Origin of the sequence: uncultured Sphingomonas sp., assembly GCF_913774285.1 — a bacterium.
GTDB lineage: Bacteria > Pseudomonadota > Alphaproteobacteria > Sphingomonadales > Sphingomonadaceae > Sphingomonas.
Map to the genome: position 1 here is coordinate 1 of NZ_CAJYHX010000004.1, position 57,671 is coordinate 57,671.

45 protein-coding genes and 1 tRNA gene (1 of these 46 running past the window's edge) are annotated in these 57,671 nt (G+C 67.0%); 20 read left to right on the forward strand and 26 right to left on the reverse strand.

The annotated features are described in order from the left end of the window. The 6 genes from QZ670_RS01220 to QZ670_RS01245 all read left to right on the forward strand — a co-directional run. Positions 1 to 2,655: 2-oxoglutarate dehydrogenase E1 component (locus QZ670_RS01220; protein WP_294250877.1), on the forward strand; the 2,655-nt coding region annotated here is incomplete at its 5' end. 2 nt (positions 2,656 to 2,657) lie between these two features. Further along, the gene (gene odhB, locus QZ670_RS01225) at positions 2,658 to 3,881 is read left to right on the forward strand and encodes a 2-oxoglutarate dehydrogenase complex dihydrolipoyllysine-residue succinyltransferase (protein ID WP_294250880.1); all 1,224 of its coding nucleotides are present in this window, start codon (positions 2,658 to 2,660) and stop codon (positions 3,879 to 3,881) included. A 120-nt stretch (positions 3,882 to 4,001) separates the two neighbouring features. Continuing rightward, on the forward strand, positions 4,002 to 4,277 hold the full coding sequence (locus QZ670_RS01230; protein WP_294250883.1) for a GIY-YIG nuclease family protein: 276 nt from the start codon (positions 4,002 to 4,004) through the stop codon (positions 4,275 to 4,277). A 173-nt stretch (positions 4,278 to 4,450) separates the two neighbouring features. Then, positions 4,451 to 5,845 carry a dihydrolipoyl dehydrogenase gene (gene lpdA, locus QZ670_RS01235; protein WP_294250887.1) on the forward strand — a complete coding sequence of 465 codons (1,395 nt, stop codon included), beginning with the start codon at positions 4,451 to 4,453 and terminating at the stop codon, positions 5,843 to 5,845. A 90-nt stretch (positions 5,846 to 5,935) separates the two neighbouring features. Further along, positions 5,936 to 7,120 (forward strand): NAD(P)/FAD-dependent oxidoreductase, encoded by a 1,185-nt coding sequence (locus QZ670_RS01240; RefSeq protein ID WP_294250890.1) that lies wholly within the window; start codon positions 5,936 to 5,938, stop codon positions 7,118 to 7,120. A 261-nt stretch (positions 7,121 to 7,381) separates the two neighbouring features. Beyond that, positions 7,382 to 9,313, forward strand: a complete 1,932-nt coding sequence (locus QZ670_RS01245; protein WP_294250893.1) for a TonB-dependent receptor — start codon at positions 7,382 to 7,384, stop codon at positions 9,311 to 9,313. An 18-nt stretch (positions 9,314 to 9,331) separates the two neighbouring features. Here the strand turns inward: QZ670_RS01245 and metH are convergent, their stop codons facing one another. The 5 genes from metH to QZ670_RS01270 all read right to left on the reverse strand — a co-directional run bounded on the left by metH (position 9,332) and on the right by QZ670_RS01270 (position 15,527). After that, positions 9,332 to 11,944, reverse strand: coding sequence for a methionine synthase (metH, locus tag QZ670_RS01250; RefSeq protein ID WP_294251053.1), 2,613 nt, complete (start codon positions 11,942 to 11,944; stop codon positions 9,332 to 9,334). Between the two features lie 11 nt (positions 11,945 to 11,955). Further along, the gene (locus tag QZ670_RS01255; protein ID WP_294250896.1) at positions 11,956 to 12,474 is read right to left on the reverse strand and encodes a GNAT family N-acetyltransferase; all 519 of its coding nucleotides are present in this window, start codon (positions 12,472 to 12,474) and stop codon (positions 11,956 to 11,958) included. Then, the gene (locus QZ670_RS01260) at positions 12,474 to 13,520 is read right to left on the reverse strand and encodes a homocysteine S-methyltransferase family protein (RefSeq protein WP_294250899.1); all 1,047 of its coding nucleotides are present in this window, start codon (positions 13,518 to 13,520) and stop codon (positions 12,474 to 12,476) included. The genes QZ670_RS01255 and QZ670_RS01260 overlap by 1 nt, the downstream gene beginning before the upstream one ends. A 142-nt stretch (positions 13,521 to 13,662) precedes the next feature. Further along, positions 13,663 to 14,562 carry a methylenetetrahydrofolate reductase gene (gene metF / locus QZ670_RS01265; protein WP_294251056.1) on the reverse strand — a complete coding sequence of 300 codons (900 nt, stop codon included), beginning with the start codon at positions 14,560 to 14,562 and terminating at the stop codon, positions 13,663 to 13,665. Positions 14,563 to 14,576: 14 nt separating this feature from the next. Next, on the reverse strand, positions 14,577 to 15,527 hold the full coding sequence (locus QZ670_RS01270) for a metalloregulator ArsR/SmtB family transcription factor (protein ID WP_294250904.1): 951 nt from the start codon (positions 15,525 to 15,527) through the stop codon (positions 14,577 to 14,579). Between the two features lie 116 nt (positions 15,528 to 15,643). Between QZ670_RS01270 and QZ670_RS01275 the strand changes: the two genes are divergently transcribed. Genes QZ670_RS01275 through QZ670_RS01285 form a run of 3 tightly spaced genes read left to right on the forward strand, consistent with a single transcriptional unit; the run spans position 15,644 to position 17,093 of the window. Beyond that, complete coding sequence (locus tag QZ670_RS01275; RefSeq protein ID WP_294250906.1) at positions 15,644 to 15,877, forward strand: hypothetical protein; 234 nt, start codon at positions 15,644 to 15,646, stop codon at positions 15,875 to 15,877. A gap of 38 nt (positions 15,878 to 15,915) precedes the next feature. Continuing rightward, entirely contained in the window at positions 15,916 to 16,866 is a 951-nt protein-coding gene (locus tag QZ670_RS01280) for an aldo/keto reductase (protein ID WP_294250908.1), read from the forward strand. Beyond that, positions 16,866 to 17,093 (forward strand): hypothetical protein, encoded by a 228-nt coding sequence (locus QZ670_RS01285; protein ID WP_294250911.1) that lies wholly within the window; start codon positions 16,866 to 16,868, stop codon positions 17,091 to 17,093. Before QZ670_RS01280 ends, QZ670_RS01285 begins: the two co-directional genes overlap by 1 nt. A 164-nt stretch (positions 17,094 to 17,257) precedes the next feature. Here QZ670_RS01285 and QZ670_RS01290 read toward each other — a convergent pair whose 3' ends face one another. Then, positions 17,258 to 19,561 carry a TonB-dependent receptor gene (locus QZ670_RS01290; protein WP_294250914.1) on the reverse strand — a complete coding sequence of 768 codons (2,304 nt, stop codon included), beginning with the start codon at positions 19,559 to 19,561 and terminating at the stop codon, positions 17,258 to 17,260. A 265-nt stretch (positions 19,562 to 19,826) separates the two neighbouring features. Here QZ670_RS01290 and clpB point away from each other — a divergent pair, with 265 nt between their 5' ends. Continuing rightward, complete coding sequence (clpB, locus tag QZ670_RS01295) at positions 19,827 to 22,406, forward strand: ATP-dependent chaperone ClpB (RefSeq protein WP_294250915.1); 2,580 nt, start codon at positions 19,827 to 19,829, stop codon at positions 22,404 to 22,406. Between the two features lie 42 nt (positions 22,407 to 22,448). Here clpB and QZ670_RS01300 read toward each other — a convergent pair whose 3' ends face one another. The 7 genes from QZ670_RS01300 to xseA all read right to left on the reverse strand — a co-directional run bounded on the left by QZ670_RS01300 (position 22,449) and on the right by xseA (position 35,102). Beyond that, complete coding sequence (locus tag QZ670_RS01300; protein ID WP_294250917.1) at positions 22,449 to 23,426, reverse strand: 2OG-Fe(II) oxygenase; 978 nt, start codon at positions 23,424 to 23,426, stop codon at positions 22,449 to 22,451. A 67-nt stretch (positions 23,427 to 23,493) separates the two neighbouring features. After that, a complete protein-coding gene (locus QZ670_RS01305) occupies positions 23,494 to 26,673 on the reverse strand; it encodes a TonB-dependent receptor (RefSeq protein WP_294250919.1) in 3,180 nt (1,059 codons plus the stop codon). A gap of 393 nt (positions 26,674 to 27,066) precedes the next feature. Beyond that, positions 27,067 to 29,076, reverse strand: coding sequence for a tetratricopeptide repeat-containing sulfotransferase family protein (locus tag QZ670_RS01310; RefSeq protein ID WP_294250922.1), 2,010 nt, complete (start codon positions 29,074 to 29,076; stop codon positions 27,067 to 27,069). A gap of 95 nt (positions 29,077 to 29,171) precedes the next feature. After that, positions 29,172 to 32,258 (reverse strand): TonB-dependent receptor, encoded by a 3,087-nt coding sequence (locus QZ670_RS01315; protein ID WP_294250925.1) that lies wholly within the window; start codon positions 32,256 to 32,258, stop codon positions 29,172 to 29,174. A gap of 264 nt (positions 32,259 to 32,522) precedes the next feature. Next, positions 32,523 to 33,356: a M23 family metallopeptidase gene (locus tag QZ670_RS01320; RefSeq protein WP_294250928.1), complete on the reverse strand. Its 834-nt coding sequence runs from the start codon at positions 33,354 to 33,356 to the stop codon at positions 32,523 to 32,525. Further along, positions 33,353 to 33,553: a DUF2093 domain-containing protein gene (locus tag QZ670_RS01325; protein WP_066721469.1), complete on the reverse strand. Its 201-nt coding sequence runs from the start codon at positions 33,551 to 33,553 to the stop codon at positions 33,353 to 33,355. Before QZ670_RS01325 ends, QZ670_RS01320 begins: the two co-directional genes overlap by 4 nt. Before the next feature lie 40 nt (positions 33,554 to 33,593). Continuing rightward, complete coding sequence (gene xseA, locus QZ670_RS01330) at positions 33,594 to 35,102, reverse strand: exodeoxyribonuclease VII large subunit (protein WP_294250936.1); 1,509 nt, start codon at positions 35,100 to 35,102, stop codon at positions 33,594 to 33,596. On the opposite strand from xseA, the gene purD reads away from it, so the two are divergent. After that, positions 35,101 to 36,366, forward strand: a complete 1,266-nt coding sequence (purD, locus tag QZ670_RS01335; RefSeq protein ID WP_294250938.1) for a phosphoribosylamine--glycine ligase — start codon at positions 35,101 to 35,103, stop codon at positions 36,364 to 36,366. The two genes, xseA and purD, sit on opposite strands and share 2 nt — an antisense overlap. Positions 36,367 to 36,462: 96 nt before the next feature. On the opposite strand, the gene QZ670_RS01340 is transcribed toward purD, so the two are convergent. The 8 genes from QZ670_RS01340 to rpmI all read right to left on the reverse strand — a co-directional run bounded on the left by QZ670_RS01340 (position 36,463) and on the right by rpmI (position 42,282). Continuing rightward, a tRNA-Arg gene (locus QZ670_RS01340) sits at positions 36,463 to 36,539 on the reverse strand. Positions 36,540 to 36,602: 63 nt separating this feature from the next. Continuing rightward, positions 36,603 to 37,019, reverse strand: coding sequence for a hypothetical protein (locus tag QZ670_RS01345; protein ID WP_294250941.1), 417 nt, complete (start codon positions 37,017 to 37,019; stop codon positions 36,603 to 36,605). Positions 37,020 to 37,023: 4 nt separating this feature from the next. Beyond that, complete coding sequence (pheT, locus tag QZ670_RS01350) at positions 37,024 to 39,447, reverse strand: phenylalanine--tRNA ligase subunit beta (protein ID WP_294250945.1); 2,424 nt, start codon at positions 39,445 to 39,447, stop codon at positions 37,024 to 37,026. Beyond that, positions 39,444 to 40,535, reverse strand: coding sequence for a phenylalanine--tRNA ligase subunit alpha (pheS, locus tag QZ670_RS01355; protein WP_294250947.1), 1,092 nt, complete (start codon positions 40,533 to 40,535; stop codon positions 39,444 to 39,446). The genes pheT and pheS overlap by 4 nt, the downstream gene beginning before the upstream one ends. Then, complete coding sequence (locus tag QZ670_RS01360) at positions 40,532 to 40,855, reverse strand: GIY-YIG nuclease family protein (RefSeq protein ID WP_294250949.1); 324 nt, start codon at positions 40,853 to 40,855, stop codon at positions 40,532 to 40,534. The genes pheS and QZ670_RS01360 overlap by 4 nt, the downstream gene beginning before the upstream one ends. A 135-nt stretch (positions 40,856 to 40,990) precedes the next feature. Then, positions 40,991 to 41,614: a LysE family translocator gene (locus QZ670_RS01365; protein WP_294250951.1), complete on the reverse strand. Its 624-nt coding sequence runs from the start codon at positions 41,612 to 41,614 to the stop codon at positions 40,991 to 40,993. 84 nt (positions 41,615 to 41,698) lie between these two features. After that, positions 41,699 to 42,064, reverse strand: coding sequence for a 50S ribosomal protein L20 (gene rplT, locus QZ670_RS01370; protein WP_010543146.1), 366 nt, complete (start codon positions 42,062 to 42,064; stop codon positions 41,699 to 41,701). Between the two features lie 14 nt (positions 42,065 to 42,078). Next, positions 42,079 to 42,282, reverse strand: coding sequence for a 50S ribosomal protein L35 (rpmI, locus tag QZ670_RS01375; RefSeq protein ID WP_010543145.1), 204 nt, complete (start codon positions 42,280 to 42,282; stop codon positions 42,079 to 42,081). Between the two features lie 152 nt (positions 42,283 to 42,434). Here rpmI and QZ670_RS01380 point away from each other — a divergent pair, with 152 nt between their 5' ends. After that, positions 42,435 to 44,570: an AsmA family protein gene (locus QZ670_RS01380; protein ID WP_294250956.1), complete on the forward strand. Its 2,136-nt coding sequence runs from the start codon at positions 42,435 to 42,437 to the stop codon at positions 44,568 to 44,570. A gap of 44 nt (positions 44,571 to 44,614) precedes the next feature. Continuing rightward, on the forward strand, positions 44,615 to 45,730 hold the full coding sequence (locus QZ670_RS01385) for a GDSL-type esterase/lipase family protein (protein WP_294250958.1): 1,116 nt from the start codon (positions 44,615 to 44,617) through the stop codon (positions 45,728 to 45,730). Between the two features lie 7 nt (positions 45,731 to 45,737). Here QZ670_RS01385 and hisN read toward each other — a convergent pair whose 3' ends face one another. Beyond that, entirely contained in the window at positions 45,738 to 46,520 is a 783-nt protein-coding gene (gene hisN / locus QZ670_RS01390) for a histidinol-phosphatase (RefSeq protein WP_294250960.1), read from the reverse strand. Between the two features lie 64 nt (positions 46,521 to 46,584). Here hisN and QZ670_RS01395 point away from each other — a divergent pair, with 64 nt between their 5' ends. The 5 genes from QZ670_RS01395 to QZ670_RS01415 all read left to right on the forward strand — a co-directional run bounded on the left by QZ670_RS01395 (position 46,585) and on the right by QZ670_RS01415 (position 50,919). Continuing rightward, a complete protein-coding gene (locus QZ670_RS01395) occupies positions 46,585 to 47,652 on the forward strand; it encodes a phospholipase A (RefSeq protein WP_294250963.1) in 1,068 nt (355 codons plus the stop codon). A gap of 54 nt (positions 47,653 to 47,706) precedes the next feature. Further along, complete coding sequence (locus QZ670_RS01400) at positions 47,707 to 48,258, forward strand: redoxin domain-containing protein (protein ID WP_294250966.1); 552 nt, start codon at positions 47,707 to 47,709, stop codon at positions 48,256 to 48,258. A gap of 246 nt (positions 48,259 to 48,504) precedes the next feature. After that, on the forward strand, positions 48,505 to 49,566 hold the full coding sequence (locus tag QZ670_RS01405; protein ID WP_294250969.1) for a GGDEF domain-containing protein: 1,062 nt from the start codon (positions 48,505 to 48,507) through the stop codon (positions 49,564 to 49,566). A 270-nt stretch (positions 49,567 to 49,836) separates the two neighbouring features. Then, positions 49,837 to 49,965 (forward strand): hypothetical protein, encoded by a 129-nt coding sequence (locus tag QZ670_RS01410; RefSeq protein ID WP_294250972.1) that lies wholly within the window; start codon positions 49,837 to 49,839, stop codon positions 49,963 to 49,965. Positions 49,966 to 50,061: 96 nt separating this feature from the next. Then, positions 50,062 to 50,919, forward strand: a complete 858-nt coding sequence (locus tag QZ670_RS01415) for an SDR family oxidoreductase (protein ID WP_294250975.1) — start codon at positions 50,062 to 50,064, stop codon at positions 50,917 to 50,919. An 18-nt stretch (positions 50,920 to 50,937) separates the two neighbouring features. Here QZ670_RS01415 and QZ670_RS01420 read toward each other — a convergent pair whose 3' ends face one another. Both QZ670_RS01420 and QZ670_RS01425 read right to left on the reverse strand, forming a co-directional pair. Then, a complete protein-coding gene (locus QZ670_RS01420) occupies positions 50,938 to 51,552 on the reverse strand; it encodes a YbhB/YbcL family Raf kinase inhibitor-like protein (RefSeq protein ID WP_294250978.1) in 615 nt (204 codons plus the stop codon). Between the two features lie 56 nt (positions 51,553 to 51,608). Then, a complete protein-coding gene (locus tag QZ670_RS01425; RefSeq protein WP_264607241.1) occupies positions 51,609 to 52,280 on the reverse strand; it encodes a glutathione S-transferase family protein in 672 nt (223 codons plus the stop codon). A gap of 99 nt (positions 52,281 to 52,379) precedes the next feature. Here QZ670_RS01425 and QZ670_RS01430 point away from each other — a divergent pair, with 99 nt between their 5' ends. Both QZ670_RS01430 and QZ670_RS01435 read left to right on the forward strand, forming a co-directional pair. Continuing rightward, positions 52,380 to 52,652 (forward strand): type II toxin-antitoxin system VapB family antitoxin, encoded by a 273-nt coding sequence (locus QZ670_RS01430; protein WP_294250988.1) that lies wholly within the window; start codon positions 52,380 to 52,382, stop codon positions 52,650 to 52,652. Beyond that, positions 52,649 to 53,038, forward strand: coding sequence for a type II toxin-antitoxin system VapC family toxin (locus QZ670_RS01435; RefSeq protein WP_294250991.1), 390 nt, complete (start codon positions 52,649 to 52,651; stop codon positions 53,036 to 53,038). The genes QZ670_RS01430 and QZ670_RS01435 overlap by 4 nt, the downstream gene beginning before the upstream one ends. Positions 53,039 to 53,041: 3 nt before the next feature. Here QZ670_RS01435 and gltB read toward each other — a convergent pair whose 3' ends face one another. Then, positions 53,042 to 57,562 carry a glutamate synthase large subunit gene (gene gltB, locus QZ670_RS01440; RefSeq protein WP_294250994.1) on the reverse strand — a complete coding sequence of 1,507 codons (4,521 nt, stop codon included), beginning with the start codon at positions 57,560 to 57,562 and terminating at the stop codon, positions 53,042 to 53,044. Positions 57,563 to 57,608: 46 nt separating this feature from the next. Then, positions 57,609 to 57,671 carry the end of a DUF2059 domain-containing protein gene (locus QZ670_RS01445; RefSeq protein WP_294250997.1) on the reverse strand. The gene runs 666 nt beyond the window's last position, so the window shows 63 of its 729 coding nt (coding positions 667-729); the start codon falls outside the window, past its right edge — the gene reads right to left on this strand; its stop codon occupies positions 57,609 to 57,611.

Below are 57,671 nucleotides of genomic sequence, written 5' to 3' on the forward strand. Positions count from 1 at the left end.
GCAGCGCCGTCGACCGCCGACATCGTCAAGGCGGCGGGTGACGCGATCCGCGCCCAGCTGCTGATCCGCACCTATCGCGTGCGCGGTCACCTCGCGGCGAACCTCGACCCGCTGGGCCTGTCGGGCCTGCGCGAGCTTCCGGAAGACCTGAAGACCGAATATCACGGCTTCACCGACGCCGATATCGATCGCAAGGTCTACCTCGGCGGCACGATGGGCTTCGAATGGGCGACCGTTCGCGAGCTGGTTGACACGCTGCGCAAGAATTACTGCGGCAATATCGGCCTCGAATATATGCACATCGCGGATGTGGAGGAGCGCCGCTTCCTCCAGGACCGGATGGAAGGCAAGGACAAGGCGATCACCTTCACGCCCGACGGCAAGAAGGCGATCCTGTCCAAGGTGATCGAAGCCGAGCAGTGGGAAAAATTCCTCGGCAAGAAATATGTCGGCACCAAGCGGTTCGGCCTCGACGGCGGCGAATCGATGATCCCGGCGATGGAAGCGATCATCAAGTATGGCGGCCAGCAGGGCGTCCGCGAGATCGTGTACGGCATGGCCCATCGCGGCCGCCTGAACATGCTCGCCAACGTCATGGAAAAGCCGTTCCGGGTGATCTTCCACGAGTTCGGCGGCGGTTCGGCCAACCCGGACGACGTTGCCGGCTCGGGTGACGTGAAGTATCACCTCGGCACCTCCACCGATCGCCAGTTCGACGGCATCAGCGTCCACATGTCGCTGGTCGCCAACCCGTCGCACCTCGAGGCGGCCGATCCGGTCGTGCTCGGCAAGGCGCGCGCGCTGCAGACGATCCGCGGCGATCTGGAAAAGCACGAGCAGGTGCTGCCGGTGCTGATCCACGGTGACGCGGCGTTCGCCGGCCAGGGCATCGTGTGGGAGACGCTCGGCTTCTCCGGCATCCGCGGCTACAATACCGGCGGCTGCATCCACTTCGTCATCAACAACCAGGTCGGCTTCACGACGAGCCCGCAGTTCGCGCGCTCCTCGCCCTATCCGTCGGACGTCGCCAAGGGCGTCCAGGCGCCGATCCTGCACGTCAACGGCGACGATCCCGAAGCCGTGACCTTCGCCTGCAAGGTGGCGATCGAGTTCCGCCAGGAATTCCACCGCGACATCGTGATCGACATGTGGTGCTATCGCCGCTTCGGCCACAATGAAGGCGACGAGCCCGGCTTCACCCAGCCGCTGATGTACCAGAAGATCCGTCAGCACCCCGGTGTGAGCAGCATCTATGGCCAGAAGCTGATCGCCGAGGGCGTGGTCGACCAGGCCTTCATCGACGAGAAGACCCACCAGTTCACCACGCTGCTCGAAGGCGAGTTCGAGGCGGGCAAGACCTATCTGCCGAACAAGGCGGACTGGTTCGCCGGTCGCTGGTCGGGCCTGGGCGCGCCGTCGGACGGCGAGGGCTCGCGCCGCAACGTCGAGACCGGCATCGAGAAGAAACTGTTCGACAGCCTCGGCCGCACGCTGACCACGGTCCCCGAGGATATCGAGATCCACAAGACCCTCGGCCGCGTGCTCGATGCCAAGCGCGAGATGTTCAAGTCGGGCACCAATTTCGATTGGGCGACCGGCGAGGCACTGGCCTTCGGCTCGCTGCTCTCGGAAGGCTATGCGGTGCGTCTGTCCGGCCAGGATTCGGGCCGCGGCACCTTCTCGCAGCGCCACGCCGTCTGGGTCGACCAGAAGACCGAGGCGAAGTACGTGCCGCTCACCACGGTGCCGCACGGCAGCTTCGAGGTGCTGGATTCGCCGCTCAGCGAATATGGCGTGCTCGGCTTCGAGTATGGCTATGCGCTGGCGGATCCGAAGGCGCTGGTGCTTTGGGAAGCGCAGTTCGGCGACTTCGTGAACGGCGCGCAGATCATGATCGACCAGTTCATCGCGTCGGGCGAGTCCAAGTGGCTCCGCGCCAACGGCCTGGTGATGCTGCTGCCGCACGGCTATGAAGGCCAGGGCCCCGAGCACAGCTCGGCGCGTCCGGAGCGCTTCCTCCAGCTCTGCGCGCAGGACAACATGCAGGTGGTGAACATCACCACGCCGGCGAACTATTTCCACCTGCTGCGCCGGCAGATGCACCGGAACTTCCGCAAGCCGCTGATCCAGTTCACGCCGAAGTCGCTGCTCCGCCACAAGCTGGCGGTTTCCAGCGCCGAGGAGTTCCTGGGCGACAGCCACTTCAAGCGGATCCTGTCGGACCCCAACGCACCGGCGGATACCGAGGTGAAGCGCCTCGTGCTCTGCACCGGCAAGGTCGCCTTCGACCTGATGGAAGCGCGCGATGCGGCGGGCGACAAGAACACCGCGATCGTCCGGATCGAGCAGCTCTACCCGTTCCCGGGCGAGCCGCTGACCGAGCGGCTGAAGCGCATGACCAACCTCGAAGAGGTGGTGTGGGCCCAGGAAGAGCCGAAGAACAACGGCTACTGGTTCTTCGTCGAGCCGCTGATCGAGCAGTGCCTGATCGACGCCGGCGGCAAGATCCAGCGTCCGCGCTATGCCGGTCGCGCCGCGGCGGCCTCGCCCGCCACCGGCCTGATGAAGCGCCACACCGCAGAGCAGGGCGCGCTCGTTGCCGACGCGCTCGGCCATAATGTCCGCGAAGAAATCCGCCGCACCCGGAAAGGTTGAGAATGGCCACCGAAGTCAAAGTCCCTGTACTGGGCGAATCGATCACCGAAGCCACCGTCGGTGAATGGCTGAAGAATCCGGGCGATCCCGTCCGCGTCGACGAGCCGATCGCCAGCCTCGAGACCGACAAGGTCTCGGTCGAAGTCCCCTCGCCGGTCGCCGGCGTGATGGGCGAGCAGATCGTCAAGGTCGGCGATACCGTCGAAGTGGGTGCGGTAATCGCGATCATCGCGGGTGAAGGTGCCGCGGCCGCTCCGGCTGCGGCGCCCGCCGCCGCTGCCCCGGCTGCAACGCCTGCCCCGGCGCCCGCCGCTGCTCCGGCCCCGTCGGCCGATGCCGCTGCGCTGTCGCCGTCGGTACGTCGTGCGGTGCTGGAGACGGGCGTCGATCCCTCGACCGTGCAGGGCACCGGCAAGGACGGCCGCCTGACCAAGGACGACGTGATCGCCGCGGCCAGCAGCAAGCCTGCCGCTCCGGCCCCCGCCGCCGCGCCGGCGCCTGCCGCCGCTCCGGCTTCGACCGGCGGTCGCAAGGAAGAGCGCGTGCGGATGACCCGCCTGCGCCAGACCGTCGCCAAGCGCCTCAAGGAAGCGCAGAACACCGCCGCCATGCTCACCACGTTCAACGACGTGGACATGACCGCGGTGATCGAGGCGCGCGCCAAGTACAAGGACCTGTTCGAGAAGAAGCACGGCGTCCGTCTCGGCTTCATGGGCTTCTTCGTGAAGGCCGCGTGCATGGCGCTGAAGGACATCCCCGGCGTCAACGGCTCGATCGAGGGCGACGAGATCGTCTATCACGATTATTGCGACATCTCGGTCGCGGTCTCGGCCCCGCAGGGCCTGGTCGTGCCGGTGATCCGCGACGCGCAGGACCTGTCGGTCGCCGGCATCGAGAAGACGATCGGCGACTTCGGCAAGCGCGCGAAGGACGGCTCGCTCAAGATGGACGAGATGAAGGGCGGTACCTTCACCATCTCCAACGGCGGCGTGTTCGGCTCGCTGATGTCGACCCCGATCATCAACCCGCCGCAGTCGGCCGTGCTCGGCCTGCACCGCATCGAGGAGCGCCCGGTCGTCCGTGACGGCCAGGTCGTCGTCCGCCCGATGATGTACCTCGCGCTCAGCTACGATCACCGCCTGATCGACGGCCGCGAGGCGGTGACCTTCCTCGTCGCGATCAAGAACGCGATCGAGGATCCGACCCGCCTGCTGATCGACCTCTGATACATCTTGTGCCCCCGCGAAAGCGGGGGCCCAGGGTTGGAAAGTACATCGCGTGTGGCCCTGGGCTCCTGCTTCCGCAGGAGCACGGAACCAAGGAGAAGCCCGACGAAATCCGGCTGCGTGTACATCATGGCCAACAAGCGCAACGGCACGATCTATGTCGGATCGACCAGCGACTTGCCCGCCAGAGCGTACCAGCATCGAACCGGCATGATCGAGGGCTTTACCAAGGACAAAGGCTGCACGCGCCTCGTCTGGTACGAGGCGCATGAAGATCTGGACGGGGCGCGGCTTAGCGAACGCCAGATGAAGAAATGGAAGCGGGCGTGGAAGATCGAGCTGATCGAACGCGACAACCCGCAGTGGAAGGATTTGTACGGGACGCTCTTCGGGTGATCGGCGCTACGATGCCGGATTGACGAACGTCCCTCGCAACCCTGGGCTCCTGCTTTCGCAGGAGCACTGATATGGCTGGACCTCGCCCGTTCCCCTGCGAAAGCAGGGGCCCAGAGCCCCGGGCGACACGGCCGATAGTTTAAGCGCCCGCACGCGCACGCATGGAGCGGAAAATGGCTGAATATGATTTCGACGTCCTGATCATCGGTTCCGGCCCCGGCGGCTATGTCGCGGCGATCCGCGCGGCGCAGCTGGGCCTCAAGACCGGCTGCGTCGAGAGCCGCGAAACGCTGGGCGGCACCTGCCTCAACGTCGGCTGCATCCCCTCTAAGGCGCTGCTGAACGCCTCCGAGCTGTTCTACGAAGCCGCCTCGGGCGCGCTCGCCAAGCACGGCGTCAAGCTGGGCAATGTCGAGCTCGACCTGCCGGCGATGATGGCCGACAAGGACAAGGCCGTGAAGGGCCTGACCGGCGGCATCGAGTTCCTGTTCAAGAAGAACAAGGTCGAGTGGGTGAAGGGCCTCGGCACCTTCGTCGACGCGCACACCGTGCAGGTGGGCGAGCGCACCGTCACCGCCAAGAACATCGTGATCGCCACCGGCTCGTCGGTCACCCCGCTGCCGGGCGTGACGATCGACCAGAAGGTCGTCGTCGACTCCACCGGCGCGATCGCGCTGGAGAAGGTGCCGGCGAACATGGTCGTGATCGGCGGCGGCGTGATCGGGCTCGAGCTCGGCTCGGTCTGGCAGCGCCTCGGCGCCAAGGTGACCGTGGTCGAGTATCTCGACCAGCTGCTCCCGGGCATGGACGGTGAAGTGCGGAAGGAAGCTTCCAAGATCTTCAAGAAGCAGGGCATGGAGATCAAGCTCTCCACCAAGGTGACCGGCGTCGTCGTCAATGGCGACAAGGCGACCGTCACCATCGAGCCCGCCGCCGGCGGCACGCCTGAGACGCTCGAAGCCGATGTCGTGCTCGTCGCGATCGGCCGCCGTCCGAACACCGAGGGTCTGGGCCTCGACAAGATCGGCCTCGCCACCAACCAGCGCGGCCAGATCGAGACCGACCACAGCTTCCGCACCGCCGTCGACGGCGTGTGGGCGATCGGCGACGTGATCCCGGGCCCGATGCTCGCGCACAAGGCCGAGGACGAAGGCATCGCGGTCGCCGAGAACATCGCAGGCCTGACCGGCATCGTGAACCATGCGGTGATCCCGAGCGTGGTCTACACCCACCCCGAAATCGCCGGCGTCGGCCTCACCGAGGAGCAGGCGCGCGAAAAGGGCGAAGTGAAGGTCGGCAAGTTCCCGATGGCGGGCAACAGCCGCGCCAAGGCGATCGACGACACCACCGGCTGGGTGAAGGTGATCGCCGACGCCAAGACCGATCGCGTGCTCGGCGCCTGGATCATCACCGCGCCGGCCGGCACGATGATCGCCCAGGTCGCGCAGGCGATGGAGTTCGGCGCGACCTCCGAAGACATTGCCTATACCTGCCATGCCCACCCGACGCATTCCGAGGCGATCAAGGAAGCGGCGATGGGCGTGCTCGGCAAGCCGATCCACATCTGATCCGATCCCGTTCGGACCGAAGCAGACGCCGCCGGCATCCCCGGCGGCGTTTTGCTGTTCGGGGGCCCAGAACCACGCTAACGACCAGCCATGATCACCTCCCTCGGCACCCATGACGCAATCATTCTCGGCGCCGGCGCGGCCGGGATGTTCTGCGCCGCCATGGCAGGCCAGCGCGGGCGCCGGGTGCTGCTGCTCGATCATGCCGAGGCACCGGGGAAGAAGATCCTGATCTCGGGCGGCGGGCGGTGCAACTTCACCAATCTCGGCACCGCGCCGGATCGCTACCTGTCCGCAAACCCGCATTTCGCCAAGTCGGCGCTGGGCCGCTACACCGCGCAGGACTTCCTCGCGCTGGTCGAGCGCCATGGCATCGCCTGGCACGAGAAGACGCTCGGCCAGTTGTTCTGCGACGGCTCCGCGCGGCAGATCGTCGAGATGCTGCTCGGCGAATGCGCGATGGGCGAGGTGACGATCGAACTCGGCGCGAGCATCACCGCCGTGGACCACGCCGATGGCCGCTTCCGGGTGGCCACCAGCAAGGGCATTGCTGAGGCCCCTGCCCTGATCATCGCCACAGGCGGCCCGGCCATCCCCAAGCTCGGCGCGACCGGCTTCGCCTATGAGCTCGCCCGCCGCTTCGGCCTCAAGGTGGTCGAGCCCCGACCGGCACTGGTGCCGCTCACGCTCGGCCCGGACCAGGCGCTGTTCCGCGACCTTTCGGGCGTCTCCACTCCGGTTGCCGCGAGCGCCGGCAAGGCGGCGTTCCGCGAGGCGGCGCTGTTCACCCATCGCGGGCTCTCCGGCCCGGCGATCCTGCAGGTCTCCTCCTACTGGAAGCATGGCGAGTCGATCGCGATCGACTTCCTGCCAGAGCAGCCCAGGGGCTGGCTGCGCGAAGCCAAGCGTGCCGAACCCAAGCTCGGGCTGCGCAGCCTGCTCCATCGCCAGCTGCCCGATCGGCTCGCCACCACCCTCGCCGAACGCATCGCGCTGCCCAGCGAACTCGGCAATTGCCGCGATGCCGTGCTGGATGAGGCCGAGGCACAGCTGGCGGTCTGGCGCTTCACCCCCAACGGCACCGAGGGCTTCGCCAAGGCCGAAGTAACCGTGGGGGGGATCAGCACCGCGGACCTTTCCTCGCAGACCATGGCAGCGCGCCGCGTGCCCGGCCTCTACGCGATCGGCGAGGCGGTGGACGTCACCGGTTGGCTGGGCGGGTACAACTTCCAATGGGCTTGGGCGAGCGGCTGGGCGGCGGCGCAGGCGCTATAGCATCGCCCGGCTGTTGCGCGAACGGCACGCCAGACTCCGGAAAGTTGCTTAACGCCCGGTTTTCATTTGCAAAGCTTGCGCAGCTTCGGCCAGACTTGCGGGAAGGGGCAGCTATCTTGTTGTTCCTGGGGGGACATTTCGAGTCGAATGAAAGTCAGGTGCGTTTTGGCAGCCGCCGCATTGGCCTGCCCTGTCACCGCGTTCGCACAGCAACAGCCTGAACCGGCTTCAGGTGCCCCCGGCGCGCCGCCCGCCGCGGGGGTGCTGGTCTATGGCCCAGAGTTCTTCGCCAACACCGCGTTGCCGACCGCGCTCGACATGGTCCAGCGTCTGCCCGGCTTCACGCTGGACGTCGGCAATGGCGATGCCCGCGGTCTCGCCGGCAACACCGGCAACGTGCTGATCGACGGCAAGCCCCCCGCGTCGAAGACCGACGGTCTGGGCGAGATCCTGCGCCGGATCAGCGCGGGCAGCGTGGCGCGGATCGAACTGATCCGCGGCGGTGCGCCCGGCATCGACATGCAGGGCCGCGCGGTGATCGCCAATGTCGTGCTCAAGCGCACCGCCGCGACCGAGACGCTGATCAACTTCCAGAGCTATATCTATGACGACGGCTATGTCGGCCCCGATGTGACGCTGCAATATGCCCGCCGCGACGGCGACCGTCGCGACGAAGTTTCGCTGGAGGTGATCAGCGATCGCACCAGCGGCACCGCGCAGGGCTACCGCATCCGCCGCAACGCTGCGGGCAATCTGCTCGTCCGCCAGGCGCTCGACCTGTGGGACCGGGATCGAACCGCGATCCTGCGCTCGACGATCCAGCGCGCCGCCGGCGGCGGGCTGCTGACGGTCAATGGCCGCTTCGACTATCTCGATTACCCGACCAGCTTCCTTGCCACGACGGTGGAAGGCAGCGGCGACAACACCCTCGCCACCGATATCACGCATCAATGGAAGGGCGAACTCGGCGCCAACTGGACGCGGGCGCTCGGCCGCAAGAGCGAAGTCGAAGTGATCGGGCTGCAGCGACTGGGGCATCTCGGCTATGATTCGGATACGCTGATCGGCGATTTCCCGTCCACCTTCGGCCAGCGATCGCGCACCGGCGAATCGATCCTGCGCACGATCCTGCGGCACAAGACGAACCCCAGGCTCTCGTTCGAAGGCGGCGGCGAGATCGCCTATAACTTCCTCGACAACCGCACGACCTATACCGAGGAGGGCGTGCCCGTGGCGCTGCCCGACGAAAAGGTGTTCGTCAGCGAAGTGCGCGGCGAGCTGTTCGGACTGGCGCGGTGGCAGCCTTCGGCGCCGGTGACGCTGGAGGCCGGGTTGCGTACCGAAATGTCCCGCATCCGCGCCGACGGCGACACCCAGCGAAGCCGGTCCTTCTTCTATCCCAAGCCGCGCGTGCAGCTGACCCTGCGCCCCACCGCGCACGACCAGCTGCGGCTGCGGGCGGAGCAGAGCGTCAGCCAGCTCGACTTCACCAATTTCGTCGCCGCGACCGAGATCAACCTCGGTACGGTGCGCGCTGGCAACGGCGATCTGCGCCCCGAGCAGACACTGACCCTCGAGGCCGTGGTCGAGCACCGCTTTTGGGGCAAGGGTGCGCTGGAGCTCGGCGCCAAGCATGAGGCGACGCGCCACGTGATCGACTATATCCCGCTGGAGGGCGGATATGACGCGATCGGCAATATTGGCACTGGCACCCGCGACACGCTGTCGGGCACGCTGACGCTGCCGTTCGACAAGCTGGGCATCAAGGATGCGCGCTTGCGCGGCGCTGCCGAGCTGGTGCGCAGCCACGTCACCGATCCGCTGACCGGCGAGCGGCGGCGCTACACCAACGAAGTGCCGTTCACCTGTTCGGGAAGCTTCAGCCAGGATCTGTTCGGCGGCCGGTTCACCTATGGCGTGTACGGCAGCTGCGGCCAGCCGGGGGCGAACCTCTACCGGATCCGCGAGTTTCGGACGACCGAGATCCAGCCGACCTTCGAAATCTACGGCATCTGGAAGCCGAGCAAGAAGTTGGCGATCCGGCTCGATGCCGGCAACCTCACCAACCCCGCCCGCATCTACGACCGCGACGTCTACGCCGGCGAACGCAACGTCACGCCGCTGGCGTATCGCGAGCGGCGCGTTCAGCGGCGCGGGCAATATCTCTACGTGCAGATCCGCCGGACGCTGTGAGGCGCCCGGCGGCGTCGATCAGTCCAAGTTGGGCCGCAGGTAGCGGGTCGCCAGCTCCTCGCTGATCCCGCGGCGGGCGGCGTAATCCTTGAGCTGGTCCGGCCCGACGCGGGCGACGCCGAAATATTCGGCCTGGGGATGGCCGAAATAGAAGCCGGACACCGCCGCCGTCGGCAGCATCGCAAAGCTTTCGGTGAGGCTGATGCCGGTGCGCTTGTGCGCATCGAGCAGGTCGAACAGGATCGGCTTGAGGCTGTGCTCGGGGCAGGCCGGATAGCCTGGGGCCGGGCGGATGCCGCGATACTGCTCGCGGACCAGCGCCTCATTGTCGAGCTGCTCGCCTTCGGCATAGCCCCAGAGCGCGGTGCGGACGAACTTGTGGAGGCGTTCGGCAAAGGCCTCGGCGAGGCGGTCGGCCAGCGCCTTCAGGAGGATGTCCGAATAGTCGTCGATCGCCGCCTTGAAGCGGGCGAGGTGCGGCTCGATGCCGTGGATCGAGACCGCGAAGCCGCCGATCCAGTCGCCGTCATGATCGATGAAGTCGGCCAGGCACATGTTCGCGCGGCCCTCGCGCTTGGCGATCTGCTGGCGCAGGAACGGCAGACGGACATGCTCGTCCTCCAGATGCACGATCACGTCATCGCCCTCGCGGCGGCAGGGCCACAGCCCAGCCACGCCGCGCGCGGTGAGCCAGCGCTCGGCGATGATCTTGTCGAGCATCTTCTGGGCGTCGGCGAACAGCGAAGTCGCGCTTTCGCCGACCACTTCGTCCTGCAGGATCGCCGGGTAGTTGCCCGCCAGCTCCCAGGCGCGGAAGAAGGGCGTCCAGTCGATATAGTCGCGCAGGTCCTTGAGGTCCCAGTCGTCGAACGTGTGCACGCCCGGCATGCGCGGCTTGCCGGGCTTGAGGCTCATATCGGCCTCGAAGGCGTTGGCGCGGGCGTCTTCCAGCGGCAGCAGCTCGCTCTGCCCCTTGCCGGCGCGTGCCTGGCGGACATGTTCATATTCGTCCGCCACCTTCGCGACGTACGGATCGCGCTGGGTGTCGGAGACCAGCGCCGTCGCCACGCCGACCGCGCGGCTGGCGTCCAGCACATGCACCACCGGGCCGGTATAGGCCGGGTCGATGCGCAGCGCGGTGTGGACGCGGCTGGTGGTGGCGCCGCCGATCAGCAGCGGCATCGTCATGTTGGCGCGCTGCATTTCCTCGGCGACGGTCACCATCTCGTCGAGGCTCGGCGTGATCAGGCCGGACAGGCCGATCATGTCGGCATCGTTGTCGATCGCCGCCTGCAGGATGTTCGACCAGGGCACCATCACGCCCAGATCGACCACGTCGAAGCCGTTGCACTGAAGCACGACGCCGACGATGTTCTTCCCGATATCGTGCACATCGCCCTTCACCGTGGCAAGCACGATCTTGCCCTTGCCCTTGGCGCCTTCTTCCTTCTCCGCCTCGATATAGGGGAGCAGGTGCGCCACGGCCTTCTTCATCACGCGGGCGGACTTCACCACCTGCGGCAGGAACATCTTGCCCGAGCCGAACAGGTCGCCGACGACGTTCATGCCGTCCATCAGCGGGCCCTCGATTACCTCGATCGGGCGCGCGAAGATCTGGCGGCATTCCTCGGTATCCTCGACGACATGCGCGTCGATGCCCTTGACCAGCGCATGCTCGAGGCGCTTGGCGACCGGCCAGCTGCGCCATTCGGCCGCCTGCTTCTCCGCCACCGCATCGGTGCCGCGATACTTCTCGGCGAGCGCGACCAGCCGCTCGCCGGCATCGGGATCGCGGTTGAGCACCACGTCCTCGCAGGCCACGCGCAGCTCGGGATCGATCGCGTCGTACACGTCGAGCTGGCCGGCATTGACAATCGCCATGTCCATGCCCGCGGGGATCGCATGGTAGAGGAACACGCTGTGCATCGCCCGGCGCACCGGCTCGTTGCCGCGGAAGCTGAACGACAGGTTCGACAGGCCGCCCGAGATATGGACGTGCGGGCAGCGCTTCTTGATCTCGCGGCACGCCTCGATGAAGTCGACGCCGTAATTGTTGTGCTCCTCGATGCCCGTCGCCACCGCGAACACGTTGGGATCGAAGATGATGTCCTCGGGCGGGAAGCCGATCCCGGTGAGCAGCTTGTAGGCGCGCTCGCAGATCTCGACCTTCCGCTGCTGCGTATCCGCCTGGCCGACCTCGTCGAACGCCATGACCACCACGGCGGCGCCGTACGCCATGCACTTGCGGGCATGGTACAGGAAGGCTTCCTCGCCTTCCTTCATGCTGATCGAGTTGACGATCGGCTTGCCCGAGACGCACTTGAGCCCCGCCTCGATCACCTCCCACTTGGAGCTGTCGATCATCACCGGCACGCGCGCGATGTCCGGCTCGGCGGCGATCAGCTTGAGGAAGGTGGTCATCGCCTCGACGGCGTCGAGCAGGCCCTCGTCCATGTTGACGTCGATCACCTGCGCGCCGTTCTCGACCTGCTGGCGCGCGACTTCGACCGCGGCGGGATAGTCGCCGGCCATCACCAGCTTCTTGAAGCGGGCCGAGCCGGTGACGTTGGTGCGCTCGCCGACATTGACGAAGTTGGTGGAGGAGACGGTGTTGGTCATCAAATCCGACAGTCTGAGAGAGGTTAGGCGGCCAGCGGCCGGGCGAGGACGATATCGTCGTAGAGCGAGCCGCCGACATTGTACTGGCGGTTCGCAATCGGCGCGAAGCCGTGCTTGGCGTAGAAGGCGATGGCGCGCGCATTGCCGGCATAGACGCCCAGCAGCAGCCGGTCGAAACCGTCCGCCGCGGCGATCGCCTGTGCCATCAGCGCCGCGCCGATGCCATCGCCATGAAAGCGCGACAGCACATAGATGCGCTTGAGCTCGATGTCGCCGGCGCCTGCCGTGGGCAGGTCGGGCGCCGTCATCAACGCAAAGCCGATCGGGGCCTTGCCCGGATCCACTTCCGCCAGCCAGGCACGCGCGCCCGCATCCAGGTGGCGGCGATAGGCGTCGATGCTGTTCGCGTGGAGACAGTGCTGGACCACCGCATCGCCGGACAGCACGCCCGCGAACGTCTCCACAAACGTCGCGCTGGCGACGGTGGAAAGCGCGGCGAGGTCGTCTGCACCTACCTCGCGTATGGCCCAGCCTGCGGTCATCACGCCGCCATGGTAAACGGCTCGAGCCCGGCGAGCCGCGTGCGCACTTCGGGCGTCGGGATGGCGCGCGGGGTGAGGCCCTGCACCGCCTTGGCGATCGCGCCGATATGCGCGGGGGTCGAGCCGCAGCAGCCGCCGAGGATGTTCACCTGGCCCGCATCGGCCCATTCCTTGACGAGGCCGGCGGTGGTCGCCGGCATCTCGTCATAGGCGCCGAGTTCGTTGGGCAGGCCCGCATTCGGGTAGACCATGATCAGCGTATCGCAGAGCGCCGACAGCGTCTTGACGTGCGGGCGCAGCTGCTCGGCGCCGAACGAGCAGTTGAGCCCGATCGTCACCGGCCGCGCATGGCGCACCGCCGCCCAAAACGCCTCGACGGTGTGGCCCGAAAGGTTGCGGCCGGAGAGATCGGTCAGCGTCATCGACAGCATGATCGGCAGGTCGCGGCCGAGCGCCTCGCCCGCCTCGATCGCCGCCATGATCCCGGCCTTGGCGTTGAGCGTGTCGAACACCGTCTCGATCAGCACGAAATCGATGCCGCCTTCGACCAGCGCGTCGATCTGCTCGCGGTACACGTCCTTGAGATAGTCGAAGTCGATCTCGCGATAGCCGGGATCGTTGACGTCCGGGCTGAGCGACAGCGTCTTGTTGGTCGGGCCCAGCGCGCCGGCGACGAAGCGCGGGCGGCCGTCCTTGGCCTCGAACTCGTCGGCGATGCTGCGGGCCAACTTTGCGCTCTCGATGTTGATCTCGCGCACCAGATGCTCGGCGCCGTAATCGGCCTGGCTGATCCGGTTGGCGGAGAAGGTGTTGGTCTCGGCGATGTCGGCGCCGGCCTCGAAATAGGCGCGGTGGATCGAGCCGGGCACCTCGGGCTTGGTCAGCGCGAGGATGTCGTTGTTGCCCTTCTGGTCATGGGCAAGGCCGAGGGTACCGGCATAGGCGGCCTCGTCGAGCTTCCAGTTCTGGATCTCGGTACCGAACGCGCCGTCGGTGATCAGGATGCGCTTGGCGGCTTCGGCCAGCAGTTTCTCGCGTGCAGTCATGGTTGTGTCCTTCCGTCGCCGCCTGCGCTCCCCTCCCGCTTGCGGGAGAGGTCGGGGGAGGGGCTGAAATCGATACCGTCCGGCGAGGAGGCGCCCATCCCCTCCCCTAGCCCCTCCCGCAAGCGGGAGGGGAATGAGCGGGTTACGCCGCCGCTACCGCTGCCTGCTGCCGCGGGCGAAGCCCCAGCAGGTGGCAGATCGCGTAGCTCAGCTCGGCGCGGTTGAGCGTGTAGAAGTGGAACTGCCGCACGCCGCCCGCATAGAGCTTGCGGCAGAGCTCCGCCGCCAGCGTCGCCGAAACCAGCTGGCGCGCCGCCGGATGGTCGTCGAGCCCCTCGAACGCCTTCTCCATCCAGGCCGGTACGTCGGTCCCGCACATGGCGGACATCTTCACCACGCTGGCATAGTTCATCACCGGCATGATGCCCGGAACGATCTCGGCATCGATCCCCGCCGCCGCCGCGCGGTCGCGGAAGCGCAGGAAGGTCTCGGCCTCGAAGAAGAACTGGGTGATCGCGCGGTTGGCGCCGGCGTCGATCTTGCGCTTGAGATTGTCGAGATCAGCCTCGGGGCTCGGCGAATCCGGGTGGCATTCGGGATAGGCGCTCACCGAAATCTCGAACGGGTGGAGCCGGCGCAGACCCGCGACCAAGTCCGCCGCATTCTCATAGCCGCCGGGATGGGTGCGATACTTCTCGCCGGCGCGGGGCGGATCGCCGCGCAGGGCGACGATATGCCGCACGCCCGCCGCCCAATATTCCTCGGCGATCTGGTCGATCTCCTCGCGGGTCGCCTCGACGCAGGTGAGGTGCGCGGCGGCGGCCAGCGGCGTCTCGCGCGCGATCTTGGAGACCGTGGCATGGGTGCGCTCGCGGGTGGTGCCGCCGGCGCCATAGGTGACGCTGACGAAGCGCGGCCCGAGCGGCGACAGCGTCTCGATCGACTGCCACAGCGTCTCTTCCATCTTCTCGGTCTTGGGCGGGAAGAATTCGAAGCTCACCGCCACATCGCCCGCCACGTCGGCGAACAGGGGCGGTGCCATGGGGTCTACGATACTCATGCCGCCTTCACCTTTTCCACGCTCTCCCCGGTCTTGCGACCGAGCCATAATTTCACCGTCAGCGCACCGCCTTCCAGCGTCTGCACCTGCACCGGGGCGAGCCCGGCGCGATCGAACCAGCCGAGCATCTGCTCGTCCGAAAAACCCAGTCGCGCATGCGCATCGCGGGTGCGCAGCTCCTCGCGCTCGTGCGGCGCGAAATCGACGATCAGCAGCCGCCCGCCGGGGCCGAGCACGCGGGCCGCCTCGCCGATCGCCGCCGCCGGTTGCTGCGCGAAGTGCAGCACATGATGCAATATAGCAGTATCCGCAGCCTCGTCCTGCAGCGGCAGCGCATAGAGATCGGCCTGGCGTAGCTCGGCATGGCCGAGATCGGCGAGCTTGGCGCGCGCCAGCCGCAGCATCTCCGACGAGCGATCGATCCCCACCGCCTGCGCCGAACGCGGCCCGAACAGTTCGAGCATCCGCCCGGTGCCGGTGCCGATATCGACCAGTGTGCCGAGCGAGCCCTCGCCCAGCGCCGCGCCCATCGCCGCTTCGACTTCGCTCTCGGCAACATGGAGCGAGCGGATCGCGTCCCACTGGCCGGCATTGCTCTCGAACCAAGCTTCGGCCGCACTGGCGCGATCGGCGCGCACGGCGTCGAGCCGCGCCTGGTCGGCGAGCACCGAGGGGTCGCCTGCCAGTTCCCAGGCGTCTAGCGCGGCGAGCACCGGCGCGGTCACCGCCCGGCGGCCGAGCGCCACGAACACCCAGCTGCCTTCCTTGCGCCGCTCGGCCACGCCAGCGTCGCACAGGATCTTCACATGGCGCGAAACGCGCGGCTGGCTCTGCCCCAGCACCTGCGCCAGTTCGCCGACACTCAGCTCCATCGAGCGCAGCAGCGCGACGATCCGCAACCGGGTCGAATCCGCGAGCGCGCGGAAGATGGCGAGGGGCTCTGTCATGGGCGGCTTAGAGATATAAAGATATCTTTATATCAGGTCAACGCATCGCTGCGCGGTTGCGTGCGTTTGCGGCTCTGGCTAGCCCCGAGCCAAACCCCGTGAAGGAACCCATTCCCATGCGCAAGCTCCTCCTCCTCCCCGTCGCCGCGCTGGCGCTCACCGGCCTGTCGGCCTGCGGCAACAAGGCGAAGAACGAAGCCGCCGAAGCGAACGAGGCGATGGCCGGCGACAGCAACACGATGGGCGAAGCGGTCGCCGACGTGAATGCCGCGGAAGACGCGGCCTTCGCCAATGCCGAGAGCGCCTATTCGAACACGTCCGGCCCGGCCGGCAACGAGATCACCGACTGACGCGTTTCTCGCGCTCCCTTTCCCTTCGGAGACCAGCCATGCCGCATCTTCGCCACCTCGGCGCCTCGGGCCTCGAGATTTCGCCGCTCGTCCTCGGCGGCAATGTGTTCGGCTGGACCGCCGACAAGGCCGCGAGCTTCCGCATCCTCGATCGCTTCGCCGAGCGCGGCGGGGTGATGATCGATACCGCCGATGTCTATTCGGCCTGGGTCTCGGGCCACAAGGGCGGCGAATCCGAAAGCGTGATCGGCGAATGGCTGCGCAGCTCCGGCAAGCGCGACCAGGTGTTGATCTCCACCAAGGTCGGCATGCTGCCGGGCGAAGGCGGGGCGAAGCTGGCCCCCGCCCGCATCGCGGCAGCGGCCGAGGCGTCGCTCCAGCGGCTCGGCATCGAGACCATCGACCTCTATTTCGCCCATCAGGACGACGAGGAGGTGCCGCAGGAAGAATATCTCGCCGCGTTCGGCAAGCTGATCGACGCGGGCAAGGTCCGCGCGCTGGGGGCGTCCAACTTCCACGCGATGCGGCTCAAGTCGGCGCTCGACCTCGCGGCCAAGGAAGGCCTGCCGCACTTCCGCGTGCTCCAGCCCGAGTACAATCTCGTCAGCCGCCGCAAGTTCGAGGGCGAGCTGCAGGATCTGTGCGTCACCCACAATCTTGGCGTGATCCCCTATTACGGCCTCGCCTCGGGCTTCCTCACCGGCAAGTATCGCAGCGAAGCCGATCTCTCGAAGAGCGTGCGCGGCGGCGGCATGTCCAAGCTGCTCGCCGGCAAGGGCGGCGCGGTGCTGGCGGTGATGGACGAGGTGGCGGCCGAGACCGGCGCCAGTCTGGCCCAGATCGCGCTCGCCTGGCTCGCAGCGCAGGACGGCGTCACCGCGCCGATCGCCAGCGCGACGAGCGTGGAGCAGCTCGACGAACTGATCGGTGCCTGGGACGTGGAACTCACCCGAGACCAGCTTGATCGCCTCACGGCCGCCGGGGCCTGATGACCCCAGCCGACCTGATCGATCGCATCGTCGCCCAGCTCGTCCGCCGCCATGGCGGCACGGTGCGGCGCTGGAAGACGGTGCTGGGCAAGGTGCGCGTCTACGACGCCGAGACGCACCCGCATTGCAACTGGTCGCTGGCCCCCAGCGGCGCGGCGGGCGACGTCGCGGCGGTGGAGAAGCTGCTCGACGAGCTGCGGATCACCTATCCGATCGTCACCGGCTGAACCCTCGCTCCGTCTCCCGGCGAAAGCCGGGATCCATTGAGGTCTCCGTTCCGGCTCCTGCTGAAACCGAGAGGCGACTGGATCCCGGCTTCGCCGGGATGACAGGAAGGAAAAAGGGCGAAGCACCGTGGTGCCCCGCCCCTATTCCCAGCTTCCAAAAGCCCTTACAGGCCGACCTTCAGCGTCAGGAAGAACTGCTGCGGTGCGCCGACCATCAGCGTCTGGTTATCGCCGCTATTGCCGAACCCATTGGTACCGATCGTCGACACATAGCTCTTGTCGAACAGGTTGGTCACGTTGCCCTGCAGCTCCAGCTTCCGCCCGCCCAGGTCGAACTTGTAGCCGAGCGTCGCATCCACCACCACGCGGCCGTCGACATACTGGTCGTTGGTGTAGGTGAAGTAGCGCTTGCTCATGTAGTTGGCACCGACGCGGGCGTTGAAGCCCTGCCCCGACCAGGTGACTTCGCCCTTCAGCATGTGCTTGGGCGAATCGACCACCGTCTTGCCCTTGGTGGGGATGACGCCGCTCGCCGTCACGACGTCGTCGCGATAGGTCGAGTCGTTGTAGCTGTACGAGGCGAACAGCCCGAAGCCCATCGGCAGGCGCACGTCGCCGGTCGCCTCGACACCCACCGAGCGCGCGTCACCGACATTCTGGAGGATCGCCGGGTTGCCGACGATGCCGGCGCTGGTCGTCACCGCGAGCAGGCGGTTGCGGAAGTTGACGTAATAACCCGCCAGCGAGCCGGTGAAGATGCCGTTCCGGTAGCGACCGCCCACTTCATAGGTGTCCGACGCTTCGGGCTTGAGCTTGGTCGCGCCGCTGTTGAGCGCATCGAAGCCCGCCTGGGTCGTCGCGAACGGGCCGCTGGTGGCGGCCGAGACGAAGGCGCGGGTCACCTGGGTGAAGCCGGCGAACAGTTCGGCATTGTCGGTCACGCGGTAGTTGAGGCCGGCATGCGGCTGGAACCAGTCGGTCACCTTGATCCGGCCGCCGGCGAGCCCGCCCGCGACGATCGGCGTCGCGTGGTTGGTGACGGCGAAGCCCTTCCAGCCCAGGTTTGCGGTCAGCGCGCCGAGCTCGATCTTGTCCTGCACATAATATTGGACGGTGTCGGTCTGGTACTTCCAGTACCACTGGGTGGCGAACGGGTTGCTTTGGAACGAGAGGCTGTCGCGGCCGGGGTTGGTGCGGCTGTCCAGCGCGTAGAAGCGGCGCGCCTGGCGGAAGTCGTTGCGCTCGTACCAACCGCCGACGGTCACGTCGTTGAAGCCGAGCCTGGCGCCGACATTGCCGAACACGCCGCCGCGGCGGACGTCATATTCGGTGGTACGCAACGACATCGGCACGCCGTTGGGCGAGGCGACATAGGGCGTGTACCACAGGCCCTGGCCATGGTTGTTGTGGAAATAGCCCTTGAGCACGCCGTGAACCGCCGAGCCGCCGGTCGTCTCCAGGCCCGCCGAGGCGAGATAGTCGCGGCGCAGGCCCGCGGCGTTGTAATAGGCATCGTCGGGGTTGAGGAACGGCGCCGGATAGACCTTGCCGGCCGCCGGGTTGGTCGGCGTGACGCCGGTATAGCCGTTGTTGGCGCCGATGTCCGAGACCAGGATCGCCTTGGCATAGTCGTTCGAGATATTGTCCCAGTTGTAGCCGAGACGCTTGATCATATCGAGCGACATGTCTTGATAGTCGTTCTCGCGACGATCGGAGAAGTCGAACGTGCCGACCGCGCGCAGCGCCGGCGTGATCGGGGTGACGATCTTGCCGTTGACCTGGTTGATGCGCTGCGCGCCCCAGCCCTTCCACTTGTCGGTATCCGAGTGGAGGTAGGAGAGATAGGCGCGGGTGCCGCCCGGGGTGAGCTCGCCGAAATCGAGCCGGCCGAACACGCGCCAGAAATTGTCGCTGCCGCCGGTGGCGTTGACGTCGATGCCCAGCTTCTCCTTGGGGTCGCTCGACAGGAACTCGAGCGTGCCGCCGAGATTGTTGGTCGCCTGGGTATCGATCGAGCCCGAACCCTGCGAGACGCGCGTCTCGGCGATGTTCTCGCTGATGATCGCGCGGCTGATGTGCAGGCCGTTGACGTTGCCGTAGCTCGCGTCGCCAAGCGGAATCCCGTCGAGCGTGTAGCCCAGCTGGTTCTGGTTGAAGCTGCGGATCGAGATGCGGCCGGCCCATTCGTACGATCCGAACGGATCGGCGCCTTGGAAGTTGACGCCGGGGAGCTTCTCGATCGCCTTGAGCGGGCTGGTCCCCGGCGCGAGCAAAGCGATGTCGGCCTGGGTCAGCGTCTGGATCTGGCGGGTCTCGCCCTGGCCAATCACGACGATGTCGTCCGCGCCGCTCTGCGGCTGGGTGTCGTCGACGAGTGTGGCGGCGGGCGCCGTCTGCGCGAAGGCCGCGCCGGCAGTGAACAGCGACGTACCGGCGAGCAGGCCGGCGGCAAGCGTACGAATGCGCATGCGCATGATCCCCTTGGGAAAGTGCCAGGCCCCTCGCCCGGCTTCGCGGCCGCTACCCGTGCCGCGTTGCAACATTCGATAGTTAACGCTTCACTACCGGGACTCCTCGATGACACTGCCGTGACATTTGGATTTACGCTTCGGAAAAGTCCGGATTTCCCGTTGTCGAGCGCTGTCCCAGTACGATAGCCATGACGCACGTCGCCCCTCTTGTGTTGCCCATTTGCAACACTATCTGCTTGTCAACATCGAACAGGGATCAGGCATGAACCTCGAAAAATTCACCGACCGCGCCAAGGGCTTTCTGCAATCGGCGCAGACCGTGGCGATCCGCATGAACCACCAGCGGATCAGCCCGGAGCATCTTCTGAAGGCGCTGCTCGAGGACGAGCAGGGCATGGCCAGCGGCCTGATCCAGGCGGCGGGCGGCGACGCCAAGCGGGCGCTGGGCGAAACCGACCTCGCGCTGTCCAAGATTCCGTCCGTCAGCGGCTCGGGTGCGCAGTCGACCCCCGGCCTCGACAACGATCTGGTCCGCGTGCTCGACCAGGCCGAGACGATCGCGCAGAAGTCCGGCGACTCCTATGTCACGGTCGAGCGGCTGCTCGTCGCGCTGGCGCTCAGCCTCAACACCGCCGCCGGCAAGGCGCTGCAGGCGGCGAACGCGAAGCCCGAAGCGCTCAACACCGCCATCAACAGCATGCGCGGCGGCCGCACCGCCGACACCGCATCGGCCGAGGACCGCTACGACGCACTCAAGAAGTTCGCCCGCGACCTGACCGAGGCGGCGCGCGCCGGCAAGCTCGATCCGGTGATCGGTCGCGACGAGGAAATCCGCCGCACCATCCAGATCCTCGCCCGCCGCACCAAGAACAATCCGGTGCTGATCGGCGAGCCGGGCGTCGGCAAGACCGCGATCGCCGAAGGTCTCGCGCTGCGCATCGCCAATGGCGACGTGCCCGATACGCTGAAGGACCGCACGCTGATGGCGCTCGACATGGGCAGCCTGATCGCAGGTGCCAAATATCGCGGCGAGTTCGAGGAGCGCCTCAAGGGCGTGCTCGACGAAGTGAAGGGCGCCGAGGGCCAGATCGTGCTGTTCATCGACGAGATGCACACGCTGATCGGCGCCGGCAAGGCAGAGGGCGCGATGGATGCCGGCAACCTGCTCAAGCCCGCGCTTGCCCGCGGCGAGCTGCACTGCATCGGCGCGACCACGCTCGACGAGTATCAGAAGCATGTCGAGAAGGACCCCGCGCTCCAGCGGCGGTTCCAGCCGGTGTTCGTCGGCGAGCCGACGGTCGAGGACACGATCTCGATCCTGCGCGGGCTCAAGGAGAAGTATGAGCTGCACCACGGCGTGCGGATCACCGACGCGGCGATCGTCGCCGCGGCGACCCTCTCCAACCGCTACATCGCCGACCGCTTCCTGCCCGACAAGGCGATCGACCTGATGGACGAGGCCGCGAGCCGCATCCGCATGGAAGTGGAGAGCAAGCCCGAGGAGATCGAGAATCTCGACCGGCGGATCATCCAGCTCAAGATAGAGCGCGAGGCGCTGAAGCGCGAAACCGACGAGGCCTCGCGCGACCGGCTCGCCACGCTGGAAGAGGATCTCGCCAATCTCGAGCAGCAATCGGCCGAGCTGACCACCCGCTGGCAGGCGGAGAAGGACAAGATCAACGCCGAGGCGACGATCAAGGCCCAGCTCGACCAGGCGCGGATCGAACTCGACCAGGCACAGCGTGCGGGCGACCTCGCGCGCGCCGGCGAGCTGTCCTATGGCGTGATCCCCCAGCTTACCCGCCAGCTCGACGAAGCGCAGAACGTCACAAAGGGCGCGATGCTGCGCGAGGAAGTGACCGCCGACGACATCGCCGGCGTGGTCGCGCGCTGGACCGGCATCCCGATGGAGCGGATGCTCGAGGGCGAGCGCGAGAAGCTGCTCCACATGGAGGAACAGCTCGGCAAGCGCGTGATCGGCCAGGCCGATGCGGTGAAGGCGGTTTCCACCGCCGTCCGCCGCAGTCGCGCGGGGCTGCAGGATCCGAACCGACCCTTGGGCTCGTTCCTGTTCCTCGGGCCGACGGGCGTGGGCAAGACCGAGCTGACCAAGGCGCTCGCCGAATTCCTGTTCGACGATCCCAACGCGATGGTGCGCATCGACATGAGCGAGTTCATGGAGAAGCACGCGGTCGCGCGGCTGATCGGCGCCCCCCCGGGCTATGTCGGCTATGAGGAAGGCGGCGTGCTCACCGAAGCGGTCCGGCGCCGGCCCTATCAGGTCGTGCTGTTCGACGAGGTGGAGAAAGCGCACAACGACGTGTTCAACATCCTCCTCCAGGTGCTGGACGACGGTCGCCTGACCGACGGCCAAGGCCGCACGGTGGATTTCTCGAACACGATCGTGATCCTCACCTCGAACCTGGGCAGCCAGTATCTCACCAACCTGCCCGACGGGCACGGGGTGGAAGAGGTCGAGCCGCAGGTGATGGAGGTGGTGCGGGCGCATTTCCGGCCCGAATTCCTCAACCGGCTGGACGAGATCATCCTGTTCCACCGGCTGGGCGCGGACCATATGGCGCCGATCGTCGACATCCAGGTCGGTCGCGTCGCCAAGCTGCTCAAGGACCGCAAGGTGGGCATCGACCTGTCCCCCGCCGCGCGCGAGTGGCTGGGCCGGGTGGGCTATGATCCGGTGTACGGCGCACGGCCGCTCAAGCGCGCGGTGCAGAAGTATCTGCAGGACCCGCTCGCCGATCTGATCCTCCGCGGCGCGGTGAAGGACGGGTCGACGGTGCATGTCGACGAAGGTGATGGCGCGCTGACGCTCAGCGTGGCGTAAGCGACGGAAGGGGCTGTCGGACGGCGGCCCCTTCCCCGTGGTTCAGTTGGGATTCCAAGGCGAATAGGGCGCCGCGCGAATCCATCGCGTCGCAACCCACTTCGCGCCAGCACGCACCGGCAGGCCGGCATGGCGCGATCGCGGATCGGGCCGCCCGTCCTCCAGCACATTGTCGAACACCAGCGCATCGCCGCCGCGCGCGACGACATCGATCCCGAGTTGGTCGAACCGGGTTTCGCCACCGGCAAAGCCTTCGTTCAGGTACAGCAGCACCGTCTTGATCCGCTGGTTGGCCGATCCGGTGATCGCATCCAGATGCGGCCGATATTGCTGCCCCGGCGAATAGCGCAGCAGGGACAGCTGCTCGCCCTGGCAGACATCGGTGCCCGTTGCCGCCGCCACGCGGCGGAGAATGGCCTGGACGACGAGACTTTCCCGCGTCGGACCGATCACGGCATTGTCGGATGTCCGCACCGGATGGTGCACCATGCGATTGGTCGCCGGATCGAACACGAGCGCCGGCTGGAGCAGGTCAGCCGCTGACAGTGCGAGATGCTCGCACTCGGCCGGCGTCAGCAGCTTCGGCAGCCGGAAGATGCGGGGAGAATCGTTCAAGACCTCCACGTGCGGCAGAAGCATTGGATCGCCGGCCTGGTCGAGCGCCATGGCCTCCACCAGCGCGAGGTGGTCGCGGGCGATGGCATTACCCTGTGCGGCCGCGTCCCGCAGCAAGCCGAGCGCGCGGGGCCAGTCGGGGTTGCCGCCCGCGCCGTTCGCCACCAGCGCAACCTCCATGAGCGCGGCGTCGTCATGGCCGGCCTTCGCCGCAGCGTTCAAGGCGAGCATCGCGCGCGGCAGGTCGCGCGCGATCGGCGCGCCTACCAGCAGCCACATCGCCAGCTGGAAGCAGGCATCGGGATTTCCCGACGCGCTGTGGTGCTTCACCAAGGCGACGGCAGCGGGCATGTCCCCCGCTTGCAGCAGACGATCGACGACGGCGCTGGAATACCCGGTTGCCATCAAACTCCTTCAAAAAAAGGGGAGCGGGCAAGCCCGCTCCCCTCGCAGTAGCAGCATTGCCGCAAGCTTAGAACTTCACGTTGAAGCCCGCATACATGCGACGACCGATGTTGTCGTAGATACCCGAACCGCCACCGATGCCGGTGGAGCCGAGCGGCGGACGCTCGTCGGTGAGGTTGTCGATGCCCAGGAAGAACTGCTGCTTCGGGCGGATCGACACGCCGATGCGCAGATCGTGATAGGTAACCGCACGATACCAGTTGATGTCGGCGAAATCGAGGTTGGTCGCCGGACGGCCCTGGAAGGACTCGAGCGCCTCGATCGACGTCGCCGCCATCTTGCTCAGGTACCGCATCTGGTACCCGAAGAAGAACTTCCCGAACTTGCCGTCGATGTTGACGTTGAAGGCATCGCGCGGATCGCCGACTTCCCCACGATAATTGTCGGCGAAGCCCGGCTGGGTCGGGTCGAGGAACGCTTCGTTGGTCAGCTGGTGGGTGTAAACGAAACGGCCACCCAGGCTGTTCTCGGGCGAGAACTTGTACAGGTACGAGACCTCGGCATTGATGCCGCGCACCTTCAGCTGTGCGTAGTTCAGCGGCCGCTCGAGCAGGCTGCCCTCGAGGATGCGGAACGGCGTACCGGTAACCGAGCCCGCGGCATCGTCACGCTTGAAGATGCTGCAGAACTGGTTGTTCGTCGTCGGCGAGTCGTAGCAGGCATTGGCGACCTGCTGCGGCGACGGCGACGTGATCACGTTGTTGACCGCGATATTGTAGTAGTCGACCGTCAGCGACAGACCCGGGATCATCGGCGGCTGAATCACCACACCATAGGTGTAGGAATCCGACTTTTCCGCCTGCAGATTCGGGTTGCCCGACGCCGACGTCTCCAGCGACTGGGCATAGTTGTAGTTGAACCCGGTGCCCACCGCCGCGGCGCAATTGGCCGGGCGATATTGCGTGCCATTGGCCAGGTTCGCCTGCGAGCAGGGGTCGCTGAAGCCCGGCGCGAAGTTCTGGCCCGGTGCCGCGTACAGCTCGGTCAGGTTGGGGGCGCGCACCGAACGCGAATAGGCCGCACGGAACATGATGCCCTTCACCGGGCTGTACGTACCGTCGAAATTGTAGGCCCAGACCGTGCCGGCGCCGCCCTTATAGTCGGAGACGCGGGCCGCAGCGTGCGCGCTGAACTCCTTCACCAGGAAGATGTCCTTGAGCAGCGGCAGGTTGAGTTCGCCGAACGCTTCCTTCACCTCGAACGACGGCGGATTGAACTCGGCCAGCGCGTTGTAGAAGGTGTAGCCTGCCTCGACGAGCGGATCGGCCTTGAAGAACGCCGTCTCGCGGCGATATTCGCCACCGACGGCGACGCCGACCGGACCGCCCGGCAGGTTGAAGAAGGTGCCGGTATCGCCCGAGACGAAGCCGGTGAAGTCCAGCTGCGTGATCTTGCCGCGCGAAACGGTGTTCTGCAGGACGTAGTTCTTCGCGTCCTGCGAGATGTTGCCGACGCCGAACGGATTCAGCGGCTTACAGGCGGCAATGTCCTTCTGGAGGATGGCATCGTTGCCGACGAAGTCCTCGGCGCGGTTCGGATCGATCTGCGAGGCGCAGACGATCTGGCCGCTGCCGTTGCGGGCCGAATCCAGCGCCAGCGCGAGGCGCTGGGTGTTCACGTTGCCGAGCACCTTGGTGTGCTCGGTAAACTGGCCGTAGTTGCCCGCCACTTCATAGCGGAAGTTCGAGCCTAGATCGCCGCGGACGCCGCCGACGATGCGGAAGGTCTCGCGACGCGCCGCTTCCGACCGCATGCCGAGATCGGTCAGGTTCTTGCGCATGATGAACCGGGTGCCGTTCCCGATGTTCGCGGCCGGCACGCCGCTGGCGATCAGCGCGTTGGTGATCGTCGTACGCGCCTGCGACGAGAGATACGGGTTGTCCAGGCGCGGACGCTCGTACAGCGCGTCGATCGTGCTGCCCGTGAAGAACGCGGGGCCGGAGCCGCCGGCGCTGAACGATTCGGTGCGCACATATTTGGCTTCGACGAACGGCGTGAATGCGCTCGAGACGTCGAAATGGCCGATCACGTTGATCGCGTAGCGGTCGAGCCGGGGCAGGAGCTGCACCAGCTTGTCCTCGCGGCGGGTGTTGCCGTTGCCGCCGATGAACGCACCGCCCGGCGCAACGCCGGTGACGCCCGAGGCCGAGGTGGAGGCCGTCGTCGCGTTCTGGACGCCCACGCGCGATCCGGTCTGCTGGATCAGGTCGCCGTTCGACGCGAAGATGTAGTTACAGGTGAACGGGCGGCCGTTCGGGAACGCCGCGCTGGTCTGGTTGTCGCGTCCGCACGGCGCGGTGCCGAGCGTGGTCGACGGCGAGAAGGAGACCAGGCCGCCGCTGTAGATGCCGGCGCTGCGCACATCGCGGAAGAAGACGTTGTCGGGAACGCCGTCGGAGCCGTTGGGGAGGCCCGCCGGGTCGTTGTCGACGGTCAGCAGCGTGTCGTTGCGTGCATAATAGCTGCGGTCCGACGCGAAGAGGTCGTTCTGGTGCGCATATTCGAGGTCGACCGCGATGTTGCCGCGACCGCCCGCAAAATTCTTGCCGGCGAGCAGGCTGGCCGAATAGCTGCCGGCATCCTGCTTGTCGGTGATCGAGCCCTGACCACGCATCTGCAGGCCTTCGAAGTCCTGCTTCAGCTTGAAGTTCACCACGCCCGCGATCGCGTCCGAACCGTAAACGGCCGAGCTGCCGCCGGTGAGGATCTGAACGTCCTCGATCAGGTCGGTCGGGAAGGTGTTGAGGTCGGGGGAAACCGCGTTGTTCAGGATGTCGGCGCCGACGTGGCGGCGACCGTTGACCAGCACGAGCGTACGCTGGGTGCCGAGACCGTAGAGGTCGACCAGGTTGAGGCCGCCGGTGCCGAGGAAGCGCGACGAGTTCTGCTGGCTGTAGGTGCTGCGGACCTGCGGCAGATCGTTGATGACGTCGCCGATCGAGATGCGCGCGGTCTGCTGCAGCTGCTCCGCAGTGACCACAGTGACCGGCGTGGCGCCTTCAAGATTGGGTCGCGCAATGCGCGAGCCGGTGACGATGATATCCTGCGCTGCAGGCTCTTCTTGCTGCGCACCGCTAGCCGCAGTGTCCTGCGCATAAGCCGGCATGCCGGCAAACGCGCCTGCGGTTGCCAGGACCAGCGCGGACAGCGCCGTTCCGGTCCGCAGGCCCTTTTGCATCTTCTTCATGGATTTCCCTCATTTTATCCCGGCTGCGTTCCCCTCGCCGAGATTGTCTCCCCTTCCACCGGCCGCGCCCCATGCACGGCTGGCGGAGATGGTATGAAGGAAGCAAGGAATGCCACGCGCGTAAAGCATACATTCATCTGGCAGAAGCGTTGGGACGGAAACGTCTCCATTTTGCAACAGTGAAGCAATCCCGTGTCACCTGCGCCCTTCGCGGCGCAACATTCCGTCACTCGAAGCAACACGGTGCTCGAAAATTGGGCACATCCTTTCGGAAACCATTAATATTTATAGCCTGTGCGGCGTTCAGCTTTCGATCCGAATGCCCAAGTGGTGCCCCCACCCACGCTTCTCGCCAGCGCATCGCTCGCGCAACTCCGCCTTGGGTGGGACGGGTCAGTCGGAGTAGCCGAGCCGCTCGACCCACGGATGCAGCGTCGGCAGGATCGGCGCCAGGTGTCGACGGTAGTGCTCCCACCGCCCGACCGCCCGCCGGTACAGCGGTTCGGTCACCTGCGCATAGCTGGCGGTAGAAATCACCCCCCGTTTCCGGGCGGTGTCCCGATGCGCCAGCACGGAGGCGTCCCAAGGCAGCCCCAGCGCCTCGAACAGCGGCCGCAGCGCCTTTTCGGGCGCCTCGATCATCGCTTCGTAGACGATGGGGTGCACCGGACCCGGCAGCAGCGACGCGGCTTTGGACCAATAACCGAAAGCACTCGCATAAAAGGCGGCGGTGCCCTCCAGCGTCAGGAAATTGGCCATCGCATTGTTCAGGCGGAAATTGGTGATGAAGCAGCTCAGCACGACGTCGCATGGGTGGCGAAGCGCGAGAATCACCGGTGCGTCGGGGAAAAGGCGGCGAATGAGCGGCAGCCGCAGCAGGTGGAGCGGAGACTTGTCGACCAGCAGCGCGCCTTCGCGGTGCGGCGTCAGCCGATCGACCTCCGCATAATAGCGGTCGCGAAGCCGGTCTGCGGCCTCGTCGGTCAGCATCGCCAGGCCTGCGAGGCCACCGGCCGCTTCCTCGACCAACCGCAGCGGCGGTTGCTCTTCCAGGACCTGCACGTCGGGATGGCCCATCAGCATGGTGTCGAGCAGCGTCGTGCCCGATCGGGGGAACCCCAGGAGAAATGCCACGCGCCGCGTTTGCGCGCGGGCGAGCGGGGCCCAGGAGTCGATCCAGGAAGCGGTCAGCAAGGCGTCGTCCGCAGCCAGCGCCGCACGCGTCGCGGCTGCGCGCGCCAGCGGATCGGACGGATCGGCTGCCTGCAGCTCGTTCATCCGCCGGAAGCTCGCGAATGCCTCGTCGAACGCGCCCAGTCCTTCGTGAAACTGACCGGCGAGTTGCGCGCTGCGGATGGGCTCTACCGCCGCCGGAACCCGCGAGAGCGCCTCCAGCCCCTCGGCAAACCGCTTTTCGCGACGACAGAGCAGCGCCTCCAGAAAGGCTTCCGCGGCGGGTCCGCTGCGATTCGCACGCGCGGTGTCGAGGAGCGCCGGCAGTTCCTCCTCGCGATTGCGGTGTTCCAGCAGCAAGCCCTGCATGATCAGGGCCTCGGCATGATCCGGGTGCAGGCGAAGAATCTCTGCGATCGCAACTTGCGCGCCATCAGCATCCCAATCCTCGAAACGCTCGCTGGCGAGGGCCAGGTGCAGTTCCACATTCGCAGGGTCCCGCCGGACGGCCTCTTCCAGCGCGGCGATCGCATCGGCGGTGCGGCCCTGCTGCTTCGCGATAGCGGCCAATTCGGCCCAGGGCTTGGCGTCCCCCGGAAAGTCCTGCGCACATTGCGACAGCACCGCGCTGGCGTCTTCCACACGGCCGGCCTGGACCAGCGCGGCCGCGAAATTGAGACGGATCGGCGCCGCGGGCGAGAGCTCGGTCGCACGGGTGAGTGCCTGCACTGCGCCCGCCACGTCGCCCCGATCAGCGCGCGCATTGCCAAGATTGTTCCAGCTTTCCGCATCGTCGGGGAACGCGGCGACAACGGCCTCATAGCATGCTTCGGCCGCGGCATAGTCTCCGCGCCGCTGTGCAAGATACCCGCAGACGCGCCACAGGCGTCCGGAGCGGTCGGCGCGGGGATCGAGCGTCTCCACCAGCGCCTGCGCCTCCTCGAAGGCGTCCGCATCCGCCAGAGCGCGCAAAAGGTTGACCGCAACGCCGACATCCGTCGGCGTATCACGGTGCGCTGTGCGCAGGAACCGGATGCCCGCTTGCAGGTCGCCCATCTGGCAGCACAGGGCGCCGAGCAGCCCGGCCAGGACTGCGGGCGCTCCGGCCGCGTGATACAATCTTTCGGCCCGGTCGCGGGCGCCCTGAACATTGCCGTGCGCTGCAAGCGACAGGATGGAGCGTATTTCCGACGCCTGTTCGGCGGTCAGCGGGGCAGCATGCGACGTCATGGACAGATCCTAGGCCCGAACTCCGCGTCGGGCAAAAAAAGAGGGCGGCGCTCCAACGGCGCGCCGCCCCTTTCGAGAGTAAAATCGAAGATGCGTTAGAAGTTGATCGTCGCACCCGCGAAAATGTACCGGCCGAGCGAGTCGTAGACGGCCGGATAGGTGTTGCCGTTGCACGGGCCGGTCGGGCACGCCGAACCGCTGCCGTCGCCGGCGCCCGAGCTGACGAGCGGCGGCTCGCGATCCAGCAGGTTGTTCACGCCGAGACGCAGCGTGTAGCGCTTGGTCGGGGCGAAGGTGAGCGCCAGATCGAAATAGCTCTGGGCGCCCAGACGCGAACCGAAGTTGTAGTAGGTGCCGGCGAGCGTCTTGTCGTTGCTGGACAGATCGACCTTGACCGGATCGATGTAGCGCCACTGCAGCGAGGCACCGATGCCCGCCTGCGACGTGTAGCTCAGCCGCGCCTTGTGGCGCCACTTCGGGTTCGGTGCCGAAGGGGTGCCGCTCAGGTTGCTGCAGGTCACGCCGTAATAGCCGGCGCAATCGTACGATTCGGTCAGGCCGTTGTTGATCCGGAAGCTGTCCAGATAGGTGCCGATCATCGTGAAGCTGAAGTCGCCCACGCCCGTCACCTTGCGGTTGTAGCCGAAGTTGACGTCGATGCCCTTCGTCTGCACGCGACCCACGTTGCGCGAGATGTCCTGGACATAGCCGTCATTGGTCAGCCACAGCGAGCCGCTCACCGGGTTACGCTTGATCAGCGCACAGGCGGTCGGGTTCAGCGAATTGGTGCAGCTTGCGAGGATCGCATCGGCACCAAAGCCCTGGATGGCGTCCCGCACCTTGATGTCGAAATAGTCGACGCTCAGGTTGAGGCCCGGCACGAAGTCGGGCTGGAACACCACGCCGAACGACTTGGTGGTGGCGATTTCCGGAAGCAGCTGGTCGTTGCCGCCGATCAGGCCGTTATACTGACCCGCCGGGTTGCCGGCGACGCGCTGGCCGACGGACAGCCCCTGCGCCAGGCAGCCCTTGTCCGCTGCGGTGAGCACCTTGTTCGCGCACGGATCGGTCGAACCGTCGAGCGCGACATGCTGCACCGAGAACAGCTCCTGCAGGTTCGGCGCACGAACGGCACGGTTGTAGCTGCCGCGGAAACGGACCGAGCGGATCGGCGCGAATTCCAAGCCCAGCTTGTACGTGTCGGTATTGAACGTACGACCGTTGCTGATCTCGTAGTGCGAGTAGCGATAGCCGCCGACGAACGACAGATCGTACACGAAGCCCTTGTTGATCAGCGGAACCTGGGTTTCGCCGAAGAATTCGGTGACGTGATAATTGCCGGAGATCGGCAGCGTCGCCCCGCCCTGGCCGGTCAGATCGCCCGTCGAGAAGGCTTCGTCGACCTTCAGGTCGAGCGCCTCGCGGCGATATTCGACGCCGAGATTGACGACGGCGCCCTTCTCCGCCCACGGCGTCTGGATGCCGTAGTTGCCCAGATCGCCGGTGATGGACGCGCTTGCCACCTGCTCCGAAACGACGCCGTGCTGGAAGCCGGTGGCCGACAGATAATTGACGGCCGCCGGCGTCACCGTGGTGAGGCCGCCGAAGATGTCATAGGGGACGCAGTTCGGATCGGCACCGGTGGTGACCGAGCGGCAGGTCGGCTTGCCGTTGACGTTCACCACATCAAGGGCGTTGTTCAGCTTCCGGACCGAGAACTCGTTGGTATAGATCTGCGAGTAGGTCGTACGGCCATACTGGTAGTAGGCGTCGTAGTTCCAGGTCTCCCCAAGCGCACCCTTGGCGCCGATCACGCCACGATACTGGGTGTGCCCGAGATCGGCCGAACGCGGACCGCCCTCGACGTTCCGACGCAGCAACTGGAAGAAGGCCTTGTTATAGGGCTGGCCGGTCGTCGGGTCGATATAGGTGAGCGCGCCGGGCCCCGGGTTGGTGACCGACGTCAGCGGGTAGTTGCCGAGGAAACCGTTGACCAGATTCTCATTCGCGCAGACGATCGACTTCTGCTGCGCCGACATCAGCGGGTTGTCGCAGTTGATCGTCAGCGTGTTGCCGAAGTCGCCCGAGGGCGCGATCTGGGCGACCGAGCGATCGTCCATGAAGTTGAACTCGAGATAAGGATGCAGCGCATCGCTGACCTCATAGTTCACGAAGGCGCCGCCGGTGTAGCGCTCGTCCGGGCGCTGGAAATAGTTGGTCGGCGCGAAGTTGTAGCGGGTACGGCCCGGCTGCAGCGTACGGCCGCTGCCGATCTGGAAGAAGGTCGAGGTGCCGCCGTCGTACAGCACGATGTTGCCCGGCGCCGAGGTCGACGAACCGCCGCACTGCAGCGCGGTGGCGCTCGCATTCTGGATGGTGCAGGCGCTGTAGTCGCGGTTCGACTGCACGACGGCGTCGACCTTGCGATAGCCGAAATAGGCAACGGCATGGCCGCGATTGTCGTCGAACTTGGCGCCGACCGACAGCGTGGCATTGACCGTGCCGCCATCGGTGACGCTGCCGGTGGGATAGCCGAAGCCGGAGAAGCCGGCCTTGGTGCGCGCGTCGAGCAGCGGCGGCGTGATGTCGTTGCTGTTGTTGTGCTGGTATAGGCTGTACTGGCCGTCGAGGCGGATACCGGTGAAGTCAGTGTCCATCACGAAGTTGACGACGCCGGCCACCGCGTCCGCACCGTAGGTCGACGATGCGCCGCCGGTCAGCACTTCGACGCGTTTCACCAGCGCGTCGGGGATCGAGTTGAGGTCGGCGGCCGAGGTCGTCGGATCGCCCGGCATGAGGCGACGGCCGTTGATCAGCACCAGCGTGCGCTGCGGACCCAGGCCGCGAAGGTCGACCGTGGCGGCACCGCTCGCGCCGTTCGAGACCGTGCTCGACTGGCCGGCGAACACCTGCGGCAGCGAGTTCAGCATGTCCTCGACGCGGGTCGTGCCCTGCAGCTTGAGGTCTGCGCTGTTCACCACGGTGACGGGGCTGACCGACTCCAGGTTCGGCTGCGGAATGCGCGAACCCGTGACGACGATTTCCTGGGGTCCGCTGGCGGCAGTATCGGCGCTCGCCGGAACCGTATCTTGCGCCATCGCGGGCGCCGCGAACAGCGCGCCAGCAAGAACAACTGCGGAAAGGGCACAGCCTCCCCGCAGCATCATTTGCGTGTTTTTCATGCAACTACCTCTTTCCCCGGGCCGCGACGAATTGCAGCGTATCCCGGCATGTCTCCCTGGCCCTCCCGCTCGGAACAATCCGGTCGGAAGAGCTTGATGCAGAACGAAGCAGCTAATCTTGGAGGTTGTAAAGCGCAGCTAGGGCCGCAGCGGCCAGTTTCGCGAAACTGTCGCCCAAAAGTCACATCTTAGCATAGGAAATTACGAGACACTCGTTACGAATTGTTACAAAATTTCCGAAGGTGATGCAGCCTTGCATAGAAATCAGGCAGGCATCGCACCGGCAACCAACAGCGGATCGATCCGCGCACCTCGCCACATGATGCCCCAGTGCAGATGCGGGCCGGTCGCGCGACCGGTCGCGCCTACCGCGCCGAGCAGCTGCTCCTGGCGCACACCATCGCCCTCGCGCACGTCGATCCGCGAAAGGTGCAGGAACGCGCTCGATAGGCCCATGCCATGGTCGAGCATCAGCAGATTGCCCTCCAGGGTGAAGGGTGCCTCGGCAGCAAGAATCACCACGCCGTCGGAGGGCGCGCGAACCGGGGTGCCGGTCGGCAGCGCGATGTCGATGCCCGAATGATAGGCACCCGGCTCACCGGCATAGATTCGCTGCGAACCGAACAGGGTGGAGATACGGCCGGTGGCGGGCCAGGCGAAGCGCTGCCGCCACCCTTGCGCCGCCGTCTGCAGCGCCCGTGCCGCCTTGATGCGGGCAAGCTCGGCCGGCCGCCGCGCCTCAAACTCGGCGCTGGGCACCGGATATTTGGGCAGCTGGTCCAGCCGCGAGATGTTCCAGGCGCGCGGCGCGATCTGCAGGTCCTCGCGCACCGAGCGGCCGTCGCTGGTCTTTGCCTCCAGCAGTGCGGTCGCAGCCGCGTCGCGATCGAAGGCGATCAGGAAGCCGCGATCGGCGGCGAACGGGATCGGCTGGCCGTTGAACTGGAGATCGGTAGTGCCGGGGGGCACCTGCCCGCGGGCGATGCCGCCCTGCTCGAAGCTCCCGTCGAGCGCGAAAGCGTCCCCGCCCGCGCGGGCGGTCCGCGCCAACAGCGCTGTTGCTAGCATCGCCGCGGCGAAGCGCCGCCGGTCGATCATGCCTCGAGCAGCGCCTTGGTGGCAGCCTCGGGCGTGGCATAGGCTTCCTGCCGCGCCACGCTCCAGTAGCGGAGCGAGTCGACCGGGATGCGCTCGCCGGTAACCGCGCACAGCACGTGGTCGCCGGGCGAGAGGACGCGGAAGCCGTTGGCCATATAGTGCAGCTTGGCGACGCGGGCGGTGTTGGACATCAGCATGGGGGGCGCCATTCCTGCTCTTGAAGGTGGTGGGTGCGCCCTAGAGCAGCGTCGGCTGTTCGGGCTTGGGCGGAACATAGGCCTTGCCCGCACCGCGCTCAACCCGGGCATCCACCGATCCGTCGGCGAAATGCAGCGTCACGGCCTGCGCCGCGCGCGCATCCTCGGCCGAGGCGACCACCTTGCCGGTGCCGCGCCCCTCCACCCAGGCATAGCCCTTCTTGAGCGGCAGTTCGGGATCGAGCAGTTCGAGATGCCGGCCCATCGCCGCCAGCCGTTCCGAGGCGGTGGCGAAGCGGCGTTCGAGCGTGGCGAGCTTGAGCGCCTCGGCCGGGCGGGCGAAGCGCTGGCGGAGCGCCACCAGTTCGCGATCGGCGGCGCGATCTAGCGCAATGCCGCTCAGCCGCTGCCGCGCGGTCGCAAGCCGCTGTTCGAGCGTCGCCGGGCGCAGCGCGGCGCCGGCGCGATCGAGCTGGCCGCGCGCAACGCCCACGCGGCGTTCGAGCGCGAGGCCGAGCCGGGCACCGACATCGTCGAGCCGCTGGCGCTGCGGCCCGAGCAATGCATCGCGGCGCGGCAGCACGCGGACCAGCGCCGCCAGCCGCTCGCCGGCGCGCTCGTGATAGCGGCGGACACAGCGCTCGGTGCGGTGGGCCAGCGTCGCGATTCCGTGGCGAACCTCGGAGAGCACCGGCACCGCGATCTCGGCTGCCGCGGTGGGTGTGGGCGCGCGAAGGTCGGCTGCGAAATCGCACAGGGTCGTGTCGGTCTCGTGCCCCACCGCCGAGATGATCGGGATCGAACATTCCGCCACCGCGCGGACGACGACTTCCTCGTTGAATGACCAGAGATCCTCGATCGAGCCGCCGCCGCGCGCGACGATCAGAAGGTCGGGGCGCGGCACCGGCCCGCCCGGCTGGATCGCATCGAACCCGCGCACCGCCCGCGCGACTTCCTGCGCCGAGCCGTCGCCCTGCACCTTGACCGGCCAGACCAGCACATGGCTGGGGAAGCGATCCTCCAGCCGGTGGAGAATATCGCGGATCACCGCGCCGGTGGGCGAGGTCACCACGCCGATCACCTTGGGCATATAGGGCAGCGACTTTTTTCGCTGGGCTTCGAACAGCCCCTCGCCTGCCAGCTTCGCCTTGAGCTTTTCGAGCAGCGCCATCAGCGCGCCCTCGCCGGCGAGTTCCATCCGCTCAATGACGATCTGGTACTTCGAGCGACCCGGATAGATGGTGAGCTTGCCGGTGGCGATCACCTCCAGCCCGTCTTTCGGCTGGAACGGCAGCGCCGAGGCGGCACCCCGCCAGATCACCCCGTCGATCACCGCGTCCATGTCCTTGAGCGCGAGATAGGCATGGCCCGAGGCGGCGCGCTTCCAGCCCGAAATCTCGCCACGCAGGCGGACATGGCCGAACTCGCCCTCGACCATCCGCTTCAGCCGGCCGGAGAGTTCGCTGACGCTCATCGGCGCCGCGTTGTCCCCGGGCACCGCCTCGGCTACGAGCCGCGTCGATGAAGTCTCGAAAAGGGGGTCGGCCATGAACGTCCTGCTACTGGGGTCGGGGGGGCGCGAACATGCGCTCGCCTGGAAGCTCGCGCAATCGCCGCTGCTGACGCAGCTTTTCGCCGCACCGGGCAATCCGGGCATAGCGGCGCATGCCACGCTCGTCGACCTTGTGCCGACCGATCCGGCGGCGGTGCTTGCGTTTGCGCAGGCGAACGATGTCGGCCTGGTCGTTGTGGGTCCCGAAGCGCCGCTGGTCGCCGGCGTGGGCGACGTGCTGCGCGAGGCCGGCGTGCCCGTGTTCGGGCCCAACCGCCTGCCGGCGCAGCTGGAGGGATCGAAGGGCTTCACCAAGGACCTCTGCGCGCGGGCGAACATCCCCACGGCGGGCTATGTCCGCGTCCACGGGCTCGACGAGGCGCTGGCGGCGCTCGAGCCGTTCGGGCTGCCGGTGGTGGTGAAGGCCGATGGCCTCGCCGCCGGCAAGGGCGTCACCGTCGCGATGACCCGCGACGAGGCGATCGGCGCCCTCACCGCGATCTTCGCCGATGCGGGCGCAAGCGCGGTGATCGAGGAGTTTCTCGACGGCGAGGAAGCCAGCCTGTTCGTCATCACGGACGGTACCGATGCCGTACTCTTCGGATCGGCGCAGGACCATAAGCGCGTCGGCGAGGGCGATGTCGGCCCGAATACCGGCGGCATGGGCGCCTATAGCCCCGCGCCGGTGCTCACCCCCGCGCTGGAGCGCGAGGCGATGGAGCGCATCATCGCCCCGACCATCGCGATGCTGGCGGCCGAGGGGATTCCCTATTCGGGCGTGCTCTATGCCGGGCTGATGCTCACCAAGCATGGCCCCAAGCTGATCGAGTACAACGCCCGCTTCGGCGATCCCGAATGCCAGGTGCTGATGCTGCGGCTGGAGGACGACCTGCTCGACCTGCTGCTGGCGACGGCGCGCGGCGAACTCGCCGGCCGCCCCGCGCCTCGCTTCCGCGCGGACACCGCGCTGACCGTAGTGATGGCGGCCCGCGGCTATCCGGGCACACCGGAGACCGGCGGCACGATTCAAGGCATCGAGGCGGCGGAAGCCGGCGGCGTGCAGGTGTTCCATGCGGGCACCAGGCGACAGGGCGATTCGCTGGTGGCGAGCGGCGGCCGCGTGCTCAACGTGACGGCGATCGGGCCGGATATCGCAACGGCGCAGGCCGCGGCCTATCGGGGCGTGGACGCGATCGACTTTCCCACCGGCTTCTGCCGGCGCGACATCGGCTGGCGCGAACTCGCACGCACGCGCGGCTGACGAACCGAGGAGGCGGCTGCACCCGCAGCCGTCTCCGACGGCAAAACGATCAAGCCGCATCTGCGGCCTTGGTCATCCAACGATGTCGGAAGAAATTGGCGCGCCCGGAACGATTCGAACGTCCGACCCTCAGATTCGTAGTCTGATGCTCTATCCAGCTGAGCTACGGGCGCGCGGTGAGGTGCGGCGCCTAAACGAGGATCGGGGGTAGCGCAACCCCTTTTTGCATCCGCCCCTCAATTATCGCGATAGGGTAGCATGTCCTCGTCGAACGAGCGCGGCTCGCTGCAGTGCCAGGTCGCACCGTCCCAGCGGTCCTCGCGGTCGTCATACTGGATCAGCGTGCCCACCGGGCACCCCAGCGACGCCAGTTCGTCGCGGCAGAAGGCAAGGCCGCGATCGAGATCGGTCAAGTCCACGTCGAGGATCGCGCAGGCCGGGCGCCACTGGCCGGCATCGTCGAGCGTCTCGATGAGGGTGCCGCCGCCGCAGGTGCCGAGCCCGGCGATGCGCAGCTCGGCATCGAGGAACACGCCGTAGCGGCCCTCGCGTTCGTGCGGGTCCATGTCGCCGGGGAAGGCCACCGACACCGAATGCGTGTCGAGCGGCTCCGCCAGAAGGGCGTCGAGCCCGGGTAGGAACCGCTCGATCATCGCATCATCCTCGCAGGCTTGCGCCAAGCTTCGTCGCCGCCGCGACGACCTTGTCGGCCACCGCCTTCAGGTCCGCGTCGGTGAAGCTCTTTTCGCCCGGTTGCAGCGTGACTTCAATGGCCAGCGACTTCTGCCCCTCCGGCACACCCTGGCCGGTGAACAGATCGAACAGCCGCGCGTCAACGATGGTGCCCTTGTCGGCACCCTTCACGGCGCGGACGAGATCGCCCGCCGCAAGCGCGGTCGGCACCAGGAAGGCGAAGTCGCGCGTCACCGCCTGCAGCGCCGGGGGCGTGAAGGCCGGACGGGTGAAGCCGGCGGCCTTCTTGGCGGGCAGCGCGTCGAGATGGATTTCCACCGCCGCGACCGCGCCGTCGAGATCGAACGCCTTGAGCACGCTCGGATGCACCATGCCGAAGCTGGCGAGCACGGTCTTGGGGCCCAGCCGCAGCGTCGCCGACTGGCCGGGATGATAGGCGGCACCCGCCTCGCCCATCACCTGCAGGTTGGCGACCGGCGCGCCGGCAGCCTCGAGCAGTGCCAGCGCCTCGGCCTTGGCGTCGAACGCGGTGAAGGGCTGGGCCTTGCCGGTCTGCCAGCCGCGCGCGGCCTTATGACCCGCCAGCACCACGCCGAGCGTCAGCCGCTCCTTGTCCGCCAGATAGCGGCGACCGACCTCGAACAGCCGGACGCTGGTCGCGCCCCGCTTGAGGTTGCGTTCCGCCGCCGCCAGCAGGCCGGGCAGCAGCGAGGGGCGCATGACCTTCATGTCCTCGCTGATCGGGTTGGCGAGCGTCCAGGCGCCGCCGCCGAACACCTCGGCCTGCGCTTCGGGCAGGAAGCTCCAGGTGATCGCCTCGTTGAGCCCACGCGCGGCAGCGGTGCGGCGCATCCGGCGCTCGAGCTTCTGCTCGGGCGTGGCGGTGGGCGTCGCGACGCCCGGCGTGCGCGGCAGCGGGACCGACGGCACATTGTCGATGCCGGCGATGCGAATCACTTCCTCGACGATGTCGGCGGGGCCGTCGATGTCGCGGCGCCAGCTCGGCGCGGTGACGCGGAGGGCGTCGAAGCCCTCTCCCAGCGCCACCGGGTCGCCATTGCCGTCGAGCGGCTGGACGACGAAGCCGAGGCTCTCCAGGATCTCCACCTGCTGCTCGGCGGGGACCGCAAGGCCGCCCAGCGTTTCCGCCAGCTTCGGATCATAGCCGACGACCGCGCCCACCTTGGGCGGCGTGCCGCTGCGGGTGACCTCGCTCGGGGTACCGCCGCACAGCGCCAGCACCAGTCGCGTCGCGATCGCCAGCCCGTCGTCGAGGAAATCGGGATCGACGCCGCGCTCGAAGCGGGTACGCGCATCGCTGGTCAGCAGCAGCTTCTGGCCGGTGCGGGCGATGTGCTCGGGATCGAAATAGGCGCATTCGATCAGCACGTCGGTGGTGTCGTCCGAACAGCCCGAATGCTCGCCGCCCATGATGCCGCCGATGTCGTGCACCGCGGTGTCGTCGGCGATCACGGTCATCGTGTCGGTCAGCGTGTAGGTCTTGCCGTTCAGCGCCAGCACGGTCTCGCCGTCCTTGGCCTTGCGCGCGACCAGCCCGCCCGAAAGCTTCGCCATGTCATAGACGTGGAGCGGCCTGCCGAGCCCGAACATCACGAAGTTGGTGATGTCGACCAGCGCGGAAATCGGCTTCTGCCCCACCGCCTTGAGGCGCTGCTGAAGCCAGTCCGGCGAGGGACCGTTCTTCACGCCGCGCACGCTCTGGCCATAGAAAGCCGGGCAGCCCGCGGCATCGTTGGTCCGCACGTCGGGGCCTGCGCCCTGCGGGTTGATTGCAGGAAGGCCGGCAACCACCGCCTCGAGCGGCTTGAGCGTGCCGAGACCCGCCGCCGCCAGATCGCGGGCGATGCCGCGCACGCCCATGCAATCCTGGCGGTTAGGCGTGATCGACACGTCGATGACGGGATCGTCGAGGCCGGCATAGTCCGCATAGGCGGTGCCGACGGGCGCATCGGCGGGCAGCTCGATGATGCCGTCATGGTCCTCGCCGAGTTCCAGCTCCATGGTCGAGCACATCATGCCGTTCGATTCGACGCCGCGGATCGCCGAGACCTTCAGCTGCATGCCGTTGGCCGGCACCACCGCGCCGGGCAGACCGAGCACGCCAACCAGCCCCGCACGTGCATTGGGCGCGCCGCAGACCACCTGCAGCACGCCGTCGCCGGTCTCGACGCTCAGCACCTGCAGCTTGTCGGCCTGGGGGTGGCGCTCGGCGCTCAGCACACGCGCGACGCGGAAGCCGTTCAGCCGCTCGGCGGGGTTCTCGACGCCTTCGACTTCGAGGCCGACGCGAGTCAGCGCCTCGAGGATCTCGGTCAGCGAGGCCTCGGTCTCCAGATGCTCCTTGAGCCAAGAGAGGGTGAACTTCATGCGCCGACTCCCCCGCTCAGCGTTGGCACGTCGAGGGCCGAAAAGCCGTAATGCTTGAGCCAGCGCAGATCGCCGTCGAAGAAGGGGCGCAAGTCGTCCATCCCATATTTGAGCATCGCCAGCCGGTCGACGCCGGTGCCGAAGGCGAAGCCCTGCCATTCCTCCGGATCGAGCCCGCAGGCCTCGATCACCCGCCGGTGCACCATGCCGCTGCCCAGCACTTCCATCCAGCCGCCGCCGGGCGCGTCGCCGCTGCCGCCGATCACGCGCTTGCCGTCCTTCCAGGTGAAGCCGACATCGACTTCGGCCGAAGGCTCGGTGAAGGGGAAATAGCTGGGGCGCAGGCGCAGCACGATGTCGTCGCGCTCGAAAAAGGCCTTGAGGAAGGTCTCCAGCGTCCACTTCAGATGACCGAGCGTGATGCCCTTGTCGATCACCAGACCTTCGATCTGGTGGAACATCGGCGTGTGCGTCGCATCCGAGTCCGAACGATAGACGCGGCCCGGCGCGATGATGCGGATGGGGGGCTTCTGGCTCGTCATCGTACGGATCTGCACGGGGCTGGTGTGCGTGCGCAGCACCATCGGCCGTTCGTGCTCGCCGGCGATGTAGAAGGTATCGTGCATCGCGCGCGCCGGATGCGTCTCCGGAATGTTGAGCGCGGTGAAATTGTGCCAGTCGTCCTCGACCTCCGGGCCGGTGGCGACCGCGAAGCCCAGATCGGCGAAGATCTCGGCCAGCTCGTCCATCACCTGGCTGACCGGGTGGACCGAGCCGGGGGCAACGCCGTCGACCGGCAGCGTCATGTCCACCGTCTCGCTGGCGAGGCGCGCATCGAGCGCGGCCTGTTCCATCGCGGCCTTGCGGGTGGCCAGCGCCTCGGTGACGGCTTCGCGCAACGAATGGATGCGCGGGCCCTGCTCCTGGCGCTCTTCGGGCGTGAGCTTGCCCAGCGTCTTGAGCAGGCCGGTGATCGCGCCCTGCTTGCCGAGCGCCTGGACGCGCACCGCCTCCAGCGCATCGAGCGCGGTGGCGGCATCGATCGCGGCAAGCAGCTCGCCGCGCAGGGTATCGAGATCGGTGGTCATCGTTTTCCGTTCACTGTGCGAGATGGCTGGAACCCTAGTCCGATGGCGAGGTCAAGCCATTGCGGATTGCTGCGTTCGATCAGGGCCAGCTTCCAGTCGCGGTTCCACTTCTTGATCCGCTTTTCCCGGAGGATCGCGGCGCTCATGTCTTCATGCGCTTCGAACCAGACGAGGCGGGCGATGTCGTGCTCGGCGGTGAAGCCCTGCGTGACCTTCTCGCGATGCTGGTAGAGGCGGCCCAGCAGGTTGGAGGTCACGCCGGTGTAGAGGGTCCCATGCCGTCGGCTTGCCAGGATGTATACACACGGTTGCTTGTCCACGCCCTCTCCCCCACCCCCTCGTCATCCCCGCGAAGGCGGGGATCCATTGCCCGTGCCGATTCAGCAGGAGCCGCGCCCGCTGAGTCAATGGATTCCCGCCTTCGCGGGAATGACGACTGGGGTGGATTAGGAGCGCTACACCCGGCTGCCGAGCAGTGCGGCGCCGAAGGCGACGAACACGCCGCCCGTCACCCGGTTGAACATCCGCTGCCGCGCCGCCGGGGCCAGCCAGGCCGCGAGCGAGCGGCCGCCCAGCGCATAGACCGAGAACCAGAAGGCCTCGATCACCGCGAAGGTGGCGATCAGGATCGCCAACTGCGGCAGGAACGGACGGTTCACGTCGAGAAACTGGGGGAACAGCGCGGCGGCGAAGACGATCAGCTTGGGATTGGAAAGCCCCGTGCCGAGCCCGGTCAGGTATCGCGCGCGCACCGACTGGCGCACCGGCACCGGTGCATCGGCATGCGCCTCCTCCACCGGGGCGCGCCACGCCTTGATGCCCAGCCACAGGAGATAGGCGACACCCGCATAGCGCAGCACGTCGTACAGCCCCGGCGACGCCTTGAGCAGCGCGCCCAGCCCTGCCGCCGAGGCGACCAGGCAGAACAGGTTCGCGCTCATCAGCCCTGCGGTGGTCGGCAGCACGCGGGCGGCGCCTTCGCGGATGCTCTGCACCATCACGTGGAGCATGTTCGGCCCCGGCGTCATCGACACGAAAAACACGGCGGTGACGTAGAGCCACCAGGTCTTCATCGCCACGGGATCGTCTCCCCCGGTTGGAATGAAAAAGGGCGCCGAAGCCGCAGCCTCGACGCCCCTTGTTCAGCTTGCGCGCAGGTCCGCTCAGGCGGCCTGGGGCAGTGCCGCCTTCGCCTGCGCGATGATGGCGGTAAACGCCTCACCTTCGTGCATCGCGATGTCGGCCAGGACCTTCCGGTCGAGTTCGATACCGGCCAGCTTGAGGCCGTGCATGAACTGCGAATAGGTCAGGCCTTCGGCGCGGACGCCGGCGTTGATGCGCTGGATCCACAGGGCGCGGAAGCTGCGCTTCTTTACCTTGCGGTCGCGATAGGCGTACTGGCCGGCCTTTTCGACGGCCTGGCGCGCGATGCGGATGGTGTTCTTGCGACGGCCATAATAGCCCTTCGCCTGATCCAAAATCCGCTTATGCTTCGCCTTGGTGGTCGTACCACGCTTCACTCGTGCCATTTTTCAGGACTCCCTTACTTCAGGCCGTACGGCGCCCACGCCTTGACGTGTGCCACGTCGGCGTCGGCCAGCACGCTGGTGCCGCGGTTGGTACGGATATACTTCGAATTGTGCGAAATCAGGCGGTGGCGCTTGCCGGCGACGCCGTGCTTCACCTTGCCCGTGGCGGTGAACTTGAAGCGCTTCTTCACACCGCTCTTGGTCTTGAGCTTGGGCATTTTCGTCTCCTTATGGTTCGACGATTGCAGACAGCCGCGGCAGCCCTATTAGCCGGACGGTCCCTCGATCGCGGAAAGGCGGCCCCTTAACCGATGGTTCGGCGTTATGCAACCACCGGGGAACCGCGCGGGCACGAAGGATTTTGAGGATCATGGCCGATCTGGACAGCCCCGTTCTCGCCGCCGAGCAGGCGGCCCCGCCGCCCCCGCCGGCGCGGGCGATGGGCACGCCGCTTGCCGCGACGATCGCGGTCCTCACCAGCCTGGTGGGGCTGGTGGTGCTCGCCTGGGCCGTGCTGTTCGTCACCAAGGGCCGGTTCCTCAAGGGAACGTTCGAGTCGATCGCCGGTTCGAGTGCGCATCGGAAGGTGCGGGTGGCGGGCGACTTCCAGCTCTATTTCGCGCCGTTCAACCTGAAGTTCGTGGCCGAGGGCCTCAGCGTCGAGAACCCGGACTGGGCGGGCACCAGCCCCTTCTTCACCGCGAAGCGAATCGACGCGCGAATCGCCACCTTCTCGCTGCTCGCGGACCAGAAGCGCTTCCAGTGGCTCGGCCTCACCGACGGGCGAATCGACCTGCAATGGGATCGCGACGGCAAGCAGAACACGTGGACCTTTGGCAGCGGCGGCGGAAAGCCGCTGACCATGCCGCTGATCCAGCGCGCGCGAATCGCCGGCACCCAGATCCGCTATCTCGATCCGCGCCACCAGCTCGACGCGGCGATCCGGGTCGACACGGTGGCGGCCGAGGACAATCGCTTCGCCGACACGATCCGCTTCGACGGCAACGGCACCGCGCGCGGCGCCCGCTTTACGCTGGCCGGCGCATTGCTCTCCTCCAACGCGACACTGGCGGGCGGCGAGAACCGGCTGAAGCTGCATGCCGAGGGCGTGCGCAGCGCGGTCGATATCGCTGGCACGCTGCCCGGCGCGACGGTGCTGGAAGGCGCCAAGCTCCACATGGACCTGCGCGGGCAGAACCTCGCCGACGTGTTCCTGCTCGCCGGGATCGCGGTGCCGGATACCCGCACCTATCGGCTGACCTCGGTCGTCACCAAGGCGGGCGACGAGTGGCGCTTCACCGGCATGAAAGGCCGGTTTGGCGACAGCGACCTCGCGGGCAAGTTCACGGTGAAGCTCGGCGAGCCGCGCATGCTGGTGACCGCCGACCTGTTCACCCATGTGCTCGACATCGTCGATGCCGGGCCGTTCATCGGCTACAATCCCAATGCGCTAGCCGCCCAGGGCGCGACGGCGGCGGTGACGCAGGTCTCAGGCACGCCGCGCCTGCTTCCGGACGCGCCGCTGCGGATCGAGGCGCTCAAGAATTTCGATGCCAAGGTACAGTGGCAGGTGCGCACCGTCCGCGCGCCGAACCTGCCCGTGTCGAACATCGAGCTGGGCCTCGACCTCAACGACCGGCTGCTCAAGCTGAGCCCGCTCAACTTCAGCCTCGCACGCGGCACGGTCACCTCCGACATCAGCATCGACGCGCGCAAGGCGCCGGTGTTCACCACCTACGACATCCGCCTGTCGCCGACGCCGATGGGCGTGCTGCTCGCCGGCTTCGGCGCCGAGCAGTCCGGCACCACCGGCATGCTCAAGGCGCGCATCCAGATGAGCGGCAGCGGCAACAGCGTGCGCGATTCGCTCAGCACCGCGAACGGCCGCATCGCGGTGATCCTGCCCAAGGGCGATTTCTGGACGCGCAACACCGAGCTGGCCGAGTTCGACATCGGCACCTTCGTCCAGAAGATGTTCGAGAAGAAGCTGAAGGAGCCGGTGCAGATCAATTGCGGGCTGATCGGCTTCACCGTGCGCGACGGCATCGCCGCGGCGGACCCGATCCTGATCGACACGCAGAAGAACGTGATGCTCGGCCGCGGCGGGTTCAGCTTCAAGAACGAGACGATCGACCTCGCCTTCCGCGCCGATTCCAAGCGCTTCAGCCTATTCTCGGGCCAGTCGCCGGTGGGGATCGGCGGCTATTTCGCCAAGCCGGGGATCAGCGTGATCAGCCCCGAGCTGGTCGGCCGTGCCGGAGTCGGGTTGGGACTGGGCGTCGCCGCCTCGCCGCTGGCCGCGGTGCTCGCGTTCGTCGACTTCGGGGACGCCAAGGCGGCGGATTGCGGGCCGGTGCTCTCGGGCGCCACCGCCGCCAGCCAGCGCGACGCGAAGGGCCGTCCGCGCGACGATGTCGGCCACGGCACCACCGCCAAGTCCGAAAGCGGCAAGACGAACGCTGGCGAGGAGAAGCGGCAGCGCAAGAAGTTCCTCGGCATCTTCTGATCCGCTTGCGCGGGGGTGCGGGGCTGGCGCAGGATCGGTGCGCGATGCTGCGCTTGCTGATCCTCTCCGCTGCGCTCGCCATGGCGGGCGACGTCCGGCCGCCGCAGCGGGTGACGATCGCGCCCGCCGCGTCGGAGGCGGGGGAGCGGTTCCCGGTCCATATCGGCGGGCGGGTCGAGACCGGCCCAACGGGGTATCGCCACCAATGGCCGGGCATCTATTTCGAAGCGGCCTTCCGCGGTCCTCGCGTAGTGCTGCGCTTCGACGATGCGATCAACGAATGGCGCGCGAGCATCGACGGCGCCCCGCCGGTGACGATCGATCGCCCGGGCAAGGCCGATGTGGCAATCGACGGTCTCACGCCCAGCCCGCATCGCATCCGGCTTGACAAGGTCACCGAAAGCGCCGCGCCGGCGCGCTTCGGTGGCTTCTTCGTCGCTCCCGGAGGCAGCCTGCCCGCGCCACCGCCGCGCCGTCGGCAGATCGAGTTCATCGGCGATTCCTCGATGGCGGGCTATGGCGCGCGGGCCGATCGCATCGACTGCACCCAGGCACAGGTCCGCGCCACCACCGATACGCCGGACGCCTTCGCCGCGCTTGCTGCGCAGCATTTCGGCGCTGACTATCAGGTGAATGCGATCTCCGGTCGCGGGCTAATCCGCAATTTCGGCGGCACCGCGCCGCAAGGCACGATGGAGCAGCTGTGGCCGCGCCGCCTGCCGGCCGAGCCTGCCCTCTATGACGACCCGCGCTGGCAGCCCCAGATCGTGATACTCAAGCTGCAGGCCGATTTCGTCGGCTTCCGCCCGGATGCGCGCTGGCCGACGCTGGGCGCGCTCGTCGCCGACTATGCCGAGCATTACGGCCGGTTTCTCGCCCGGCTGCACGGCCGCTATCCGCGCGCGGCGTTCCTCCTCTGGTGGTTCGACACCAGCGCTGCGCCGCCCGAGCAGGTCGCGATGCTCCGCACCGCCGAAACCCGGATCAGCACCGCAGCCCGGGCCGCGGGTGCGCGCGACGTCTTGTTCCTGCCCTTCCCGGCCAGACAGTTCCGCGCCACCGCCTGCCACGGCCATTATGGTCTCGAAGCGCAGCGGCAGATCGCCGACTGGCTGGTGCGCGAAATCGATGCGCACCCAGGCTTCTGGGACCGGCGCTAGCCCAGGCTCAGTGCCCGCGGCACGCCATCGCGTCGAGGATGTCGTCGATCCGCGCCGGGTCGCCCGCCGCGATCACCTCGCCGTTGCTGCCGGCATGGAGCGGATCGCCCTGCCAGTCGCACATCCGCCCGCCTGCGCCTTCGATCACCGGCACCAGCGCGGCGAAGTCGTGCAGCTTGAGCCCCGCCTCGACGACGATGTCGAGCCAGCCGCTCGCCACACAGCCATAATTGTAGCAGTCGCCGCCCAGCACCGTGCTCATCACCTGCGCATCGAGATGCTCGAAGGCGTGGAGCTGGCCGTCGTCGAACAGCGCGGGCGAGGTGGTGCCGAGGATCGCCTGGTCGAGCTCGCGGCAGATGCGGGTGGTGGCGGGCTTGCCGTTGAACAGCGTCTGGCGGCCGGTCACGCCCAGCCAGCGCTCGTTGATGATCGGCTGGTCGATCACCCCCAGCACCGGCCAGCCATTGTCGACCAGGGCGATCAGCGTGCCGAACACCGGCCGGCCGGCGATGAAGGCGCGGGTGCCGTCGATCGGGTCGAGCACCCATTGCCGACCGCTGGTGCCTTCGCGGGCGCCGAATTCCTCGCCGATGATGCCGTCCATCGGCCGCTCCGCGATCAGCAGCTTGCGCATCGCTTCCTCGCCCGCCCGATCGGCGAGCGTGACCGGCGACTGGTCCTCCTTCGCCTCGACGCCATGTTCGGCACGGAAATAGGGGCGGATTGCAGCGCCGGCGGCGTCGGCGAGGCGAGCGGCGAGCGCGATGTCGGTTTCGGAAACGGCCATGCCCCAGCCCTACCGGGCCGAATTTGACTCGCCAAGGTCACAAACGCCTGCCACTTCGCGGAATATGCGTGGTATCGCCGCCCTTCCCCTGCTCGGCCTCTGCTTTGTCGCTGTGCCTGCGCTGGCGCAGGTCCGCGCGGTGCCCGCCCAGCCCGCCTCGGAACAGGCCGCGCTGCGCGGCGTCGAGGTGTTCCTGGTCAACGAGGGCGAGGCGCCGATCGCCGATGCCGGCCCGCGCCAGATCGAGATCACCGCCGCCGACGGTACCCGGCTGATGCTGGAGCGCACCCCCGGCCCCACCCCGACGATTGCCGCCCACGGCTTCGCCAAGGCGCGCTACGTGCCGGTGGGCGTTGCCGGGCTAGCGGTGCCGCCCGCTGCGCAGCACAAGCCGGCCGAGATGCCGGAACAGGAGACCGTGGTGCAGAGCTCGACGGGCAGCTCCAGCGGTCTGCTCGCCCGGTTCGAGCCGCACGAGCCGATCTACGGTGTCGCCGGGCTCGACGACGCCGGGGCCAAGCTGCAGTTCAGCTTCGCGCTGCGGCCCTTCGCCGAGGATGCGCCGCTCCAGCTCGGCAATCTCCGCTTCGCCTATACCCAGACGATGTTCTGGGCGCTGAACGAGCCTTCGGGTCCGTTCCGCTCGACCAACTACAGCCCCGAACTCTATGCCGATGTTCCCGTCGACGAGACGACGCGGGTAGCCCTCGGCTGGCGGCACGATTCGAACGGGCGCGGCGTCACCGACTCGGTCGACCTCAACCGCATCTTCGTGCGCGGCGAGAAGAGCTTCGACCTGGGCGGCGACTGGCGGATCGACGTCGCGCCGCAAGCCTGGTTCTATGTCGGCAGCAGCGGCACCTTCCACGACATGAAGGACTATTACGGCTATACCGCGCTCTCCGCGTCGATCGCGCAGAAGGACGGGATCAAGCTCGCCCTCACCGCGCGCGGCAATGTGAAGACCGGGCATGGCGCGGCCGAAGCGTTCGTCTCCTATCCGCTGCGCCGGTTAGGCGGGGGCCTGGGCATCTACCTCTTCGGACAGGCATTCACCGGCTATGGCGAGGCGCTAGACCGGTACAACGTCAACGACACGCACGCGCGGATCGGCATCGCCTTCACCCGCTAGCCGCGGCGCGCGGCGTGGCGTAGACACGAGACCAACCAGATCAGGGAGATCGATATGCGCCTGAAGCTCGCCCTTGCCGCCCTTGCCCTGCCCTTCGCCATGATGCCGGCGAATGCGTCGCTCACCACCGGGGCCAAGGCGCCCGTGTTCACCGCCAAGGGTGCGGTGGCCGGCAAGCCGATCACCGTCGACCTCAAGGCCGCGCTCAAGAAGGGCCCGGTCGTGCTCTACTTCTTCCCGGCCGCCTTCACCTCGGGCTGCAATGCCGAGGCGCATGCCTTTGCCGAGGCGCTGCCCGACTTCACCAAGGCGGGCGCCACCGTGATCGGCATGACCGCGGGCAATGTCGACCAGCTCGAGCAGTTCAGCAGCCAATATTGCGCCGGCAAGTTCGCCGTCGCCGCCGCAACGCCCGAGGTGGCTGCAGGCTATGACGTCGCCGCTAAAAAGCCCGACGGCACCGTTGCCAAGTTCACCAGCCGCACCAGCTACGTGATCGCGCCCGACGGCAAGGTGCTGTTCGTCCATTCGGATCCGAACCCCGCCGATCATATCCGACTCACCCTCGCCGCGGTGGAAAAGTATCGCGCGACTCACCGCAACTGAGGCGCAGCCGCGCCACTTTCTACGCGCCGATCCCGGGGCCATTAAGCCTCCGGATCGGCGCAGATCCGCCGCACGATGACACCGGGCGCCTGGATCGCTGCGATAATGCGCTGTCTGCCGCCCCACCTGGTCGGCCCTCGCGTTCACGATAAATCGAGCGGCAACCAGATATTAGCACTCTACGCTTATTCCTTGTGCGCAACATAGCGGCCGTCATGCCGTGATTTGCACGGGGGTTAGGAGCGTATGCGCATCGCGCGTGCCGTTCGTTCAGAGATGGAGGGAGACGAAGGCCGGGCGCTTTTCGAGCGTATCGGCGCGTTCCTTCTCGATCAGCGGCTGGCACCAACGCCGACCAACTATACTTTCGTCCACCGGCTGTTCACCGAACCCGAGGACGCGCTGGCCCGCGCCGTCGAACTGATCACGGAGCGCGGCGTACGGATCACCCCGCGCGACATCCAGACGCTCACCGCCGACCATGGTCCCGAGGAGCCGCAGGACTGCCACATCGATCTCAAGGCGCGCGCCGAAGGACTGGTCGCGCGCACCCAGATGCAGGTCGAAGGCTTTGCCGACATGGTGACGGCGATGCGCGCCGAAACCGCCGATTTCGGCCGCGACCTGGCGGCGAGCGCCGAGGCGATGTCGACCGGCAACGACACGCCGCAGGCCACCGACGATGTCGTCCGGATCACCGCCGCTATGCTCGACCGCATCCGCGTCGCCGAAGAGAAGCTGGAAAGCACCACGCGCGAAGCCAATGACCTGCGCGAAAAGCTGGAAGAGGCGCGCGACAATGCCCGCCGCGATCCGCTGACCCAGTTGCCCAATCGCCGCGCGTTCGAGGAAGCCTTCGCCGCGCAGGAAGCGAGCGGCGGCAGCATGTGCATCGCGGTGTGCGACATCGATCATTTCAAGTCGGTCAACGATCGCTTCGGTCACGCGGTGGGGGACCGCGTGCTGCGCGTGATCGCCGACGCACTGAGCCTGAGCTGTCGCGGGCATCTCGTCACTCGCTATGGCGGCGAGGAGTTCGCGATCCTGTTCACCAACGTGCCGCTGGAACAGGCGCGCGCGGTGCTCGAACATGCCCGCGGCACCGTGCAGACCAAGCGCTACAAGCTGCGCGACAATGACGCGCCGCTCGGCGAAATCACCTTCTCGGCCGGGCTCACGCCGGTGGAGCCGGGCGAGATGCACCAGACCGCGTTCCACCGCGCCGATCGCCTGCTGTACCTGGCCAAGCACGAAGGCCGCAATCAGGTGAAGACCGGCAGCGCCAGCTATAGCGAATTTCGCCGCTGATTGGCAGATTTCGCCGATCCACTTGGTGCAAAATGCCTCGTCTGGAGAAGCGATTGCAGCTGAACCTCGCATTTACAGCCACTTAGCGAAGTTGGCACGCTCCCTGCAAAACTGCTGGCATCGGCCGCCGGATGGTCCGCCAGCCGAACATCAGGGAGTATCTACCATGACCGCTCGTCTCGTCTCGCTGCACCAGACCGTTGCCGTCAGCGCCGCCGTGCTGCTCACTGCCGCGCTCGTCCTGTTCTCCACCCCCGTGATCCCGGTCGCATGATCGCGCTCGCCCCCATGGAGAAGATCAGCATGTTCCGCAGCTTTCTCATCGGCGTCGCGTCCTTCGGCATCACTACCGTGATGATCCTCGGCAGCGGCCTGCAGGGCTCCAGCCTCCTCGGCTGACCCTGCCGGCCGCCCCGGCGGCCCCTTTTTCCTGGAACTTGGGCACCATGCGCCCGGTTCTTTCGGCACCCTCCCGAAGACCCAGGAGCCGTGCCGATGTCCGAAACCCCTGTAATCGATCGAGTCCGCGAGGATGCGCTCCCCGGTGAGGAGCGCTCCCTCGATCCCAAGCCGCAGTGGCAGCCGCGCTATCGCGGATCGGATCGCCTGAAGGACAAGGTGGCCATCGTCACCGGCGCCGACAGCGGGATCGGCCGCGCGGTCGCCGCGCTCTACGCCCGCGAAGGCGCAGACGTCGCCATCGTCTATCTGAACGAGCATCAGGATGCCGAGGACACCGCAGAGGCGGTCCGCGCCGAAGGTCGCCGCGCGATTACCATTGCTGGCGACGTAGGCGACAAGGCGTTCTGCGAAGAAGCCGTCCAGAAGGTGATCGCCGAGTTCGGCCGTATCGACATCCTCGTCAACAATGCCGGTGAGCAGCATCCCGACAAGGACATCACCGACATCACCGAGCAGCAGCTCCGCCGGACCTTCCAGACCAACATCTTCGGCATGTTCTTCATGATGCAGGCGGCCTCGCCGCACCTCAAAGAAGGCGCCGCGATCGTCAACTGCACCTCGGTGACGATGTACCAGGGCGAGCCCGAGCTGCTCGACTATAGTTCCACCAAGGGCGCGATCACCGCCTTCACCCGCAGCCTGTCGATGAACCTGATCGAGAAGGGCATCCGCGTGAACGCAGTCGCGCCGGGCCCGATCTGGACGCCGCTCAATCCGAGCGGCGGCGCAAGCCCCGAGAAGCTGGAGCATTTCGGCAAGGACGTGCCGATGGGTCGCCCGGGCCAACCCAACGAAGTCGCCCCCGCCTTCCTGTTCCTCGCCTGCGAGGATTCGAGCTACATGTCGGGCCAGGTGCTCCACCCGAACGGCGGCACCGTCGTCAACGGCTGAACGCGCGCCGCGCCGGTCTCAGACCGGCGCGGTCTCGCCGACCAATCCGGTGGGCGCCTCCTCGCCGCGCGAATACACGCCGGTGAGCAGCCCGGCGGCGAGCACATGCCCCGCCATCGCCTTCACCAGCGCGCTGCGCCCAGGATTGTCCCCGATCTCGCAACCGCCGCCGAGCGCGAACAGCTGGAAGGCATAATTGTGCGGCCCATGGCCGGTCGGCGGATCGGGCGGCAACCAGCCCTCGCCGAGATAGCTGTTGCGGCCGACATCCCTGCCCTCGGCATCACCCGCACCGTCCGCCCGGATCGCACCTTCCTTGAGGTCGCCATCGACCGGCAGCCCCCAGACGACGGCATGCACCAGCGGCTGCGGCGCAGGCGCATCCGGATCCTCGACGATCAGCGCGAGGCATTCGGTGCCTTCGGGCACGCCCGTCCAGAACAAGGGCGGCGAGACGCCCTCGCCATCGGCGGTGAAGCGTTCGGGCAGGCGGCCCCCGTTCGCGAAAGCCGGGCTGGCGAGGTGGAGCACCTCGAAGCTGCCGAGTTCGGGCTGGACGATCGCCAGCTTGTTGGCGCCGGCGCGCAGGCCCTTCAGCGCGCTTCCCAGCCAATGCGGTACATGTTCGAGCATCGCGGACTCTCTCCCGTTTGGCAGCCAAACGCGCCGGGCCCCGCGATTATCCCGCGTTAGAGGTCCAGCTTCTCGTAATCGGCCGGCGGCGTGATTCCCTCCATCCGCTCGGCGAGCAGCTGGCGGAAGCTCGGGCGGCTCTTCATCCCGATATACCAGCGCTTGGCGAGCTCGTGGCTCTTCCAGTCGATGCCGCCCAGATAATCGGCGACCGAAATCTGCGCCGCCGCGGTGATGTCGGCAAGGCTCATCGTCGCACCCGCCAGCCAGGTGCGGTGATCGAGCAGATAGTCGATGTAATCGAGATGGCCGACCGCGGCCTTCATCGCGTCGCGCAGCACCTTGGCATCGGGCGGCTGGCGATAGACGATGCGTTTGATCATCCGCTCGTGTAGCAGCGGCGCGGTGATATCACTGTAGAAGTTGTTGTCGAACCACACCACCAGCCTGCGAATCTCGGCGCGGTCCACCGCCGAGCCGTTGAGCAGCGCGTTCTTGCTCACCGTCTCCTCGAAGAACTCGCAGATCACGGTGGAGTCGATCAGCGTCACATGGCGCTCGGCGTCGATCATCACCGGGGTCTGGCCGGTGGGGTTGAGGTCGAGAAACTCGTCGCGGCGCTGCCAGGGCGATTCGCGCACCGGCTCATAGGCGATGCCCTTCTCGCCCAGCAGGAGCCGGACCTTGCGCGAAAAGGGACAGAGCGGAAATTGAAGGAGCTGCCACATGGGGAAAGCCATAAGCAGCGGAAATGGGACGGGGAAGACTCGTTGTAGCGCGGGCAGCAATTCTATATTTTGAGAAGCATTCTAGAACGGAGCCGCACCATGGCGCTCAGCATCAAGGACGAAGAAACCGACCGGCTGGTGCGCCGCTACGCCCGCGCCAAGGGGGTGAGCTATACTACCGCGATCAAGCTGGCGGTGAGCGATGCCCTGCGCCGCAGTGGCGAGCCGGTCGCCGATCCGGATGTGGAGCAGCGCCTCGCCGACTATCGCGCGGTGGCGCGAGAGGTGCGCCAGGCCTATGCCGCGATGCCGACGCTCGATCCGCGTGATCCGGACGCGATGCTGTACGACAAGGACGGCCTGCCCAAGTGATCGCGATCGATATCTCGGCGCTGATGGCCATCTTGCAGGACGAAGCCGAAGCCGAGACATTCCTCCGCGCCATCGCCACGCCGGATCGCGTGCTTCTCGGCGCGCCGACCGCGTTCGAGTTCCGGCTGGTGGTGCTGCGGCAGAAAGGGCCGAGCTTCCTGCCGTCCGCCGAACGGCTGCTGCGATTGCCGACGATCGAGACCGTGCCCTGGACCGAAGACCATGGACGCATCGCGATCGAGGCGCTGGCCCGCTTCGGCGGCCGCCCCGCCCGGCTCAACTATGGCAACTGCATCGCCTATGCGGTGGCGGCACTTGCGGACTGCCCGCTGCTCTTCAAGGGCGACGACTTCCGCCACACGGACGTGGTCGCCGCCCTCGATTGAGCCTTACTCCGCCGCCACCGCCTCGACGGTGTCGTTGAGCGGATGCGGCAGCCGGGTGAGCATTTCCTTCGGCACCACCTGCCAGAACTTGCCCACCTCACGATCCCAGTCCTCCAGCAGGCCCTTCGACCATTTGCTGTCGGTCTCCTCGGCGTGCGCCTCGACCAGCGACCGGAGCCTGGCTTCCCAGTGGCTGGAGGCCAGCCGGTTCCAGGTGATGTTCTCCGGGTTGGCGTGGCGCTCGAAGCTGCCGTCCACGTCATAGACGAACGCCATGCCGCCGGTCATGCCCGCGCCGAAGTTCATGCCGACACGGCCCAGCACCACCGCGGTGCCGCCGGTCATGTATTCGCAGCCGTTCGCGCCGCAGCCTTCGACCACCACATCGGCGCCCGAGTTGCGCACCGCGAAGCGCTCGCCCGCCTGGCCCGCAGCGAACAGCCGGCCCGACGTCGCGCCGTACAGCACGGTGTTGCCGATGATCGTGTTGTTCCACGATTCGATCGGCGAGCTGACCAGCGGTCGCACGACGATCACGCCGCCCGACAGGCCCTTGCCGACATAGTCGTTCGCGTCGCCGAACACTTCGAGCGTGATGCCCTTGCACAGGAACGCGCCGAGCGACTGGCCCGCCGAGCCGCGCAGGCGCACATGGACGTGCCCGTCGGCAAGCGTCGACATGCCGAACTTGTTCGTGACTTCCGACGAGAGTCGCGTGCCCACCGCGCGGTGCGTATTCCGGACCGAATAGGTGAGCTGCATCTTCTCGCCGCGCGCGAATACGGGCGCGGCATCCTTGATCATCTGCGCATCGAGGCTGTCCGGCACGTCGTTGCGGAACGTGCTCAGGCTGAAGCGCCGCTCGGCGTCGTCCGCATCCACCTTGGCGAGGATCGGGTTGAGGTCGAGATCGTCGAGATGCTCGGCGCCGCGGCTGACCTGGCGGAGCAGCTCGGTACGGCCGATCACCTCGTCCAGGCTCTTGAAGCCGAGCTTGGCGAGGATCTCGCGCACTTCCTCGGCGATGAAGGTCATCAGGTTGATGACCTTCTCGGGCGTGCCGACGAACTTGGCGCGCAGCTTCTCGTCCTGCGTGCAGACGCCCACGGGACACGTGTTCGAATGGCACTGGCGGACCATGATGCAGCCCATTGCGACCAGGCTGAGCGTGCCGATGCCGAATTCCTCGGCGCCGAGGATCGCGGCGATGACGATGTCGCGGCCCGTCTTGAGCCCGCCATCGGTACGCAGCTTGATGCGGCCCCGCAGGCCGTTGAGCGTCAGCGTCTGGTTGACCTCGGACAGGCCCATTTCCCAGGGCGTGCCGGCATATTTGATCGAGGTGAACGGCGAGGCGCCGGTGCCGCCATTATGGCCGGCGACCAGGATCACGTCGGCATGCGCCTTGGCCACGCCCGCCGCGACGGTGCCGATGCCGGCCGAGCTGACCAGCTTCACGCACACCCGCGCGCGCGGATTGATCTGCTTCAGATCGTAGATCAGCTGCGCCAGATCCTCGATCGAATAGATGTCGTGGTGCGGCGGCGGCGAAATCAGCGTCACGCCCGGCGTCGCATGGCGCAGCTTGGCGATGAACTCGGTGACCTTGAAGCCGGGCAGCTGCCCGCCCTCGCCGGGCTTGGCGCCCTGGGCCACCTTGATCTCGATCTCGTCGCAGGCGTTGAGATATTCCGCGGTCACGCCGAACCGGCCCGAGGCGACCTGCTTGATCGAGGAATTGGCGTTGTCGCCGTTCTCATACGGCGTGTAGCGCGCCGAATCCTCGCCGCCCTCGCCCGAGACGGCGCGCGCGCCGATCCGGTTCATCGCGATGGCGAGCGTTTCGTGCGCCTCGGGGCTGAGCGCGCCCAAGGACATGCCCGGGGTCACGAAGCGCTTGCGGATCTCGGTGATCGCCTCGACCTGGTCGATCGGCACGCCGGTTTCGGGGAAGTTGAACTCGAGCAGATCGCGCAGATAGACCGGCGGCAGGTCGCGCACCCCGCGCGAGAAGGCGAGATAGCTCGAATAGCTGTCGTTGGATACCGCGGTCTGCAGCTGGTGCATCAGCTGCGCCGAATAGGCATGCGCCTCGCCGCCCGCGCGCTGGCGATAGAAGCCGCCGACCGGCAGCGTCGCCACGCCCGCGTCATAGGCCGCCTCGTGGCGCATCATCGCAGACAGGTGGAGCGAGGCATAGCCCTCGCCCGAGATCTTGGCCGGCATGCCGGGGAACAGGTCGTTCACCAGCGCACGGCTGAGCCCCACCGCCTCGAAGTTGTAGCCGCCGCGATAGGAGCTGATCACCGCGATGCCCATCTTCGACAGGATCTTGAGCAGCCCCTCGTCGATCGCCTTGCGATGGCGCTTGAGGCAGTCGGCGAGGCTGATCTCGCCGAACAGGCCGCGCGCATGCCGATCGGCGATCGCGGCTTCGGCAAGATAGGCGTTCACCGTGGTCGCGCCGACGCCGATCAGCACCGCATAATAATGCGTGTCGAGGCACTCGGCGGTGCGGACGTTGACGCTGGCATAGGAGCGCAGGCCCCGGCGGACGAGGTGCGTGTGCACCGCCGCCGCCGCCAGCACGCCGGCGATCGCAGCCTTATCCGGCCCGCTATGCTCGTCGGTGAGGAACAGCTCGGTGCAGCCGGCGCGGACCGCCTGCTCGGCCTCGTGGCGGATGCGCTTGATCGCGAGCTTCAGCGATTCGGGATCGCCGTCCGCTGCAAACGTGCAGTCGATCTCGGCCGCGCTCGATCCGAAATGCGCGCGCAGGCGGTGCCAGTCGGCATTGGTGAGCACTGGGCTCTCCAGCACCAGCACCGGGCTCCCCGCGCCCTCGGTATCGAGGATGTTGGCGAGATTGCCGAACCGCGTCTTGAGCGACATCACGTAGCGCTCGCGCAACGGGTCGATCGGCGGGTTGGTGACCTGGCTGAAATTCTGCCGGAAGAACTGGCTGATCAGCCGCGACTTGTACGAGATCACCGCCAGCGGCGTGTCGTCGCCCATCGAGCCGATCGCTTCCTTGGCGGTCTCGACCATCGGCGCGAGGATCAGCTCCATGTCCTCGAGCGACTGGCCGGCGGCGACCTGGCGGCGCGACAGCTCAGCGCGGTCGTAATAGGTCTCGGCCGGTGCTTCGGGCAGGTCGTCGATCGACAGGAAGCCCTGCACCATCGAGGCATAGTCGGCCTCGCCGGCGATCTGGTCCTTGATCGCGCGGTCGTGGAGCAGCTTGCCCTCATCGAGGTCCACCGCGATCATCTCGCCCGGCCCGAGCCGGCCCTTGGCGACGACGTTCGCCTCGGGCACCGGCACCATGCCGGTCTCCGAGCCGACGATCAGCAGCCCGTCCGAGGTCTGGGTATAGCGCAAGGGGCGGAGTGCGTTGCGGTCCATACCGGCGACCGCCCAGCGGCCGTCGGTCATCGCAAGTGCAGCGGGGCCGTCCCAAGGTTCCATGACCGACGCGAGATACTGGTACATCGCGGCGTGCGACGCCGGAGTATCCTCGTCCTGCTGCCAGGCCTCGGGCACGAGCATCAGCTTGGCGGTGGGCGCGTCGCGGCCCGAGCGGCAGATCGCCTCGAACACCGCGTCGAGCGCGGCCGTGTCCGACGCGCCGGCCGGGATCACCGGCTTGATGTCCTCGCTCTGCTCGCCGAACGCGATGCTCGCCATCTTGATCTCGTGGCTGCGCATCCAGTTCTGGTTGCCGCGGATCGTGTTGATCTCGCCGTTATGCGCCAGGCAGCGGAACGGCTGGGCCAGCCACCATTGCGGGAAGGTATTGGTGGAATAACGCTGGTGGAAGATCGCGACGCGGCTCTCGAAGCGCGAATCCTTAAGGTCCGGATAGAAGTCGGACAGTGATTCGGCCAGGAACAGCCCCTTGTAGATGATCGAGCGGCACGACAGCGAGCAGATGTAGAAGCCGCCGACCTGGGCCGCGATCACCCGCTTTTCGATGCGGCGGCGGATCAGGTAGAGCTGGCGCTCGAACTCAGCGGCATCCATCGCATCGGGCATCGGGCCCGCGATCATGATCTGCTCGATCTCGGGGCGCGTCGCCTGCGCCTTCATGCCGATGACCGACACGTCCACCGGCACCTGGCGCCAGCCATAGATGGTGTAGCCCGCCTCGATGATCTCGCTCTCGACGATCGTGCGGCAGGTCTCCTGCGCGCCGAGATCGGTGCGCGGCAGGAAGATCATGCCAACCGCGAGCCGGTTCGGCAGCACGCGGTGCCCGCTGCCGACGATCTGCTCGTCGAAGAAGCGCAGCGGCAGGTCCACATGGATACCGGCGCCGTCGCCGGTCTTGCCGTCGGCATCCACGGCGCCGCGGTGCCACACCGCCTTCAGCGCATCGATCGCCGACTGGACGACGCGGCGTGACGACTGGCCGTCAGTGGCCGCGACCATGCCCACGCCGCAGGCATCGCCTTCATATTCGGGGCGGTACATGCCCTCGCGGGCGAGGCGTTCGCGCTCGGCGGCCAGCTTGATGTCGTCCATGGTCTTCCTCGATCTTCGTTCGCGCGTCCTCGGGGGGATGCGGTGCTTACTTCTTGGCGGGCTGCTCGGCCTTGGGTCCGAGCAGCTTCAGGATCTTCTCGCGCTGCTC

What these genes read in the sequence shown, in the direction of transcription:
- QZ670_RS01415 (WP_294250975.1), top strand. Translation starts at nt 50,062, where the DNA reads ATGTCCGAAACCCCTGTAATCGATCGAGTCCGCGAGGATGCGCTCCCC.
- QZ670_RS01400 (WP_294250966.1), top strand. Translation starts at nt 47,707, where the DNA reads ATGCGCCTGAAGCTCGCCCTTGCCGCCCTTGCCCTGCCCTTCGCCATG.
- QZ670_RS01405 (WP_294250969.1), top strand. Translation starts at nt 48,505, where the DNA reads ATGCGCATCGCGCGTGCCGTTCGTTCAGAGATGGAGGGAGACGAAGGC.
- QZ670_RS01425 (WP_264607241.1), bottom strand. Translation starts at nt 52,280, where the DNA reads ATGTGGCAGCTCCTTCAATTTCCGCTCTGTCCCTTTTCGCGCAAGGTC.
- QZ670_RS01270 (WP_294250904.1), bottom strand. Translation starts at nt 15,527, where the DNA reads ATGACAGAGCCCCTCGCCATCTTCCGCGCGCTCGCGGATTCGACCCGG.
- QZ670_RS01255 (WP_294250896.1), bottom strand. Translation starts at nt 12,474, where the DNA reads ATGACCGCAGGCTGGGCCATACGCGAGGTAGGTGCAGACGACCTCGCC.
- QZ670_RS01320 (WP_294250928.1), bottom strand. Translation starts at nt 33,356, where the DNA reads ATGATCGACCGGCGGCGCTTCGCCGCGGCGATGCTAGCAACAGCGCTG.
- QZ670_RS01280 (WP_294250908.1), top strand. Translation starts at nt 15,916, where the DNA reads ATGCCGCATCTTCGCCACCTCGGCGCCTCGGGCCTCGAGATTTCGCCG.
- QZ670_RS01385 (WP_294250958.1), top strand. Translation starts at nt 44,615, where the DNA reads ATGCTGCGCTTGCTGATCCTCTCCGCTGCGCTCGCCATGGCGGGCGAC.
- QZ670_RS01380 (WP_294250956.1), top strand. Translation starts at nt 42,435, where the DNA reads ATGGCCGATCTGGACAGCCCCGTTCTCGCCGCCGAGCAGGCGGCCCCG.
- QZ670_RS01285 (WP_294250911.1), top strand. Translation starts at nt 16,866, where the DNA reads ATGACCCCAGCCGACCTGATCGATCGCATCGTCGCCCAGCTCGTCCGC.
- QZ670_RS01260 (WP_294250899.1), bottom strand. Translation starts at nt 13,520, where the DNA reads ATGACTGCACGCGAGAAACTGCTGGCCGAAGCCGCCAAGCGCATCCTG.
- QZ670_RS01240 (WP_294250890.1), top strand. Translation starts at nt 5,936, where the DNA reads ATGATCACCTCCCTCGGCACCCATGACGCAATCATTCTCGGCGCCGGC.
- QZ670_RS01430 (WP_294250988.1), top strand. Translation starts at nt 52,380, where the DNA reads ATGGCGCTCAGCATCAAGGACGAAGAAACCGACCGGCTGGTGCGCCGC.
- rpmI (WP_010543145.1), bottom strand. Translation starts at nt 42,282, where the DNA reads ATGCCCAAGCTCAAGACCAAGAGCGGTGTGAAGAAGCGCTTCAAGTTC.
- metF (WP_294251056.1), bottom strand. Translation starts at nt 14,562, where the DNA reads ATGGCACCGCCCCTGTTCGCCGACGTGGCGGGCGATGTGGCGGTGAGC.
- pheS (WP_294250947.1), bottom strand. Translation starts at nt 40,535, where the DNA reads ATGACCACCGATCTCGATACCCTGCGCGGCGAGCTGCTTGCCGCGATC.
- QZ670_RS01395 (WP_294250963.1), top strand. Translation starts at nt 46,585, where the DNA reads ATGCGTGGTATCGCCGCCCTTCCCCTGCTCGGCCTCTGCTTTGTCGCT.
- gltB (WP_294250994.1), bottom strand. Translation starts at nt 57,562, where the DNA reads ATGGACGACATCAAGCTGGCCGCCGAGCGCGAACGCCTCGCCCGCGAG.
- QZ670_RS01410 (WP_294250972.1), top strand. Translation starts at nt 49,837, where the DNA reads ATGATCGCGCTCGCCCCCATGGAGAAGATCAGCATGTTCCGCAGCTTT.
- QZ670_RS01310 (WP_294250922.1), bottom strand. Translation starts at nt 29,076, where the DNA reads ATGACGTCGCATGCTGCCCCGCTGACCGCCGAACAGGCGTCGGAAATA.
- clpB (WP_294250915.1), top strand. Translation starts at nt 19,827, where the DNA reads ATGAACCTCGAAAAATTCACCGACCGCGCCAAGGGCTTTCTGCAATCG.
- QZ670_RS01345 (WP_294250941.1), bottom strand. Translation starts at nt 37,019, where the DNA reads ATGATCGAGCGGTTCCTACCCGGGCTCGACGCCCTTCTGGCGGAGCCG.
- QZ670_RS01275 (WP_294250906.1), top strand. Translation starts at nt 15,644, where the DNA reads ATGCGCAAGCTCCTCCTCCTCCCCGTCGCCGCGCTGGCGCTCACCGGC.
- QZ670_RS01290 (WP_294250914.1), bottom strand. Translation starts at nt 19,561, where the DNA reads ATGCGCATTCGTACGCTTGCCGCCGGCCTGCTCGCCGGTACGTCGCTG.
- QZ670_RS01305 (WP_294250919.1), bottom strand. Translation starts at nt 26,673, where the DNA reads ATGAAGAAGATGCAAAAGGGCCTGCGGACCGGAACGGCGCTGTCCGCG.
- lpdA (WP_294250887.1), top strand. Translation starts at nt 4,451, where the DNA reads ATGGCTGAATATGATTTCGACGTCCTGATCATCGGTTCCGGCCCCGGC.
- hisN (WP_294250960.1), bottom strand. Translation starts at nt 46,520, where the DNA reads ATGGCCGTTTCCGAAACCGACATCGCGCTCGCCGCTCGCCTCGCCGAC.
- QZ670_RS01325 (WP_066721469.1), bottom strand. Translation starts at nt 33,553, where the DNA reads ATGCTGATGTCCAACACCGCCCGCGTCGCCAAGCTGCACTATATGGCC.
- QZ670_RS01300 (WP_294250917.1), bottom strand. Translation starts at nt 23,426, where the DNA reads ATGGCAACCGGGTATTCCAGCGCCGTCGTCGATCGTCTGCTGCAAGCG.
- QZ670_RS01420 (WP_294250978.1), bottom strand. Translation starts at nt 51,552, where the DNA reads ATGCTCGAACATGTACCGCATTGGCTGGGAAGCGCGCTGAAGGGCCTG.
- pheT (WP_294250945.1), bottom strand. Translation starts at nt 39,447, where the DNA reads ATGAAGTTCACCCTCTCTTGGCTCAAGGAGCATCTGGAGACCGAGGCC.
- QZ670_RS01315 (WP_294250925.1), bottom strand. Translation starts at nt 32,258, where the DNA reads ATGAAAAACACGCAAATGATGCTGCGGGGAGGCTGTGCCCTTTCCGCA.
- rplT (WP_010543146.1), bottom strand. Translation starts at nt 42,064, where the DNA reads ATGGCACGAGTGAAGCGTGGTACGACCACCAAGGCGAAGCATAAGCGG.
- odhB (WP_294250880.1), top strand. Translation starts at nt 2,658, where the DNA reads ATGGCCACCGAAGTCAAAGTCCCTGTACTGGGCGAATCGATCACCGAA.
- xseA (WP_294250936.1), bottom strand. Translation starts at nt 35,102, where the DNA reads ATGGCCGACCCCCTTTTCGAGACTTCATCGACGCGGCTCGTAGCCGAG.
- purD (WP_294250938.1), top strand. Translation starts at nt 35,101, where the DNA reads ATGAACGTCCTGCTACTGGGGTCGGGGGGGCGCGAACATGCGCTCGCC.